Origin of the sequence: Agromyces zhanjiangensis (assembly GCF_040496055.1) — a bacterium.
Taxonomy (GTDB): Bacteria; Actinomycetota; Actinomycetes; order Actinomycetales; family Microbacteriaceae; genus Agromyces; species Agromyces zhanjiangensis.
This window is the reverse complement of the sequence record NZ_JBEPKB010000004.1, coordinates 280,703-336,256: the sequence shown is the minus strand read 5'-3', so window position 1 is coordinate 336,256 and position 55,554 is coordinate 280,703. Positions and strand designations below refer to the sequence as shown.

The 55,554-nt window shown below is 72.1% G+C and carries 55 protein-coding genes (1 of these 55 running past the window's edge); 24 read left to right on the top strand and 31 right to left on the bottom strand.

Translation table 11 applies throughout. The annotated features are described in order from the left end of the window. Positions 1 to 49: 49 nt before the first annotated feature. Positions 50 to 526, bottom strand: coding sequence for a DUF1707 SHOCT-like domain-containing protein (locus ABME02_RS10700; protein WP_353815291.1), 477 nt, complete (start codon positions 524 to 526; stop codon positions 50 to 52). Positions 527 to 677: 151 nt separating this feature from the next. Between ABME02_RS10700 and ABME02_RS10695 the strand changes: the two genes are divergently transcribed. From ABME02_RS10695 to ABME02_RS10675, 5 genes are all read left to right on the top strand, one after another. Continuing rightward, positions 678 to 2,000 carry an NYN domain-containing protein gene (locus ABME02_RS10695; protein WP_353815290.1) on the top strand — a complete coding sequence of 441 codons (1,323 nt, stop codon included), beginning with the start codon at positions 678 to 680 and terminating at the stop codon, positions 1,998 to 2,000. Positions 2,001 to 2,127: 127 nt separating this feature from the next. Beyond that, on the top strand, positions 2,128 to 2,916 hold the full coding sequence (locus ABME02_RS10690; protein WP_353815289.1) for a FadR/GntR family transcriptional regulator: 789 nt from the start codon (positions 2,128 to 2,130) through the stop codon (positions 2,914 to 2,916). A 14-nt stretch (positions 2,917 to 2,930) separates the two neighbouring features. Then, positions 2,931 to 4,217 (top strand): alpha-hydroxy acid oxidase, encoded by a 1,287-nt coding sequence (locus tag ABME02_RS10685; RefSeq protein WP_353815288.1) that lies wholly within the window; start codon positions 2,931 to 2,933, stop codon positions 4,215 to 4,217. Positions 4,218 to 4,220: 3 nt separating this feature from the next. Then, entirely contained in the window at positions 4,221 to 5,252 is a 1,032-nt protein-coding gene (locus tag ABME02_RS10680; RefSeq protein WP_353815287.1) for a lactonase family protein, read from the top strand. Positions 5,253 to 5,286: 34 nt separating this feature from the next. Next, the gene (locus ABME02_RS10675) at positions 5,287 to 6,072 is read left to right on the top strand and encodes an SDR family NAD(P)-dependent oxidoreductase (protein WP_353815286.1); all 786 of its coding nucleotides are present in this window, start codon (positions 5,287 to 5,289) and stop codon (positions 6,070 to 6,072) included. 76 nt (positions 6,073 to 6,148) lie between these two features. Here ABME02_RS10675 and ABME02_RS10670 read toward each other — a convergent pair whose 3' ends face one another. Beyond that, the gene (locus ABME02_RS10670; RefSeq protein ID WP_353815285.1) at positions 6,149 to 6,493 is read right to left on the bottom strand and encodes a fibronectin type III-like domain-contianing protein; all 345 of its coding nucleotides are present in this window, start codon (positions 6,491 to 6,493) and stop codon (positions 6,149 to 6,151) included. Between the two features lie 135 nt (positions 6,494 to 6,628). After that, entirely contained in the window at positions 6,629 to 8,020 is a 1,392-nt protein-coding gene (locus tag ABME02_RS10665; protein ID WP_353815283.1) for a hypothetical protein, read from the bottom strand. 128 nt (positions 8,021 to 8,148) lie between these two features. Here ABME02_RS10665 and ABME02_RS10660 point away from each other — a divergent pair, with 128 nt between their 5' ends. Beyond that, the gene (locus ABME02_RS10660; protein ID WP_353815282.1) at positions 8,149 to 9,339 is read left to right on the top strand and encodes a molybdopterin-dependent oxidoreductase; all 1,191 of its coding nucleotides are present in this window, start codon (positions 8,149 to 8,151) and stop codon (positions 9,337 to 9,339) included. Continuing rightward, positions 9,336 to 9,779, top strand: a complete 444-nt coding sequence (locus ABME02_RS10655; protein ID WP_353815281.1) for a hypothetical protein — start codon at positions 9,336 to 9,338, stop codon at positions 9,777 to 9,779. Before ABME02_RS10660 ends, ABME02_RS10655 begins: the two co-directional genes overlap by 4 nt. Here the strand turns inward: ABME02_RS10655 and ABME02_RS10650 are convergent. From ABME02_RS10650 to ABME02_RS10625, 6 genes are all read right to left on the bottom strand, one after another. Beyond that, a complete protein-coding gene (locus ABME02_RS10650) occupies positions 9,665 to 10,516 on the bottom strand; it encodes a class I SAM-dependent methyltransferase (protein ID WP_353815280.1) in 852 nt (283 codons plus the stop codon). The two genes, ABME02_RS10655 and ABME02_RS10650, sit on opposite strands and share 115 nt — an antisense overlap. Next, a complete protein-coding gene (locus ABME02_RS10645) occupies positions 10,513 to 11,142 on the bottom strand; it encodes a TIGR04282 family arsenosugar biosynthesis glycosyltransferase (protein ID WP_353815279.1) in 630 nt (209 codons plus the stop codon). The genes ABME02_RS10650 and ABME02_RS10645 overlap by 4 nt, the downstream gene beginning before the upstream one ends. Continuing rightward, entirely contained in the window at positions 11,139 to 11,822 is a 684-nt protein-coding gene (locus ABME02_RS10640) for a glycosyltransferase family 2 protein (protein ID WP_353815278.1), read from the bottom strand. The genes ABME02_RS10645 and ABME02_RS10640 overlap by 4 nt, the downstream gene beginning before the upstream one ends. Continuing rightward, positions 11,819 to 12,868: an NAD-dependent epimerase/dehydratase family protein gene (locus ABME02_RS10635; protein ID WP_353815277.1), complete on the bottom strand. Its 1,050-nt coding sequence runs from the start codon at positions 12,866 to 12,868 to the stop codon at positions 11,819 to 11,821. The genes ABME02_RS10640 and ABME02_RS10635 overlap by 4 nt, the downstream gene beginning before the upstream one ends. Continuing rightward, positions 12,865 to 13,656: an MTAP family purine nucleoside phosphorylase gene (locus ABME02_RS10630; protein ID WP_353815276.1), complete on the bottom strand. Its 792-nt coding sequence runs from the start codon at positions 13,654 to 13,656 to the stop codon at positions 12,865 to 12,867. The genes ABME02_RS10635 and ABME02_RS10630 overlap by 4 nt, the downstream gene beginning before the upstream one ends. A gap of 95 nt (positions 13,657 to 13,751) precedes the next feature. Next, a complete protein-coding gene (locus ABME02_RS10625; protein WP_353815275.1) occupies positions 13,752 to 14,228 on the bottom strand; it encodes a hypothetical protein in 477 nt (158 codons plus the stop codon). Between the two features lie 125 nt (positions 14,229 to 14,353). Here ABME02_RS10625 and ABME02_RS10620 point away from each other — a divergent pair, with 125 nt between their 5' ends. After that, a complete protein-coding gene (locus ABME02_RS10620; protein ID WP_353815274.1) occupies positions 14,354 to 14,953 on the top strand; it encodes a TetR/AcrR family transcriptional regulator in 600 nt (199 codons plus the stop codon). A gap of 14 nt (positions 14,954 to 14,967) precedes the next feature. Beyond that, positions 14,968 to 16,488 (top strand): carboxylesterase/lipase family protein, encoded by a 1,521-nt coding sequence (locus tag ABME02_RS10615; protein WP_353815273.1) that lies wholly within the window; start codon positions 14,968 to 14,970, stop codon positions 16,486 to 16,488. Between the two features lie 50 nt (positions 16,489 to 16,538). Here the strand turns inward: ABME02_RS10615 and ABME02_RS10610 are convergent, their stop codons facing one another. Further along, a complete protein-coding gene (locus tag ABME02_RS10610; RefSeq protein WP_353815272.1) occupies positions 16,539 to 17,102 on the bottom strand; it encodes a dihydrofolate reductase family protein in 564 nt (187 codons plus the stop codon). 134 nt (positions 17,103 to 17,236) lie between these two features. On the opposite strand from ABME02_RS10610, the gene ABME02_RS10605 reads away from it, so the two are divergent. Next, positions 17,237 to 18,499 carry an ROK family protein gene (locus tag ABME02_RS10605; protein ID WP_353815271.1) on the top strand — a complete coding sequence of 421 codons (1,263 nt, stop codon included), beginning with the start codon at positions 17,237 to 17,239 and terminating at the stop codon, positions 18,497 to 18,499. On the opposite strand, the gene ABME02_RS10600 is transcribed toward ABME02_RS10605, so the two are convergent. Continuing rightward, the gene (locus ABME02_RS10600; protein WP_353815270.1) at positions 18,451 to 19,236 is read right to left on the bottom strand and encodes a polyprenol monophosphomannose synthase; all 786 of its coding nucleotides are present in this window, start codon (positions 19,234 to 19,236) and stop codon (positions 18,451 to 18,453) included. The two genes, ABME02_RS10605 and ABME02_RS10600, sit on opposite strands and share 49 nt — an antisense overlap. 71 nt (positions 19,237 to 19,307) lie before the next feature. Then, the gene (locus ABME02_RS10595; RefSeq protein ID WP_353815268.1) at positions 19,308 to 20,831 is read right to left on the bottom strand and encodes a peptide MFS transporter; all 1,524 of its coding nucleotides are present in this window, start codon (positions 20,829 to 20,831) and stop codon (positions 19,308 to 19,310) included. Positions 20,832 to 20,979: 148 nt separating this feature from the next. On the opposite strand from ABME02_RS10595, the gene ABME02_RS10590 reads away from it, so the two are divergent. Continuing rightward, a complete protein-coding gene (locus ABME02_RS10590) occupies positions 20,980 to 21,810 on the top strand; it encodes an alpha/beta fold hydrolase (RefSeq protein ID WP_353815267.1) in 831 nt (276 codons plus the stop codon). Positions 21,811 to 21,835: 25 nt separating this feature from the next. Here ABME02_RS10590 and ABME02_RS10585 read toward each other — a convergent pair whose 3' ends face one another. Further along, positions 21,836 to 22,312: a Rho termination factor N-terminal domain-containing protein gene (locus ABME02_RS10585; protein WP_353815266.1), complete on the bottom strand. Its 477-nt coding sequence runs from the start codon at positions 22,310 to 22,312 to the stop codon at positions 21,836 to 21,838. Positions 22,313 to 22,369: 57 nt separating this feature from the next. Further along, complete coding sequence (gene ddaH, locus ABME02_RS10580) at positions 22,370 to 23,233, bottom strand: dimethylargininase (RefSeq protein ID WP_353815265.1); 864 nt, start codon at positions 23,231 to 23,233, stop codon at positions 22,370 to 22,372. A gap of 501 nt (positions 23,234 to 23,734) precedes the next feature. Between ddaH and ABME02_RS10575 the strand changes: the two genes are divergently transcribed. The 3 genes from ABME02_RS10575 (at position 23,735) to ABME02_RS10565 (ending at position 28,236) form a co-directional block, all read left to right on the top strand. Further along, positions 23,735 to 24,478 (top strand): hypothetical protein, encoded by a 744-nt coding sequence (locus ABME02_RS10575; protein WP_353815264.1) that lies wholly within the window; start codon positions 23,735 to 23,737, stop codon positions 24,476 to 24,478. 197 nt (positions 24,479 to 24,675) lie between these two features. After that, positions 24,676 to 25,137: a hypothetical protein gene (locus tag ABME02_RS10570; RefSeq protein ID WP_353815263.1), complete on the top strand. Its 462-nt coding sequence runs from the start codon at positions 24,676 to 24,678 to the stop codon at positions 25,135 to 25,137. Positions 25,138 to 25,488: 351 nt separating this feature from the next. Beyond that, positions 25,489 to 28,236, top strand: a complete 2,748-nt coding sequence (locus ABME02_RS10565) for a tetratricopeptide repeat protein (protein ID WP_353815262.1) — start codon at positions 25,489 to 25,491, stop codon at positions 28,234 to 28,236. Between the two features lie 112 nt (positions 28,237 to 28,348). Here ABME02_RS10565 and ABME02_RS10560 read toward each other — a convergent pair whose 3' ends face one another. Then, positions 28,349 to 29,176 carry an LLM class F420-dependent oxidoreductase gene (locus ABME02_RS10560; protein ID WP_353815261.1) on the bottom strand — a complete coding sequence of 276 codons (828 nt, stop codon included), beginning with the start codon at positions 29,174 to 29,176 and terminating at the stop codon, positions 28,349 to 28,351. A 168-nt stretch (positions 29,177 to 29,344) separates the two neighbouring features. On the opposite strand from ABME02_RS10560, the gene ABME02_RS10555 reads away from it, so the two are divergent. Then, positions 29,345 to 29,782 (top strand): Lrp/AsnC family transcriptional regulator, encoded by a 438-nt coding sequence (locus ABME02_RS10555; RefSeq protein ID WP_155050935.1) that lies wholly within the window; start codon positions 29,345 to 29,347, stop codon positions 29,780 to 29,782. Between the two features lie 36 nt (positions 29,783 to 29,818). Then, positions 29,819 to 30,181 (top strand): GntR family transcriptional regulator, encoded by a 363-nt coding sequence (locus ABME02_RS10550; RefSeq protein WP_353815260.1) that lies wholly within the window; start codon positions 29,819 to 29,821, stop codon positions 30,179 to 30,181. Between the two features lie 123 nt (positions 30,182 to 30,304). Here the strand turns inward: ABME02_RS10550 and rimK are convergent, their stop codons facing one another. After that, the gene (gene rimK, locus ABME02_RS10545) at positions 30,305 to 31,513 is read right to left on the bottom strand and encodes a 30S ribosomal protein S6--L-glutamate ligase (protein WP_353815259.1); all 1,209 of its coding nucleotides are present in this window, start codon (positions 31,511 to 31,513) and stop codon (positions 30,305 to 30,307) included. 26 nt (positions 31,514 to 31,539) lie between these two features. Between rimK and ABME02_RS10540 the strand changes: the two genes are divergently transcribed. Then, entirely contained in the window at positions 31,540 to 32,022 is a 483-nt protein-coding gene (locus tag ABME02_RS10540) for an ATP-dependent zinc protease family protein (RefSeq protein ID WP_353815258.1), read from the top strand. A gap of 22 nt (positions 32,023 to 32,044) precedes the next feature. Here the strand turns inward: ABME02_RS10540 and ABME02_RS10535 are convergent, their stop codons facing one another. The 5 genes from ABME02_RS10535 to ABME02_RS10515 form a co-directional block, all read right to left on the bottom strand. Continuing rightward, positions 32,045 to 32,989 carry a 1-phosphofructokinase family hexose kinase gene (locus ABME02_RS10535; RefSeq protein WP_353815257.1) on the bottom strand — a complete coding sequence of 315 codons (945 nt, stop codon included), beginning with the start codon at positions 32,987 to 32,989 and terminating at the stop codon, positions 32,045 to 32,047. Between the two features lie 68 nt (positions 32,990 to 33,057). Further along, on the bottom strand, positions 33,058 to 34,290 hold the full coding sequence (locus ABME02_RS10530; protein ID WP_353815256.1) for a metal-dependent hydrolase family protein: 1,233 nt from the start codon (positions 34,288 to 34,290) through the stop codon (positions 33,058 to 33,060). An 11-nt stretch (positions 34,291 to 34,301) separates the two neighbouring features. Next, entirely contained in the window at positions 34,302 to 35,540 is a 1,239-nt protein-coding gene (locus ABME02_RS10525) for an arginine deiminase (RefSeq protein ID WP_353815255.1), read from the bottom strand. 35 nt (positions 35,541 to 35,575) lie between these two features. Next, entirely contained in the window at positions 35,576 to 37,036 is a 1,461-nt protein-coding gene (locus ABME02_RS10520) for a basic amino acid/polyamine antiporter (protein WP_353815254.1), read from the bottom strand. A gap of 200 nt (positions 37,037 to 37,236) precedes the next feature. Continuing rightward, entirely contained in the window at positions 37,237 to 40,866 is a 3,630-nt protein-coding gene (locus tag ABME02_RS10515) for a proline dehydrogenase family protein (protein WP_353815253.1), read from the bottom strand. Positions 40,867 to 41,067: 201 nt separating this feature from the next. Here ABME02_RS10515 and ABME02_RS10510 point away from each other — a divergent pair, with 201 nt between their 5' ends. Further along, positions 41,068 to 42,063, top strand: coding sequence for a LysR family transcriptional regulator (locus ABME02_RS10510; RefSeq protein ID WP_353815252.1), 996 nt, complete (start codon positions 41,068 to 41,070; stop codon positions 42,061 to 42,063). 45 nt (positions 42,064 to 42,108) lie between these two features. Further along, positions 42,109 to 42,501, top strand: coding sequence for an META domain-containing protein (locus tag ABME02_RS10505; RefSeq protein ID WP_353815251.1), 393 nt, complete (start codon positions 42,109 to 42,111; stop codon positions 42,499 to 42,501). Between the two features lie 94 nt (positions 42,502 to 42,595). Here ABME02_RS10505 and ABME02_RS10500 read toward each other — a convergent pair whose 3' ends face one another. Further along, positions 42,596 to 43,051 (bottom strand): VOC family protein, encoded by a 456-nt coding sequence (locus ABME02_RS10500; RefSeq protein WP_353815250.1) that lies wholly within the window; start codon positions 43,049 to 43,051, stop codon positions 42,596 to 42,598. Positions 43,052 to 43,205: 154 nt separating this feature from the next. Beyond that, complete coding sequence (locus ABME02_RS10495; RefSeq protein ID WP_353815249.1) at positions 43,206 to 44,216, bottom strand: helix-turn-helix transcriptional regulator; 1,011 nt, start codon at positions 44,214 to 44,216, stop codon at positions 43,206 to 43,208. 272 nt (positions 44,217 to 44,488) lie between these two features. Between ABME02_RS10495 and ABME02_RS10490 the strand changes: the two genes are divergently transcribed. Next, positions 44,489 to 46,261: a phytoene desaturase family protein gene (locus ABME02_RS10490; protein WP_353815248.1), complete on the top strand. Its 1,773-nt coding sequence runs from the start codon at positions 44,489 to 44,491 to the stop codon at positions 46,259 to 46,261. A 21-nt stretch (positions 46,262 to 46,282) separates the two neighbouring features. Here ABME02_RS10490 and ABME02_RS10485 read toward each other — a convergent pair whose 3' ends face one another. Then, positions 46,283 to 46,654 (bottom strand): hypothetical protein, encoded by a 372-nt coding sequence (locus tag ABME02_RS10485; protein ID WP_353815247.1) that lies wholly within the window; start codon positions 46,652 to 46,654, stop codon positions 46,283 to 46,285. 70 nt (positions 46,655 to 46,724) lie between these two features. On the opposite strand from ABME02_RS10485, the gene ABME02_RS10480 reads away from it, so the two are divergent. Next, complete coding sequence (locus ABME02_RS10480; protein WP_353815246.1) at positions 46,725 to 47,255, top strand: SRPBCC domain-containing protein; 531 nt, start codon at positions 46,725 to 46,727, stop codon at positions 47,253 to 47,255. 58 nt (positions 47,256 to 47,313) lie between these two features. Continuing rightward, entirely contained in the window at positions 47,314 to 48,429 is a 1,116-nt protein-coding gene (locus tag ABME02_RS10475) for an AI-2E family transporter (protein WP_353815245.1), read from the top strand. A 19-nt stretch (positions 48,430 to 48,448) separates the two neighbouring features. On the opposite strand, the gene ABME02_RS10470 is transcribed toward ABME02_RS10475, so the two are convergent. The 4 genes from ABME02_RS10470 to ABME02_RS10455 form a co-directional block, all read right to left on the bottom strand. Continuing rightward, on the bottom strand, positions 48,449 to 49,024 hold the full coding sequence (locus tag ABME02_RS10470) for an acyl-CoA thioesterase (protein WP_353815244.1): 576 nt from the start codon (positions 49,022 to 49,024) through the stop codon (positions 48,449 to 48,451). Between the two features lie 71 nt (positions 49,025 to 49,095). Beyond that, a complete protein-coding gene (locus tag ABME02_RS10465; protein WP_353815243.1) occupies positions 49,096 to 49,662 on the bottom strand; it encodes an acyl-CoA thioesterase in 567 nt (188 codons plus the stop codon). A 130-nt stretch (positions 49,663 to 49,792) separates the two neighbouring features. Further along, positions 49,793 to 50,968 (bottom strand): bifunctional 2-methylcitrate synthase/citrate synthase, encoded by a 1,176-nt coding sequence (locus ABME02_RS10460; protein WP_353815242.1) that lies wholly within the window; start codon positions 50,966 to 50,968, stop codon positions 49,793 to 49,795. Positions 50,969 to 51,143: 175 nt separating this feature from the next. After that, complete coding sequence (locus ABME02_RS10455; protein WP_353815241.1) at positions 51,144 to 52,682, bottom strand: MmgE/PrpD family protein; 1,539 nt, start codon at positions 52,680 to 52,682, stop codon at positions 51,144 to 51,146. Between the two features lie 82 nt (positions 52,683 to 52,764). Between ABME02_RS10455 and ABME02_RS10450 the strand changes: the two genes are divergently transcribed. Both ABME02_RS10450 and sufU read left to right on the top strand, forming a co-directional pair. Next, positions 52,765 to 54,078, top strand: coding sequence for an aminotransferase class V-fold PLP-dependent enzyme (locus ABME02_RS10450; protein WP_353815240.1), 1,314 nt, complete (start codon positions 52,765 to 52,767; stop codon positions 54,076 to 54,078). Beyond that, a complete protein-coding gene (gene sufU, locus ABME02_RS10445; RefSeq protein WP_353815239.1) occupies positions 54,078 to 54,518 on the top strand; it encodes a Fe-S cluster assembly sulfur transfer protein SufU in 441 nt (146 codons plus the stop codon). The genes ABME02_RS10450 and sufU overlap by 1 nt, the downstream gene beginning before the upstream one ends. Before the next feature lie 48 nt (positions 54,519 to 54,566). Here the strand turns inward: sufU and ABME02_RS10440 are convergent, their stop codons facing one another. From ABME02_RS10440 to ABME02_RS10430, 3 genes are all read right to left on the bottom strand, one after another. Beyond that, positions 54,567 to 54,905, bottom strand: coding sequence for a YciI family protein (locus ABME02_RS10440; RefSeq protein WP_353815237.1), 339 nt, complete (start codon positions 54,903 to 54,905; stop codon positions 54,567 to 54,569). An 83-nt stretch (positions 54,906 to 54,988) separates the two neighbouring features. Continuing rightward, positions 54,989 to 55,426: an SRPBCC family protein gene (locus ABME02_RS10435; RefSeq protein ID WP_353815236.1), complete on the bottom strand. Its 438-nt coding sequence runs from the start codon at positions 55,424 to 55,426 to the stop codon at positions 54,989 to 54,991. Then, positions 55,419 to 55,554: the final stretch of an ArsR/SmtB family transcription factor gene (locus ABME02_RS10430; RefSeq protein ID WP_353815235.1), read on the bottom strand. Its footprint extends 263 nt past the window's final position; the window shows 136 of its 399 coding nt (coding positions 264–399); its start codon lies beyond the right edge, outside the window; its stop codon occupies positions 55,419 to 55,421. The genes ABME02_RS10435 and ABME02_RS10430 overlap by 8 nt, the downstream gene beginning before the upstream one ends.

Genomic DNA, 55,554 nt, shown 5'->3' with positions numbered 1-55,554 from the left:
GGAACCGCGCGCTCGCGCCAGTCCCTGGGTTCCGGTCAGCACGCCCCGATCAGCGGTCGCGTTCCTTCGCGGACCCGCCGCCGTAGACGATGATGCCCGTGATCGGGATGAGGAAGAAGAACAGCCACGACCAGGTGAACCCGCCGGGCACCCAGAAGCCGAAGCCGAAGAACAGCAGGAGCGCGATGAACGGCGAGAGCGCCATGATCGTGTCGCCGACCCGACCGCCGAGGGCTCGGGAGCGTCGTCCCATCGGCGCCGTCGGCTCGGGGACGGGCGCCCAGGTCAGGGGTGGCTCCGACACGGTCGGGGCGGCGGGTCCGGGGGCGTCCGCCGGCAGGTCGGCGAACAGCGGCGCGAGGTCGCCGCGCGTCACGGCCGCCCGCGCCGACGCGGTCCGCTCGGCCAGTTCGGCGGTCGTCATCCGCCCTTCGGCCTGTGCCGTCATGAGGTGGCCGACGGCCTCCTCTCGCTCGGCATCGCTCAGCCGTTCCTGAGGCCGTTCCGGATTCGCGTATGCGCTCATGCAGCCAGCGTTGCGCGGACGGCCCGGTGCGGCAAGGACCATCGGCCCGTGGATCGGACGCCCGAGGGTGATCCACCGACGTGCCGTCGAGAGCTTCCACTGCAACCGCCGCCTCTGGCGAACACGGCGTCGCGCTCGGCATCATCGACTCATGACGGGAACCGGGATCCGACGCGCCGCGCTGTTCGTCGACTTCGACAACATCTACCTCGGCCTGCGTCGCATCGACGTGGATGCGGCCGAGCGCTTCGCCACCGACCCCGCTGCCTGGGTCGACGCGATCACCGAGGGGGACGGGCGTGCTCGACGCTTCCTCGTCCGCAACTGCTACCTGAACCCGACCGGCTTCTCCCGGTATCGGGCGTCCTGGTCCCGGGCGGGATTCGGCGTCATCGACTGCCCGTCACTCACGCAGCAGGGCAAGAGCAGCGCCGACATCAATCTCGTGCTCGATGTGGTCGACGTGTTGCAGGGGTCCACGCACGTCGACGAGTTCTTCATCGCGTCGGCCGATGCCGACTTCACCTCGCTCGTGCGAAGGCTCCGCGCCGCGGATCGGTGGACGAGCGTCGTCGTGGCCGGTCCCGTCGCGAGTGCCTACCGAGCCGTCGCAGACCAGGTCGTGCAGGCGGACGACCTGCTCGAACTCATCGCCTCCCGTACGGCCAAGTCGGTGATGACCTCAAGGCCGGACTCGGTCGTGGACTCCGTCGGGCGACGCACGGTGCTCGAGTTCCTGAGGACCGCGGACGGCCCGGTGGATCTCGCGACCCTGGCCCACCGCGCGCGAATCTCCGATCCGACGCTCACGCGCGATTGGGGGGAGTACGGCTCGTTCCGCGCCTGGCTCGCCGCATCCGATGCCGACATCGGAATCGACTCCTCAGCGCCGGGCTGGGCCTGGGACGCGGCACGGTTCAGCCGAGCAGACCTCGGGGTCGTCGGCACCGCCGCTACCGAGCCCTCGACGGACGTCGCGGTTCACTCGTCGGCGACGGCCGCACCGGACTCTCCCGCACCCGGGTCGTCGGAGCTGCGGGCCGGCGGCGCGCCCGCCCGACTCGTCGCACACGTGGACTCCTTCACGGCATTGCAGCGCGAGGTGACCCAGGTCACCGACGTGCCGCGGCTGACCAGGTCGGCGTATCGCCGGGTACTCACGACGCTGCACCGCGATCTCGCGGTGCACCCGCTCGACATCAACGTGACATCCAAGCGCGTGCGGGACGAATGCGGTGTCGCCGGGGAGCCGGTGGGTCGGACTGCGATCAGCTTCGTCATACGGGGTCTGCAGTACTCGGACCTCGATCTGCGCAGCGCACTCTCGCTGTCCGATGTCGCAGCGGCGTGGACGCGGAATGTGGAGTCGCTCTGCGGCGGTGCCCGCATCGAGTTCGATGCAGCCGGCCTCCAGGAGCTTCGGTCATGGGTCAGCGGCGGGCTGCTCGACGACGAGTCGCCGACGAGCGAATGAGTCGGCTCCGCCCGCTGTCCGATCGATGACAGGCGGAAATGTGGTCTGACCACATCTGGTACGCTGTGGTCTGACCACACACGGACACGGCCGGAGCGCCGGAACCGGAACGCGCGAGGGAGACGGCATGGGCGACGAGGCATCCGCCCGCTCGATCGAGCCGCGCGCGTGGCAGGCCGTGCTCGAGCACGTCGAGCGGAAGCTCCTCCACGGCGAGCTCGCCCCCGGCGACCGCCTCCCGGGCGAGCGCCAACTCGCCGCCGACCTCGGGGTCGGCCGATCGAGCGTGCGCGAGGCGCTGCGCGTGCTCGAGGTGCTCGGGCTCATCCGCACGCACACCGGATCGGGGCCGACCGCGGGCGCGATCATCATCGCCACGCCCGGTGGCGGCATGAGCGCGCTCATGCGACTGCAGGTCGCCGCGAGCGGCTTCCCGGTCGGCGACATCGTCGCCACCCGCCTGCTCCTCGAGACCCACGTCGCGGGCGACCTCGCCGCGGCATCCGCCCCCGACCTCACGGCCGCCGAGCGACTGCTCGACGCCATGGACGACCCCGACCTCGACCCGGCCGAGTTCCTCGCGCTCGACGCCGCCTTCCACCTCGCCCTCGCCGAGGCATCCGGCAACCAGGTCGTGACCGCGACGATGGCGGGCCTGCGCAGCGGCATCGAGGGCTACGCGCTCGCGGGCCACGGGCGCATCGCCGACTGGGCGACGACGTCCGCACGGCTGCGCCTGGAGCACCGCGGCGTGCTCGAGGCGATCAGGGCAGCGGATGCCCCGGCCGCGCGCACGCGCATCCACGACCACATCTCGGGGTACTACGCCGAGATCTCCCCCGCGCCGCACGCCGACGCCCCCGCCGACGACCGAACCCCCGACGCCGGCGCACCCGACGCGCCCGCCCACCCGTAGGAAGAGAGCACAGCATGGTCCAGCGCCAGTTGCCGAACCCCCGCGAGCTCGCCGAGCTCATGAAGTTCAAGACGCCGACCCTGAACCCGACCGACCGGCGCCTCGAGAAGGCGCTCACGATCGCCGACCTGCGCGCGATCGCCAAGCGCCGCACGCCGAAGGCGCCGTTCGACTACACCGAGGGCTCGGCCGAGGCCGAGATCTCCCTCGCCCGCGCGCGCCAGGCGTTCCTCGACATCGAGTTCCACCCCTCGATCCTGCGGAACGTGCCCGACGTCGACACGAGCCGCGAGGTGCTCGGCGGCCCGAGCGCCCTGCCGTTCGGCATCGCGCCGACCGGCTTCACGCGCATGATGCAGACCGAGGGCGAGGAGGCCGGCGCCGGGGCCGCGGGAGCCGCGGGCATCCCGTTCACCCTGTCGACGCTCGGCACGACCTCGATCGAGGGCGTGAAGGCCGCGAACCCGAACGGCCGCAACTGGTTCCAGCTCTACGTCATGAAGCAGCGCGAGATCTCGTACGGCCTCGCCGAGCGCGCGGCGGCGGCCGGCTTCGACACCCTGTTCTTCACGGTCGACACGCCCGTCGCGGGCGCGCGACTGCGCGACAAGCGGAACGGCTTCTCGATCCCGCCGCAGCTGACGCTCGGCACCGTGGTCAACGCGATCCCGCGGCCCGCGTGGTGGATCAACTTCCTCACCACACCGAAGCTCGAGTTCGCCTCGCTCTCGTCGACGGGCGGTACGGTCGGCGAGCTCCTCGACTCCGCCATGGACCCGACCATCTCGTTCGACGACCTCGACGTGATCCGGCAGATCTGGCCGGGGAAGATCGTCGTGAAGGGCGTGCAGACCGTGGAGGACGCGAAGCTCCTCGCCGACCGCGGCGTCGACGGCGTCGTGCTCTCGAACCACGGCGGCCGCCAGCTCGACCGTGCGCCCGTGCCGTTCCTGCTGCTTCCCGACGTCGTCCGCGAGGTCGGCGGCGACATGGAGGTCCACGTCGACACCGGCATCATGTCGGGCGCCGACATCGTCGCGTCCATCGCGCTCGGCGCCCGCTTCACGCTGGTCGGCCGCGCCTACCTCTACGGCCTCATGGCCGGCGGGCGTCGCGGCGTCGACAAGACCATCGAGATCCTCCGCAGCGAGATCGTCCGCACCATGAAGTTGCTCGAGGTCGCGACGCTCGACGAGCTGACGCCGAAGCACGTCACGCAGCTCACCCGGCTCGTGCCGGTCGCGCGCCCGGTCGCGGCGGCCGCCGAGCAGGTGGCGGATCGGGTGCCGACTAGGGTCTGAACCATGTCAGCGCCCCTGGAGCCCCGCAGCCGCCGATTCCTCCTCGGGTCGTACACCCCCGACGGACCGGCGCCATCGGTGCACCTCGCGGAGCGCTCGGCCGACGGCGCGTGGCGGATCGTGACGTCGGCGGCGGCCTCGAACCCGTCGTTCGTCGCCCGCTCCGGCTACCTGGCGTTCGCGGTCCAGGAGGACTCGTCCGGTTCGGTGGCGAGCTTCCGCCTCGACGGCGACGCGATCGCGCCCATCGCGGTCGTCGAGCACGGCGACGCCGATCCGTGCCACCTGGTCGTCGCGGCCGAGCAGGGCGTGCTCCTCGTCGCGAACTACACGGGCGGCTCGGTCACGGCCGTGCCGTTCGAGCCCTCGGGCGAGCTCGGCCGGCCGGTCACGCTGGCGCTCCCCCACCGCACCGGGCCGATCGCCGACCGGCAGGAGGCCCCGCACGCGCACCAGCTCGCAGCGACGCCGTGGGGCACGCACCTCGTGAGCGACCTCGGCGGCGACGCGATCCACGAGATCCGGATCGAACGCGAGCCGGACGACGCGGGCCCCGCGCTCCGGATCGTGCGCACGCTCGAGCTGCCGCCCGGAACCGGCCCTCGGCACATGCTCGTCGGTGGCGGGCTGATGCACGTGGTCGGCGAGCTCGACGGTCGCCTGCACACGTTCGAGCTCGACGCGTCGAGCGTCGGGCCGACCGGCAGCGAGCCGACGGTCGCCGACCCGGGTGGAGACGCCGTCGTGCAGCCGTCGCACCTCGACCGCGCCCCGTCGGGTCGGCTGCTGACCGCGCTCGTGCGCGGCCAGGACGCGGTCTCGGTGTTCGAGGCGACGGATGCCGCGCGCCCGCGCCTGGCGGCGGAGCTGCCGATCGGTTCGGCGTGGCCTCGCCACCACGCGCACCTCGACGACCGCACGGTCGTCGTGGCGGCGCAGCTCGGCGATGCGCTGGTCGAGGTCGACCTCGTGACCGGCGCCGCCCGCGAGGCGCTCGCGCTCCGCGCGCCCGCGTGCGTGGTGCCGCTGCCCTGACCAGGACGGCGGCACGCCTGCCTAGGATGACGGCATGGACCTTCCCGCCGCATGGAACCTCGACGGACGAGTCGCGATCGTCAGCGGCGCCGGCAGCCGCGAGGGCATCGGATTCGCGACCGCCAAGGCGCTGGGAGAGCTCGGCGCCGGGGTCGTGCTGACGGCGACGAGCGAGCGCGTGCACGAGCGCGCCGAGGAACTGCGTCGCGCCGGCATCACCGCGACCGGCCTCATCGCGCGACTGGACCTCGAGGAGCACGTCGACGACCTCGCGGCCGAGCTCGCGGCAGGAGGCATCCGCCCCACCATCGTCGTGAACAACGCGGGCATGATCGCCACGGGCGACCCCGAGATGCTGCACGGCGACGGGACGATGTCGCTCGCCGACTGGAACGCGGGCCTCGCGATGAACCTCACGACGGCGTTCCTGCTGACCCGTGCGATGCTCCCCGGCATGCGCGAGACGGGGTGGGGGCGCGTGATCTGCGTGTCGAGCGTGTCCGGTCCACTCATGGCCTCGCGCGGCGACGTCGGCTACGCGACCGCGAAGGCGGGCATGCTCGGCTACGTCCGAGCGCTCGCAGTCGACGAGGCGCTGTCGGGGATCACCGCGAACGCCGTCGCGCCCGGCTGGATCGCGACCGCGAGCCAGCTGCCGAGCGAGGCCGAGGAGGGACTGCTCGTGCCGGTCGGGCGGAGCGGGCGCCCCGACGAGGTCGCCTCGGCGATCGCGTGGCTCGCGAGCCCGGGTGCGTCGTACGTCACCGGCCAGCTGCTCGCGGTCGACGGCGGCAACGCCGTCGCCGAGGAACGCCGCTGACGCACGAGGCCCGGCGCGCTCGTCGGACCCGGGAACATCGCGGCGCGGCCGATGGGCATTTCACCCATCATCTGCATCATGCCCTCGGCGTCGAGCCCAGCCCGCCGGCGGTCTCGGCCGGCCGGTCGGCGGCGTCCTCGCCCGTCGGCTCTCCTCCGCCGAGCAGGTCGGCCGCCATCGCCGCGAGGGCCTGACCGACGATCGGCCCGGCGACGGGGTGCGCCATGACCTCGCTGATCGTGGACTCGATCGTGAGCGGGATGCGCACGGGGTCGGCCTCGACGTCGCGCTGCTCGCCGGCCGCCGGCGCGACCTTGGCGAAGCCCGTGAGCTCGCGGGGCGCACGCGCGACCGTCGAGCCGGGCAGCGACGTGTACACCTGCACGACCTCGGCGCCGTCGCGGTCGCCCGTGTTCGTCACGGGGCACGAGCACGAGGAGGCCGTCGTCGTCGGAGGTGACGACGGCGTCGCCGTACTCGAAGGTCGTGTACGAGAGCCCGTGGCCGAAGGGGTGCGTCACCTCGATCTCGCGCGACCGGGCCCGTTCGCGCGACCTCACCAGCTCGTGACGAGCAGGTGCTGCACCACGAGCGCGAAGGCCAGCTGGCCGGCGAAGCCGGCACGACGCCAGCGTTCGGTGAGGAGTGCGGTGCCGACGAGGAGCCAGGGCACGAATGGCAGCCAGATGCGCTCGACCTCGGCCTTGCTCATCTGCGACAGGTCGACGGCGACGATCGTCGCGGCCGCGGCGAGCGCGAGCACGATCGCCACGCGTTCGGGGCGGGCCTCGGAACGCCAGCCGATCGCCCGCGCACCCGTCGCGGCGATCGCGGCGCCGACGAGCGGCCCGGCGCTGATGGCGAGCGCAGCGAGGTTGCCCCACACCCAGTAGGTGAACTGCCGGCGGCTCGCGACGCCGTCCCAGTAGCGCTCGACGAGCACGGGGAACGCCTCCCACCAGGCGAAGCCGAACGCCGCGAAGGCGAACACGACGGCGAGCGCCGCGACCGCGGCGATGGGCAGCGGCCACCAGTGACGGCCCAGCGCGAGCACGGCGAGCGCGAGGATGCCGAGGATCGGCAGCCCGTACGAGAGCATCACGCAGTAGCCGAGCAGCAGGCCCGCGAGCACGCTCCACGCGACCATCGCCCGGCGGCGACGGGCGGTCGCGGCGAAGCCGAGCGCGCAGAGCCCCCAGGCGGCGACCGCGGCGAACATGCCGTCGGCCGAGACCGCGAACCAGATCGCCGCGGGACCCATCGCCAGGAACGGCGCCGCCCGGCGCGCGGCCTCCTCGGCCCCGAACCGACGGAGCAGCGTGAGTACCGCGAGCGCCGCGGTCGCACCGATGAGGAGCACGACGAACCCGGCCGCGAGCCCCCCGCCGAGACCGAGCCTGACGAGCACCACGAAGAACAGCAGCGCGCCCGCCGGATGCCCGGCGATGTGCACCGGCCAGTTGTCCTCCGAGTCGAGCGGGATGTGCGCGACGTAGTCGCGGAGGGTCGCGCCGAAGTCGTCGACCTCGCGTGCCGTGCCGAGGTACTCGTACTTGTGCTCGAGGACCTGCCCGATCCCGTCCCAGCCGTCGACGGTCGCGAGCGCGACCATCCACGCGACGGCGGCGGCGTACACCACCCAGAGCAGGGCACCCCAGCCGAGTCGCCGCGCGAGCGGCACGCCCCAGACGGATGCGGCGACCGCGAGCAGCACGGCCGGCAGCGTGCCCGGGCCGAGCCGCGGCATCCACTCGGCGTGCAACGGCGGGAACGACCTGATGTGCACGCTCTGGCCGAGCAGCGGCGGCACGATCATCGCGAGCGCGATGAGCGCGAGCGCGACCACGAGGCCGATCCACGGTGCGACCGGGACGAGCCGTCCGGGACGCCGACGGCGGCCGTCGGCGTCCTCCGCGACCGTCGGCACCGGATCCAGTTCCTCGCGCACCATCCGAGCCTACGGACGAGGTTCCGCCCGGGGCAGGGCTGGACACCTTACGGAACACCGACATCCACATCCGCGAACCGTAAGGTCCGCCCCTCGCATCCGCCGCCTCGGGGTGGTCGACTGGGTCCATGGCCGGCTTCACCGAACGCGCCTCGGCCCGGATCGCCGAACGACTCGAGCCGCTCATGCGCGCCGCGCACGACGCGGCGGCCGACCCGCCGGTGAAGTCGCCGCGCACGACGGTCGTGGTGGGGCGGCTGCTCGGCGCCGCGTTCCTCATCTGCTTCGCCACGGGCGTCTACAGCCACCTGCTGCAGAGCCCGCTGCCGTGGCTGCCGATGCCGACGCGACCGGCCGAGCTCTACCGCGTGACGCAGGGCCTGCACGTGATCACGGGCACCGCAGCGGTGCCGCTGCTCCTCGCCAAGCTGTGGACGGTCTACCCGCGGCTGTTCACGTGGCCCCCGGTGACGTCCGTGGCGCACCTCCTCGAGCGCGCGTCGATCGCGGTGCTCGTCGGCGTCTCGCTCGTCGAGGTGACGATCGGCCTGATGAACCTCGTGCAGTGGTACGCGTTCCCGTTCCCGTTCCGGGCGACCCACTTCGCGCTCGCCTGGGTGCTCATCGGGGCGCTCGCGATCCACCTCGGCGTCAAGCTGCCGGTGATCGTGAAGGTGTGGCGCCGACCGGCCGACGACCGGGCGGATGCCACGGGACGGTTCGTGTCGCGTCGTGGATTCCTCGGCGCGGTCGGCGCGGCCGCGGCATCCGCCGTCGCCCTGACGGCCGGGCAGACGGTGCCCGCGCTCGCACCGCTCAACGTGCTCGCACCGCGACGGATGGGCGTCGGCCCGCAGGGCCTGCCGATCAACCGGACGGCCGCGCAGGCCGGCGTGACCGAGACCGCCGTCGCCCCCGACTGGGTGCTCACGGTCGCGACGCCGTCGGGTTCCATCGACTTCACGCTCGACGACCTCCGCGCCCTGCCGCAGGCCGAGGAGGTGCTGCCGATCGCGTGCGTCGAGGGGTGGAGCCAGTCGGCGACGTGGCGCGGCGTGCGCCTCGTCGACCTGCTGGCCGCGGCGGATGCCGGCGAGCCGACGGCACCGCTGCGGATCGAGAGCCTCCAGGAGCGCGGTGCGTTCGCGCGCACGGAGATGCCGCCGCAGTACGCGCGCGACCCGCTCACGCTCGTCGCGCTCGAGCTGAACGGCGGCACGCTCGACGTCGACCACGGCTACCCGGCCCGAATGATCGCGCCGGGTCGGCCGGGCGTCATGCAGACCAAGTGGCTGCGGCGGATCGAGGTGACCTCGTGAGGGCGGCGCGCATCGCCGTCATCGGCGTCGGCCTCGGGCTCGCCGCGTTCGGCGGGTTCCTCGTGCTGACCGAGATCTCGCCGTCGCGCTGGCTCGGCATCATGGTGTGGGTGGGCGCCGCGATCCTGCTCCACGACGGCGTCGTCGCCCCCGTGGTCGTCGCGGTCGGGCTCGGCGCCGCACGCGTGCGCGCGCGGGTCGGGGATCGCGGCGTCGCGGTCGCGCAGGGCGCGCTCGTCGTGGGCGCCGTCCTGACCGCCATCACGGTGCCCGCGCTCGTCGCCTCGACCCTCGGCACCCCGAACCCGACGATCCTCGTCGGCTCCTACGGCATCGCGCTCGCGGTCATCTGGGCGGTGCTGCTGGCGGTCGCCGCGATCGCGCTGCGCGTCTCGCGCACGAGGCTCCTCCGAGCAGAGCGAACCGCCCGCACGAAGTGACGCCCCGCGGCGTCCCAGTGCTCGACGACCACGAGCCCCGCGTCGGACGCGAGCGCGGCCACGACCGCCCAGCCGACGCGGGCCCAGGGGAACGGCGAGCTCTCGCGCCCGCCGTCGTCGACGAGCGTGCAGTGGCCGACGACTGCGAGGTCGGCGTCGGCATCGACCTCCACGAGCACCTGGCCGCCCTCGGCCACGAGCTCCGCGCACCGCCGCAGCAGCGCGGCCGGTTCGCCGCCGATGCCGATGTTGCCGTCCAGGAGCAGCACGCTCCGCCACCGCCCCTCGAGCGGGAGCCGGTCGAAGACCGAGCGCTGCAGCGCGAGTCCGCCCGCCGTCCGAGCGCGTTCGACCGCGTGCGGCATGACGTCGATGCCGAGGGCGGGGATCGATCGCGCGCCCGCAGCGTGCAGCATCCGCCCGGGACCGCAGCCGACGTCGAGCAGCGGGCCGGTCGCGCGATCGAGCACCGTCAGGTCGGCCTCCCCCGCGGGCCGGACCCAGCTGCCGGCGTCGAGCCGGTGGGACGTGCCGTCCGCACCGCGCAGCGACAGCGACGACGCGATGTCCTGCCCGGCCAGGAGGCGGACGTAGGGTTCGCCGCGACCCGCGCCGAAGTCGGCGAGTTCGGCCGGTCGGCCGCGGCGGCGTCGCGGCTCCCCGCCGTTCGCCCCGGTCCGGTCGGGCGCTGCTGGCCCGGTGGTCGCGGGCGCCGGCCGGAGCGGCGGGGCGCTCATCGCCGACCCCCGGTGAGTTCGCGGTGCAGCCGGGCGAACCGCGTGCCCGGCGCGGCGAGCGCGACGGATGCCGCCGATTCGGCCGTGTCGACGTCGGTGAGCTCGTCGAGCAGCCCCACGACGAATCCGGCGGCCTCGAGGCGCGCCAGCTGGAGTCGCCCGGTGTCGCCGCGCGACATCGGCACGCCCCTGATCACCGCGCCGTCGGGGTCGCGCATCGCGAGCGCCCAGAAGCCGCCGTCGGCGGCCGGGCCGAGCCACGCGTCGGTCGAGTCGTCGCCGCGCGCGGCGAGCGCCGCCGCGACGAGGCCGCTCGTGAGCTGCGGGGTGTCCATGCCGACGAGCAGCAACGGCTCGTCGACGGTGTCGAACAGGTGCGCGAGCCGCTCGTCGAGGTCGCCCGACGACTGCGCGAGCACGTCGAATCCGGCCGCCGCGGGCGGCACGGCCTCGCCGTCGAAGTAGAGCACGCGCCGATCGGCCGGGAGCGCGGCCACGACCTCCAGCGTGTCGTCGAGCGCGGCGGCGGCGAGCGCGGCGGCCTCCTCGGGCGTGAACGGGGGCGTGAGCCGGGTCTTCACACGACCCGGCCTGCACTCCTTCGCGATGACCGCCACGGCCGTCATGCGTGCACCTCGCGGAAGATGCGCGACATGTCGCCGATCGCCGTGAGCGTGCCGCGGACGGTCCCCGTGACCTTCGACCGCCCCTCGCGGGGCCGATACAGGACGTCGAGCTCGCGGATGCGCCATCCGTCGGCCGCGGCCCGCAGCACCATCTCGAGCGGGAAGCCGCTGCGTCGGTCGCGGATGCCGAGCGCCTGCAGGCGGGCGGTCTCGCCGACGCGCATCGGGCCGAGGTCGTGGAGCGGCGTGCCCGTGCGCCGCGTCATGCGCGCGGCGAGCACGCGGTTCGCGAGCCGCGCATGGACGGGCCACGCCGACCCGCTCGTCGGCCGCCGGCGCCCGAGCACGAGGTCGGCCTCCCCCTCCTCGACGAGCCGGACGAGCCTCGGCAGGTCGGCGGGATCGAGGGAGGCGTCGGCGTCGCAGAAGGCGACGAGCGGTGCGGTCGCGGCCTCGAGACCCGCGTTGGCCGCGGCACCGAATCCGCGCCGAGCTTCGGTGACGACGGTCGCGCCGTGCTCGCGCGCGACCTCGGCGGAGCGGTCGGTCGAGCCGTTGTCGACCACGATCGCACGCACGCCGTCGGGCAGTCGCCCGAGCACCCACGGCAGCGCCCGCTCCTCGTCGAGGCACGGGAGCACGAGGTCGACCCGCGGCCCGCCGCGGCGGACGCCGCTCATCGTGCCGCTCCCGCCGCCGCGAACTCGGCCAGGCCCGTCGCGAGGGCGACGCGCGGCATCCAGTCGAGTTCGGCGCGCGCGCGGGCGGACGACGCGGTGATGTGCCGCACGTCGCCGAGCCGGTACTCCCCCGTCACGACGGGGGCGGGACCGCCCATCGCCCGCGCGAGCCCCGCGGCGAGTTCGCCGACCGTCGTGATCACGCCGGACCCGACGTTGAACGCCCGCGTCGTGCCGGCGGGAAGGTCGCCGAGCGCGTCGGCCGCCGCGAGGTTCGCGGACGCGACGTCCGCCACGTGCACGAAGTCGCGGCGCTGCGCGCCGTCCTCGAAGACGCGGGGCGCCTCGCCGCGTGCGAGGGTCGACCTGAAGATCGCCGCAACACCGGCATAGGGAGTGTCGCGTGGCATCCGCGGTCCGTAGACGTTGTGGTACCGCAGCAGCGCCGCTCGCCCCCCGGTCGCCCGCGCCCACGACGCGGCGAGGTGCTCCTGCGCGAGCTTCGTCAGCGCGTACACGTTCCGCGGGTCGAGCGCGTCGTCCTCGTCCACGAGGGCGGGGGCGAGCGGATGCCCCGTCTCCGGGTCGCGCGGCTCGAAGCGCCCGGCATCGAGGTCGTCGACCGTGCGCGCGGCGGGCCGCCGGCGCCGACCCTCGGCGTCGCGGTACGCGCCCTCCCCGTAGACCACCATCGAGGAGGCGAGCACGAGCCGGCCGACGCCCGCGCGCTCCATCGCCGCGACGAGCTCGGCCGTGCCGTGCACGTTCGACGCCGCATAGTCGGGCGCATCCTGCAGGTCGACCCCGAGGCCCACCTTCGCCGCCTCGTGGAAGACCGCGCCGACCCCGACGAGGGCCCGGTCGAGCACGCCCGGGTCGCGGACGTCGCCGCGCACGAGCTCGACGCCGTCGGGCAGCGAGACGGATGCCGCGTGCACGTCGGGTCGCAGCGAGTCGAGCACCCGCACCGCGTCGCCCCGCTCGAGGGCGAGCCGCACGACCTCGCCGCCGATGAACCCGGCACCGCCGGTCACGAGGACCGTCATCGCACCACCGGGAGTCCGAGCACCTGGGCGATCGCGTCGCCGTCGATGAGCTCGCGCGGCGCGTAGTCCGCCGGGATCGCGGCGACGATCCGCTCGAGCGATGCGAGCACGCGCGGCCGGGCCTCGGCGAGGCGGCGGAAGACGAGCTCGGCGGTCACCGCGTCGGGGTCGTCCTCGACGTGCCCGGTGTCGGTGTCGGTCACGAGGCACAGCGTCACGGTGCCCATGCCGAGCTCGGCGGCGAGCGCCACCTCGGGGCAGAGGGTCATGTTCACGAGGTCCGCGCCGGCGTCCCGGAGGACGGATGCCTCGGCCCGCGTGGAGAACCTCGGACCCTGGATCACCGCGACGGTCGCCCGCGGCGCGGCATCCGGCACCGCCTCGACCGCTGCGCGACGGAGGTCGGGGCAGAACGGCTCGGCGAACGGCAGGTGCCGCACGAGCGAGCCGTCGAAGAAGGTGTCGGCGCGACCCCACGTGCGATCGAGGAGCTGGTCGGGGATCGCCCAGGACTGCGTCGGGAGCTCGGCGCGGAGCGACCCGACGGCCGCCGTCGAGACGACCGCGCGCGCGCCGAGGCGGGCGAGCGCCCAGGCGTTGGCCCGCGCGTTGATGCGGTGCGGCGGGATGGTGTGCCCATCGCCGTGACGGGCGAGGAAGGCGACCGGCCGGCCGGCGAGCTCACCGGAGGTGACCGTCGCCGGACCGAACGGCGTGGCGTGCTCCTGCGTCTCCCCGTCGATCAACGCGGCGAGCCCCGTGCCCCCGATGATCCCCACCGTGTCCATGGCTCAACCCTGCCCGTCCCCCGCTCCGCCGGATCGAGGAGGTTCCTTACGATCCGGTGACGCGGAGGCGTCGCGTCGGCCGCCCCGGCATCACGTCAGGCCCCCCGTCGCATCCGCCCCGCGCGCTCCTTCGCGGTCTTGCGCGCGCGCTCCTGGTCGGTGGGCGTCGTGATGGTCGTGAACAGCGTCCGGAAGCCGCTCACGATCGCCATCTTCGACGGCTGCTCGACCTGCTTGCGCTGCCGCTCGATCGACGTCGCTGAACGCCCCTTCCTCGAGGCATCGGCCGAGGAGGCGCGCCCGCCGGCGGTGCCGTACCGGACCGCGACCCGCTCCAGCCGCGCCGACGATCGCTTCGCCGCGCGGCGCGCGGCGTACGGGACGCGATCGGCCTCGCGCTTGACGATGACGATGCGGCGCTTCTCGGCGGAGGCCGCCGACTTCACGCGCGACTTCGCCGGCTCGGGCAGCGACGACGCGAGCTTGCGCGCCTGCTTCCCGGCCCGTTCGGCGTCCTTCACCGCGCGCTTCGCCGCACGGCGGGCGTCGCGGTCGGCAGCGGTCTTCGGCATGCGTCCCCCTCGCGTGTCGCACGGGCGGCCGCGGGATGGCCGCCCTGTCGGGAGCGTACGCCGCGAGGCATCCCACCCCAACCCCTTGACGGGCCGAACGGGCCGCGCAACCTAGGATCGATGGCATGGCACGGCGGGGGGCGTACGCGAAGGGCGTCGCGAAGCGCGAGGAGATCCTCACGGCCGCGCTCGAGGTCATCGCGCGCGAGGGGTACGGGCGCGCCTCGGTGCGCGAACTCGCCGAGGCGGTCGGACTCAGCCAGGCGGGGCTCCTGCACTACTTCGGCACCAAGGAGGAGCTCTTCGCCGCCGTGCTCCGCAAGCGCGACGAGACCGACCTGGCGCGCGTCGAGGATCGGATGGGCGAGGTCTCGACGTTCGAGGGGTTCCGGCAGACGATCGCGCGGAACGTCGACGTGCCCGGGCTGATCCAGCTCTACGTCCGCCTGTCGGCCGAGGCCACCGATCCGGCACACCCCGCACACGCGTACTTCGCCGAGCGCACGCGGACCTTCCGCGACCTCGTCGCCGACGACATCCGCCGCATGCAGGCCGCGGGCGCCGCCCGCACCGACATCGACGCCGGGCAGGCGGCGATGCTCATCCTGTCGTCGGCGGACGGCCTGCAGGTCCAGTGGCTCATGGACCCGACCATCGACATGGCCGAGCACGTCTCGGCGCTGCTGCGTCTGCTCGAGCCCGCCGCCCCACCGGCCGACGCCTGACCGAAGGAGACATCGTGCCCGAAGCCGCGCCCACCGTCGAGGTCGTGACGAGGGCCGGCGCGGTGCGCGGGAGGTGGCGGGGCGCGCCCGGGACGCACGGTGCCTCCGCGGCGTTCCTCGGCATCCCGTTCGCCGAGCCGCCCGTCGGCGGACTCCGGTTCGCCGCGCCGCAGCCCGCCCGCCCGTGGGAGGGCGTGCGGGATGCCCTCGAGCACGGACCGACGCCGCAGCGCGGCGACCCCGGGGTCACGATCATCCCCGAACCGTCGGTGCCCGGCGACGCGACGCTCAACGTCGACGTGTTCACGCCGTCGCCGGGGGGCGGCGGCGAGGGCCTGCCCGTGCTGGTCTGGTTCCACGGCGGCGGCTACGTCGCGGGCTCGCCCGCGAGCCCCTGGTACGACGGCCGCACCTTCAATCGCGATGGCGTCGTCACGGTGAACGTGTCGTACCGCCTGGGCTTCGACGGGTTCGGGTGGATCGAGGGCGCGCCCCCGAACCGCGGCGTGCTCGACTGGCTGCTGGCGCTCGAATGGGTGCGCGACCACATCGCGTCGTTCGGCGGCGACCCGGGACGGGTGACCATCGCCGGGCAGTCCGCGGGCGGCGGAGCGGTGCTGACCCTGCTCGGGATGCCGCGGGCGCAGGGCCTCTTCCACCGCGTATGGGCGGTCTCGCCCGCACTGGCCGACGTGTCGCGCACGCGTGCGCAGGCGTTCGCACGCAGGATCGGTGAGCTCGGCGGCGTCCGGCCCGACCTCGAGGGGCTGCGCTCGCTGTCGGAGGAGCGGGTGCGGCAGCTGCAGCGCGAGGCGCTGCGCCTGTCGCGCGGCACGCGCGGAGGTGCGGAGCTCGTCGCCGGGGGCCTCCCGATCGGGCCGGTCGTCGACGGCGACGTGGTCCCCGCGACCACGCCCTCGTCGCTCGCCTCGGGCGTCGGCGCATCCGTGCCGCTCGTGCTCGGCACCACCGACGACGAGTTCTCGGCGGCCTTCCGCGCGGCGGCCGGTCGGATGCGATGGGTGCCGCGGAAGCCCGCCCTGAAGCGCCTCGGCCTCGTCGAGCCGCGACGCTCGGAATGGCTCGAGGCGAACCGCCGCGAGGGCCTGCACGGCACGGCCGCCGTGCTCGGCCGATACGTGAGCGATCGCCTGTTCCGCGCCCCGCTCGTGCGCACGGTCGCGGCGCGCGAGCTCGGGGCGACCGTGGCGGCGACGGATGGCGCGGCCCCGGCGGCCACGTGGGCGTACCGGTTCTCGTGGCAGTCGCCCGTGTCCGGCGCGGCGGTGCACTGCCTCGACGTGCCGTTCCTGTTCGACGTCCTGTCGGAGGGCCACGTCCTCGCGGTCGCGGGCGTGCGGCCGCCGCAGGGTCTCGCCGACCGGCTCCACGCCGACGTCGTCGCGTTCGCCGGCGGCGCCGACCCGGCCTGGCCGACCGCCGCGGGCGAGGCGTTCCCGGCGCGGCTCTACGGCTCGACGATCGCCACGATGCCCGACGCGTACGCCTCGGCCCGGCCGCTCGCCGGGGTGTGACGCGCCCGACCGGTCGGCCGCGTCTCGTCGCCCGGGTCGTCGCCTGGCGCTCAGCGCCTGGTCTCGTACCTCGCGAGGAGCACGCCGCCCGGGAACGTCCGCGTCTCCAGCAGGGTAAGGTCCACCCGGTCGTCGAGGGGTGCGAAGAACGGCGTGCCGCCGCCCACCAGGACCGGATGGGTGACGATCGCGTACTCGTCGATCAGCCCTGCCGCCATGGCCGCCGCGGCGAGGGTGGCACCGGCGATGTCCATCGGGCCGCCGTCCTCGGCCTTGAGCCTCGTGATCTCGGCGACCGCGTCGCCCGAGACCAGGCGTGCGTTCCAGTCGACCTCGGTGATCGTCGAGGAGAACACGACCTTCGGCATGCGGCGCCAGCGGCGGGCGAACTCGATCGTCGCGGGCGTGGCATCGGGCCGCTGGTCGGCGGTCGGCCAGTGGGAGCTCATCCCCTCCCACAGCCTCCGCCCGTACAGCGCCAGTCCCGTCGAGGCCACCCGGTCGGACCACCACTGGAACAGCTCGTCGCTCGGCACGCTCCAGCCGAGGTCGTCGCCTGGCCCGGCGATGAAGCCGTCCAGGCTCACGTTCATGCCGAAGGCCAGTCGCCGCATGACGCCAGCGTCTCATGAGCCGGCGTCCGACGGTCGGAACGGCACGGTCGGGAGGAGCCGGGAGGCGTCCGGGCCCGGGCGACCCCCGAACGGGGCACTTCTCGCACGCTGCGCCGAGCCGTCATGCTGGCGCAATGACGCAGCCCGGCGCCACCGCAGCCCACCTTCCACCTGAGAGCATCGCGGCGAACCGGGCCGGACGCGCCGACCATGCCGCGCGGATCGTCGACCACCTGTTCACCAACGGCAGCGCCACGCGTGCCGAGCTCGCGGGCGCGACCGGCCTCGGCCGCACCGCCGTCTCCGGGTTGGTCGCTCGCATGGTCGACGCCGGCGTGCTCGTCGACCCGGAGACCGGAGGCGAGGAACGCGACGGGCGCCACGGGCGGCTCCGACTGGCCATCGCCGACCGGCTGCTGCTCACCGCGGGAGTCGCCGCGGACGACGCGGTCGCCACGCTCGCCGACCTCGACGGCACGGAGATCGCACGCTACGAGGAGCCCGTCGCGATCGCCGACGACGACCCTCGGCCATCCAGCGCCGCACCGCTCGACGCGCTCGCGGTCGTCGTCGACCGGGCGATCGCGCAGGCCGAACGCGACGGGCGGCGCATCGCGGACGCCACGTTCCTCGTGCAGGGCGCCGTCGTCGGCGAACCCGCGCTCGCGATCGGCGACGCCACGCTCGGCCTCGAACCGGTCGACCTCCTCGCGGCGCTCCGCGCCAGGTCAGAGGTTCTCGCCGGCATCGAGCACGACCTGGTCGCCCCGCCGGCGCTCCGGGCGGCCGCGTCCGCCCGCGCCGCGAGCGACGCCGCCGAACGGCCCGACGAGATCGTGCTGCACGTCTCCGGCGACGCCCAGGTCTCCGCCGCGATCGTCGTGCGCGGGGAGCGCTACCCCGGTGCGCACGGGCTCGCGGCCACGTTCGGCCACCTCCCGGTCGTGCCGAACGGCGTCAGGTGCGCATGCGGCCAGCGCGGATGCCTCGCCACCGTCGCCGCACCCGATGTCGTGCTCGCCAGGGCCGAGCTCGAGGAGTTCGAGCTCACCTACGGCCGCAGGGCGGCGATCGCCGAACTGGCCGAGCGGATCGCCGAGTCGGAGGACCGCGCCCGGTGGGCGTGGCTCGACGCCGCGCTCTGGATCGGTCGGGCCCTGCAGGTCACCGTCCCGACGGTCGATCCCGACGTGGTCGTCGTCGGCGGATGGTGGGCGCCCCTCGTCGCCGACATCGAGGCCGCGTTCCGCGACAACCGACCGCACCTCGGCGGCGGCGTGCTCGACTCCGTTCCGCGCCTGGTCGCCGGAGGATCCGGTGACGACCTCGGGCTCGCGGGCGCGCGAGGTCAGGCGCGCGACGGCCTGCGATCCTGGTTGGCCTCCAGCCTCGCCTGACGCATCGGACGGAATCGTCGCGCGATGCCCCACGCCGTCACGCGGCCCATCGCCTCGAACACGATCGCCGCGCTCATCTTCGAACGCCCCCGTTCCCGCTCGACGAAGGTGACCGGCACCTCGACGACCCGGAGCCCGGCCGTGACCGCGTGCCACGTCATGTCGACCTGGAAGCCGTACCCCCTCGTGTGCACGTCCTCGAGGTGGAGGGCGCGCAACGCGCCAGCGCGATACACCCGGTACCCGGCGGTCGCATCCTTCACGGGCAGCCCGAGCATCCACCGCGAGTAGGTGCTGCCGGTCTTCGAGAGCCACACCCGCCAGCGCGGCCAGTTCACGGCCGATCCGCCGGGCACCCAGCGCGAGCCGATGACGACATCCGGCGCGGGCCCCGCGCCATCCGTCGCGTCGAGGGCTTCGAGCAGGTTCGGCAACTGCTCGGGCAGGTGCGAGCCGTCGGCGTCGAGCTGCACGATCGGGTCGAACCCCCGCTCGAGCGCCCACTCGAACGCGGCGAGGTACGCGGCCCCCAGGCCCTTCTTGCCGCGCCGGTGCAGCACGTGCAGCGAGGCGTCTGCTGCCGCCATCTCGTCGGCGAGCTCGCCGGTGCCGTCGGGCGATCCGTCGTCGACGACGAGCACCGTCGCGGCCGGCACGGCGGCGCGCACGCGCGCGACGATCCCCGGCAGGTTCTCGCGCTCGTCGTACGTGGGGATCACGACGAGAGGTCCGTTCACCGGCTCCTCCTCCGCGCGCGACGACATGTCAGGGAATCGTACCGGGCCGCGGTTGCGGGCGGCGAACCGCGTCAGCGCACCCCCTGCATGAGCCGCAGCACCGGGCGGGTGGCCAGTGCGAGCGCGCCGCCGAGCACGATCGCGATCGCGCCGAGCACCCCGAAGTACGTCGCCTCGGGCACGGCCGAGTAGAACTCGGCCAACTGCCCGGCGATCGCCGTCCCGAGCGCGACCGAGAGGAAGAACAGCGCCACCATCTGCGTGTGGAACTTCTCCGGCGCGAGCTTCGTCGCCACCGACAGGCCCACCGGCGAGAGCAGGAGCTCGGCCACCGTGAACACGAACAGGATGCCGACGATCGCGAGCAGCGGCGTCGAGTGCGCCCCTCCGCCCGCGAACGGGAGGAACAGCAGGAACGCGACGCCCATGACGGTCGTGCCGAGCGCGAACTTCACCGGGGTCGACGGCTGCCGGTCGCCGAGCTTCGTCCAGATCGCCGCGAACACGCCCGACAGCAGGATGATGAACACCGGGTTGATCGACTGCACCCACGAGATGGGCATCTCCCAGCCGAACAGGTTCCGGTCGAGCTGCTCGTCGGAGTAGATCGTCAGCACGGTGAACTGCTGCTGGTAGAGCGACCAGAACGCCACGCTCGCGATGAACAGCGGGATGAAGCCGAACACCCGACTGCGCTCGACGGCGCTGACCGCCCGGCTCGTCAGGATCACGAAGAAGTACGCCACGGCCGCGACGACCGTGGCGCCGATCACCCACGTCACGAGGTTCTCCGCGGTCACGAGCCGCGTGAGCACGAGCGCCGCGACGAGGATCACCGCCGCGATCGCGATGCCGACGACGAGTCCCCGACGCTCCCGCGGCAGCGGGTTCGGCACGACGGATGCCTCGGGCGGCAGGCCCTTCCGACCGAAGGAGTACTGGATGAGCCCGATGGCCATGCCCACCGCCGCCGCGCCGAAGCCCCAGTGGAACCCGACCGTCGACTGGAGGAGCCCCGTGATGAGCGGACCGAGGAACGCGCCGAGGTTGATGCCGAGGTAGAACAGCGCGAACCCGGCATCACGTCGCGGATCGTCACGGGAGTAGAGCGTGCCGACCACGCTCGTGGCGTTCGCCTTCAGGCCGCCCGAGCCGAACGCCACGAGCACGAGGCCGACGCCGACGCCGAGGAACCCGGGCAGGAGCGCGAGCGCGATGTGGCCGCACATGATGACGATCGCCGAGAAGAAGAGCACGCGCTCGCTGCCGAGCATGCGGTCGGCGATCCACGCGCCGAGGATCGTCGAGAGGTACACGGCACCGCCGTACGCGCCGACGATCCCGGCCGCAGCGCTCTGCTCCATGCCGAGGCCGCCCTCGGACGCCGAGAAGTACAGGTACAGCAGCAGGATCGACTGCATGCCGTAGAAGCTGAACCGCTCCCACATCTCCACGCCGAAGATGTGCGCCAGCGCGCGCGGCTGCCCGAAGAAGCCCCGGTCCGCGCGCTCGTCGCGGTGGCCGACCTCGGTCGGCGGCGCCGTCACCCCTGCGCTCGCGTCCGCCCCGGCCGCCGATCCGTCGCTCTCCCCCATCGGACGATCGTCGTCTCGCATGGCCCCGCACCTTACACCCGTTCGCGGCGCGCGGGCAGTGGCCGGGGCATCCGCGGTGGGGGCCTTGTCCGACCGGTCGCCTGGTGCTGGACTTGCGGCGGCACCACGACCCAGGGGGAGAACGCACATGCCGTACATCACCGTCGGAACCGAGAACTCCGCGCCGATCGAGCTCTACTACGAGGACCACGGCGGGGGGCGACCCGTCGTCCTCATCCACGGCTACCCGCTCGACGGCGCGTCGTGGGAGAAGCAGGCGCGCGTCCTGCTCGGCGCCGGCTACCGGGTCGTCACGTACGACCGTCGCGGCTTCGGCCGCTCGTCGAAGCCCACGATCGGCTACGACTACGACACGTTCGCCGCCGACCTGAAGACGCTGCTCGATGCGCTCGAACTGACGGATGCCACGCTCGTCGGCTTCTCGATGGGCACGGGCGAGGTCGGCCGCTACCTCGGCGCGTACGGCAGCGAACGCGTCGCGAAGGCGGCGTTCCTCGGCTCGCTGGAGCCGTACCTGCGGCAGACGGACGACAACCCCGACGGTGCCGCGCCCGACTTCGACGGGCTGAAGGCGCAGGCCGAGGCCGACCGGTTCGCCTGGTTCGACGGCTTCTTCGGGAACTTCTACAACCTCGACGAGAACCTCGGCTCGCGCATCTCCGAGGCCGCCGTCCGCGCCGGCTGGGCGACCGCGGCCGGAGCGGGCTGGTACGCCGCGTCGGCCGCGGTCGACACGTGGCTGACGGACTTCCGGGCCGACATCGACCGCATCGACGTACCCGTGCTCATCGTGCACGGCACCGCCGACCGGATCCTGCCGATCGACGCCACCGCCCGGCGCTTCCGTCCGCTCGTGCCCTCGGCCGAGTACATCGAGATCGAGGGTGCGCCGCACGGCATGCTGTGGACGCACGCCGAGGAGGTCAACGCGGCGCTGCTGACGTTCGTCGCGTCCTAGGGAGGGCCGGCGGCGGCCGCGGACGTCAGCCCGCGAGTGCCTCGAGCAGTTGCGGCTTCGTCATGCGCGAGTAGCCCGTCACACCGCGCTCCTTCGCGAGCGCGCGCAGCTCGGGGACGGTGCGCGACGCGAGGTCGGACGCCGCCGGCTTGGCGCCCGGCTTCGCCGCGGGCTTCGCTCCGGGCTTGGTCGCGGGCTTCTTCGTCGTCGCCGGCTTCGCGGTGGCCGGCTTCACTGCGGCGGGCGCGGGCGCCGGCGCGGCTGCACCGGCGGGCTCGGGCGCAGCCGGCGCGGCGGCGACGGATGCCTCGGCCGGGTCGACCGTTCCTGCGGGCGACACGGGCGGCTCAGCGGCCGCGGGGGCCGCGGCATCCGTCGTCGTGTTCTTCCGGCGGAGCGTGCGCAGCCGTTCGCGCGTCGCCTGCCCGGCTCGGGCGGCGAGCTGCTTGGCGGCGCCGAGCGCCTTGGCGGCGGGGTTCTGGTCGGTGTTCGCAGGTGCCATCGTCGTTCCCTCGGGGGTGGGGGCGTGCGGGTGGGGTTCTGCGGAATCGTAGCCGGATCAGCGGCGCAGTTCGAGCGTGCAGCACTTCACGCCGCCGCCGCCGAGCAGCAGCTCGGAGAGGTCGACGCCGATCGGGTGGTAGCCGGCCTCGCGCAGCTGGCGCTCGAACCCGGTCGCGCGGGCCGCGATCACGACGTTGCGGCCGTCGCTGTACGAGTTGAGGCCCAGCACCGCGGCGTCCTCCTCGGAGACGAGGATCGCGTCGGGGTAGCGCTCCCGCAGGACCTCGAGCGAGGGCCCGTCGAAGGCGCTCGGCAGGTAGGCGATGTGCTCCTGCCCGGCTCGGGAGTCGAGGACCGCGATCGCGGTGTCGAGGTGGTAGAAGCTCGGGTTCACGAGGTTCAGCGTGACGACCTCCCGGCCGGTGATCCGCGCGAGCTCGTCGTGGCTCGCGCCGTCGCTCCGGAAGCCCGTGCCGGCGAGGATCACGTTGCCGACCAGGAGGAAGTCGCCCTCGCCCTCGTTCGTCTCGACCGGTTCGCGGACGTCGAAGCCCGCCCGGCGGAACCACTCCATGTACGCGGGCCCCTCGGCCGCGCGCTGCTCGTGCGTGAACTTCGCGCCGTACGCGATGCCGTCGATCACGGTGCCGCCGTTCGCGGCGTAGACCATGTCGGGCAGCCCCTCGACCGGGTCGATGAGCTGCACGTCGAAGCCGAGCCCGACGTAGGTGTCGTGGAGCTCCTGCCACTGCGCCACGGCGAGCGCGGTGTCGGTCGGCTTCGCCGGATCCATCCACGGGTTGATCTGGTAGACGACGGTGAAGTGCTCGGGGCGGCACATCAGCACGGTCTTCTTCGACGCGGTGCGCTCCGGCGCGGCGGGGGTCGGGGTCGTCTGGGTCTCGATCACGGTCGACATCTCACTCCTCGAGGTGGGTTCGTCGTCCGGGCACGGCGGTTCGCCGCCGGCTCGGCCGGTGGGGTGTCGGCGGACCAGGTCGCTCATTCGAGCCCCGGCGGCGGTGTTCGGATGGCACCGCCGTCGGGACGCCACCTCCAGTGTGGCGCTCGGGCCCTGCGAGTTCTCGGCTTCTCGCACACGATTCATGCGCGTTCGGGCGCCTCACGCAACGATCGAGGGGTGACGGATGTCTCGTGCGCGCGCTTCGCGCGTCGTGACGAGGCGAGCGGGCGCACGATTCCACCGCTCGCCGACGCGCTCCGACGCGGATCGCGGAGCTCCGGCCGCTTCGAGATGATGCCGAATGCACCGCACCCGCCCCTGAGCGGTGCATTCGGCATCTCCTCGTTCGGAGGCTTGCCCCCACCCCCGCGGTGCGACATCCTGAGCCGGAGTCCGGCCGCCCCTACGCCGGCCGACCGAGGAGGCCCGCGTGCCCGACGCCCACCGCATCGCCGGGTGTACGGCGCCGGCGCCGACGACGACGCGCGCGCCGCCGCCGCGGCCGAACTCGCGAAGTTCCGCGCCAGCGGCGATCCGCGCCCTCGAGGGGGCGACACCCCGTCGACGGCGGCCACCGCCTCGAGCGACGAGGCCTCGACAGCCACGCACGGCGACGTGTTCGACGATCTGTTCCTCGCCGACACCCGCACGGATACGCACGCCGACGCCGACGATCCACACCGCCAGGGAACCACTCCGAACTCGACGATCGTGCGCGTCGCAGCTGTGGCCGCCGCCGTCGCGCTCGCGATCGGCTTCGCGGCGGGCTGGGCCACCGCCCTCGGCATCGCCGGTGCCGCGACCGAGCCGGACGTGCCGGACTCGTCGCTCGTGTTCCCGCTGTCGGAGGTGCCGCCCGACGTCGCCCTCGAGGACGCGCGAGCGGCAGCGGTCTTCGATCGCGAGCAGGAACCCTCGGACCTGCCGTCGCTCGAGGTCGCCCCCGAGGCCATGGGCGTCGACGGCGCGTCGACGCGGCTGCTCACCACCCTCCCCGACGGCACGAACGTGTTCGCCGCCCGGGCGGCCGGGGATGCCGGGCTCTGCCTCCTCGCCCAGGGGCCGGACTCCTCCGCCGCGGCCGGATGCACCCCGGACGACGCCTTCCCGGGTGGCGAGCTCCGGCTGGGCTTCGACCGCGAGGGCGACTTCATCTCGGTGACGTGGGAGGCGACGGGCGCGGTGTCCGTCGCCACCTGAGCCCGTCGACGGTCAGGCCGCGCGCACCCCCGCATGCTCGTTGCGCCGGTCGCGCCACGCGAGCCAGTGCTTGACGGCCGTTACAGCGTGAGCCACGGCCCCGGGGAGATCATCGATCCTGACGTCCGAGCAGCCCAACATCCCACGTTCTTTGCGGTGGCGTTGCGCAGGCAATCTGCAGTATCGATAATGGCCACGTGCCCTCCCCTGTCGCCGCGTGGCTCGAGCAGAACGCGGACCGAGCAATGAACCGGCAGCGCGCACAGTCCGATGCGCTCAAACTTGTCGCGACGTTCACAGTGGGCATTGCGGCAACCCTCGTCGTCGTCCACCTTGAGCGGAACAACTCGGCGTCGATGAACGAGTTCATGGGGAGCCTGGCGATCTGGGCCTTCGTCGGGAGTACCCTCCTCGCGATTCTTGTCATTCTCCTCGACCGCCTGCGCGAACCCGACGCCGATTACATCGTGACTCAGGGCGCTGCGGCGGGCTGGACGGCGGAGCACCTGCTTGATGAATTGAGGTTGCACGTTCTGGCAGCTGCCCGTAACAACGAAGGCGTGATCAGGGACATGCGTATCGCGCTCACGCTGCAAGTCGCCTTTGCCATAGTCTCGGGTTGGGCCGCTATAGTAGCGATCTTGGAGGTGCAGTCGTGAGATCATTCACCGAGTTTCACGTGAGCGGCTGGGGCCCGATCCATCTCCCGTGGGAACGCCATCGGATCGACCGCGCCCTCGACGATGCGAGACGCGTCTTGAACGCATCCGAGCGCGCAGACTCTCAGACTGGGACGACACTCCCGCCAGTCTCCAAGCCTGGGACCTCAGTCTCGACCCACGTCAGCAACTGATCCGGCGACGATGAGGAGGGGCTTCCGCGTCGTCGGGTGGGGCTGGCTCCGTTTCGCGTGGGAGGACGGTCGACTCAAGAGGGCGATTGATTCCGCTCGCAGCCAGCTTGATGCTACCCAGTCACATGTGGCGACCGCGCAAGATCCGACTTCTACGATGGTCCGCAGCGCTCCCGAGGATCCTGGAATTGCCAATCGTCTGATCGACGACCCTTCGACCGATCAGATCTTCGCAGAAATCATCCGCGCCAACTTCGCCCGAGAGAGCGGCGCAATTGAATACGAAGCGATCCGACTCGAGACCTGGGAAGGGCGTTCTTGGGCGGCAACCGTTAGGCGTTCGAACCCTGCGCTCAAAGAGCATGCGGGCTCTCCGAGTGAGGGGGCGAGCGGCGATGTCGGATCACCGAACGGGCCGGTGTCCGAGGCAGAGCTAGATGAGGCCTTCCAGACGATTGCCGAAATCGATCCCAACGAGGCTTCCGAACTGGTATCAGCGCTCCTTCAGCGGAGCCTTACGGCCCGTCAGTTCATGAACCTGTTGGAACTCCTGCAACGACTGCCGGAAAAGGATCGTCTGGCAATGGCATTGAAGCATCGGGCTGTTGATGCGGGTAATGCTGGGGTCCTGCCGCGGTCGGCAGTTGCTATCGACCACCTCGGCTTTCCCAACGAAGCGGAGGCGTTGTTTCGCCGTGCCGTCGAGCTGGACCCAGATAACTACTTATACGCCTGGTCTTTGGGCGGATTCTTGGTTCGTCGCGACGGCGACACCTCGGAGGCTGAGACTTACTTGCGGCGCGCTTACCAACTCGCGCCAGACAATCTGGAGTTGGCTTGGTTCGTTGCGGCTTTCCTGGAGAGCGACCAAGGGGAGCTCGATGAGGCGGAGCGCATCTACCGTACGCTTCTCGAGCGTGATCCCGAGAATTCCGAGACACTGCGGAGGTATGCAGTGTTCCAAGAGCTCTACAGGGAGGATCGAGCGAAGGCAAGGGAACTGTTCTCAACGGCAATCGGTGTCTCCGACGTCGACCCCACGACGAAAGCCCGCGCGGCAATATTCTTTGCGGAGGAAGGCGAACTCGACGACGCCGAGCGTTTATTCGAGGAAGCGCTGGCGCAGGACTCAACCGACGCTCGCACGATTCGGCAGTACGCGGCCTTCCAGGACGAAAGCCGGAAGAACTCGGAACGAGCGGAGGAACTCTACACTGCGGCAACCCAGTTGCCCGAAGTGGACAGCTACACGCTTGTCCTTGCCGCACGATTCTTCGAACGGCAGAACCGCCGCGACGAAGTCGATGATCTCTTCGCGAGGGCGATGAGCCTTGATCCGGCGGAGTTGATGCCCGTCTGGAACTACGCGGTGGTGCTTGATCACCGCGGCGACAGCCCTGATCAGGCGGAGTTTTACTATCGTCGCGTGATAGAACTCGATCCAGACGAAGCTCAGCACTGGTGGATGCTCGGTGCGTTCTTGCAGATTAACGCTCCACAAGATTCCCCAGCCATCGAACTCTTTCGTGAAGCACATGCACGCGAGCCACATAACGCGCTCTTCGCATGGTCACTCGCAAACTCTATCGAGCGGCAATCCCCGGGCGACCCGGAAATCGAGACTCTCCTGCGTCAGGCGTTGGCCTCCGAACCGGAATCTGCAAGATATAGCTGGACACTGGCAGACTACTTGGAGGATTACGCTCCCACGGGTGACGAAGCGGAGGCGTTGTTTCGCCGTGCCGTCGAGCTGGACCCAGATAACTACTTATACGCCTGGTCTTTGGGCGGATTCTTGGTTCGTCGCGACGGCGACACCTCGGAGGCTGAGACTTACTTGCGGCGCGCTTACCAACTCGCGCCAGACAATCTGGAGTTGGCTTGGTTCGTTGCGGCTTTCCTGGAGAGCGACCAAGGGGAGCTCGATGAGGCGGAGCGCATCTACCGTACGCTTCTCGAGCGTGATCCCGAGAATTCCGAGACACTGCGGAGGTATGCAGTGTTCCAAGAGCTCTACAGGGAGGATCGAGCGAAGGCAAGGGAACTGTTCTCAACGGCAATCGGTGTCTCCGACGTCGACCCCACGACGAAAGCCCGCGCGGCAATATTCTTTGCGGAGGAAGGCGAACTCGACGACGCCGAGCGTTTATTCGAGGAAGCGCTGGCGCAGGACTCAACCGACGCTCGCACGATTCGGCAGTACGCGGCCTTCCAGGACGAAAGCCGGAAGAACTCGGAACGAGCGGAGGAACTCTACACTGCGGCAACCCAGTTGCCCGAAGTGGACAGCTACACGCTTGTCCTTGCCGCACGATTCTTCGAACGGCAGAACCGTTTGGGCCTCGCGATCTCTCTCCTGAGCCAGCATCCCAAGCTTGGCTCGGATGCCTTCGTAACTATGCAGCACGCTAGGCTCATGCGCCGATCGGGGAATCTTGAGACCGCGACTTCAATAGTCAGTACAGCCCTCGACAGCCACGGACTTGACGTCGTATGGCTCGAACTTGCCGGATATGTATTCCTCGAATCGCCAGCCGATATCTCTCTCGCAAGCTCACTGTGGGAGCGAGCCGCCGAGCTTTCTCCTAGCGACATCAACCTCGCCGTCAACCTCGCACAGTTGTTACTTGTGCAGGAGCGTGTGGCTGAAGCCGCTCCGCGGATTCTTCGCGCTCTTGAGGACGAGACTCTCCCCGCCCCACTCAGACTAGAGGCGTCGATCTACGCAGTCGCGCACGATCTAGAGTTCGCGTCAGAAGGCCTAGCTGTCGCAGAGTCCCTGCTCGCGAGGGGCGAACGAACGCCCGGCTGGAATTTCGAACCGACGCTGTCCTGGGTACAGCGCGAACGGCCAGCGGTGCTGCAACAGGTTCGGGAGCTGGTTCGCCGTGCGCAGAGCGAGTGATGAGCGCCGGACGGTCGGCTCGGTGAAAGGGAACACTTTCAGCGTCTCGACGATCTGATGGGCTCTGGTCCGGAGTCACCTCGGCTGTTCCGGCCGGTCGGGGTCCATCGGGTCAGGCCGCGCGCACCCCCGCGCGCCCGTTGCGCCGATCGCGCCAGGCGAGCCAGTGCCTCACGGCGGCGTCGTCGTAGTGCGGGCCAGAGATCCCGAGCGTGAAGAGTCGCACGCCCGCGTCGTACAGTGCATCGGCGTACGCGTCGTCGAGGCTGCGCCGCGGGAGCTCGTTCGAGACCGTGATGCCCGAGACGTCCCGCCCGACCTTCTCACCCCAGCCCTTCAGCACGTCGAGCTTGTGCCCGAGCTCGTCGGGCCGCACGAACGAGTGCCAGATGTCGGCGTGCTCGGCGACCAGGCGCAGGGTCTTCCGCTCCCCCTTGCCGCCGATCATGATCGGGATGTCGCGGGTGGGCACCGGGTTGAGCTTCGCCCAGCGCGCCTTGACGCGGGGCAGCGCCTCGGCGAGGTCGTCGAGGCGCGAGCCGACCGTGCCGAACTCGTAGCCGTACTCGTCGTAGTCGCGCTGGAACCAGCCCGAACCGGTGCCGAAGATGAACCGGCCCGTGTCGCCGCCCTTGGCGCTGATGTGGTCGAGCGTGCGGGCCATGTCCGCCTGCAGGTCGGCGTTGCGGTACGAGTTGCAATTCACGAGCGAGCCGAACTCGACGCGCTCGGTCTGCTCGGCCCACGCGCCGAGCATCGTCCACGACTCGAAGTGGAGGCCGTCGGGGTCGCCCGAGAGCGGGAAGAAGTGGTCCCAGTTCATCACGACGTCGACGCCGAGGTCCTCCATGCGGAGCACGGCGTCGCGGATCTGCGTGTAGGTCGCGTGCTGCGGCTGCAGCTGCACGCCGAGGCGCGCGGGAGCGGTGGTGGGGGTCATGGCCTCACGATACGTCGGTCGGCGAGCGGTTTCCGCGGGCTGCGCCACGAGCGAACGGATGCCGCGTCCGCGCGTCGCGCGCGGTGCACGATCACGAAACCGCAACACCACGCACGAAAGCGGCGTCCGGCCGTATCGCCACGCAACGGACCGCCGTACACTCGCCCCATGGACAACCTCGACCGGGCCATCCTCGACCTGCTCCGCCAGAACTCGCGGGCCGGGTACGGCGATATCGGGTCGTCCGTCGGGCTCTCCGCCTCCGCCGTCAAGCGCCGCGTCGACAAGCTCGTGGCCGACGGCGTCATCAAGGCGTTCACCATCCAGGTCGACCCCGCCGTCGACGGCATGAGCACGGAGGCGTACGTCGAGCTGTTCTGCCGGGGCACCGTCGCGCCCGACGAGCTCCAGCGCATCCTGCAGGGCGTGCCCGAGGTCGTGTACGCGGGCACCGTCACGGGCAGCGCCGACGCCATCGTGCACATGCGCGCCCGCGACATCACCTCGCTCGAGGAGGCGCTCGAGCGCGTGCGGATCGCCCCGAACGTCGACCACACGAGGAGCGCGATCGTGCTGTCGCGCCTCGTCAACCGCAACCGAGACTGACCGCCGGGCGCACGCGCCCCCGACTCCGGAGCCCCCATGCGATTCACCGTCGACGACGACGCGCACACTCCGCCGTACGAGCAGCTCCGCATGCAGGTCGTCGACGCCGTGCGCGACGGCCGCCTCGCGGCGGGCTCGAAGCTGCCGACCGTCCGCGCCCTCGCCGAGGAGCTCGGCCTCGCCGCGAACACGGTCGCGCGCGCCTACAAGGAGCTCGAGGCCGACGGCGTCGTCGAGGGGCGCGGCCGTGCCGGCACGTTCGTCAGCGCGGCGGGAGACCCGGTCGAGCGGGCGCTGCAGGCCGCGGCATCCGCCTTCGCCGACGCCGTCGAGCGCCTGGGCGTGACGACGGATGCCGCCGAGGCCGCCGTCGCACGCGCGCTCCGCGCCCGCCGCTGACCGCGCGCATCGACGGCCGATTCCTGCACTGGAGGTCCAGATCCATCCGGCCTCCACTGCACATCTCGACCGTCCGCGGAGGCGGCCGGTGACGTGACCTGAGCGCGCAGCCGGCGCCGCGCGTCAGCTCGCGGCGGCCTCCGACGGCGCCGGGATCGGCTCCTTCGGCAGGCGTCGGACCTTCTGCCGCCGCCGACGGCGCTCCGGGATCATCGAGCGCATCTCCTCGAGCTTGCCGAAGCAGAGCAGTCGGTCCTCGGCCTCGAGCACGACGCCCTTGCGCGGGTTCGGGATGACGGTCGCACCGCGGTGCAACGTGAGCACCGTGATGTCGCGCTCCCAGAGGCCGGACTCGCCGAGCGACTTGCCGACGAGGTCCGCCGCACCGTGCACGACGAGTTCGGCGACGCCGTACCCGGTCGATACCGTGAGCCGCTGCCGCACGTCGATCTCGGGGAAGGCGACCTGGTTTCCGATGTAGTCGATGATGGCGCCCGCGACATCCAGGTTCGTCGCCGTCTCGATGCCCTGCAGCCCGGGCGAGGAGTTGACCTCCATGACGAGCGGGCCCTCGTTGCCCTCGAGCATGTCGACGCCCGCGACCTTGAGCCCCATGATCTGCGCCGACCGCACCGCGGCCTGCTCGTACTCGGGCGTGAGTTCGACGCGTTCCACGCTGCCGCCGCGGTGCACGTTCGAGCGGAACTCGTCGCCGCTCGCGACGCGGCGCATGGCGGCGACCACGCGGTCGCCGACGACGAGGGCGCGGATGTCGCGCCCTCGGCTCTCGGCGATGAACTTCTGGATCAGCACGTTCTGCTTCGTCGAGTGCAGGGTCTCGATGATCGCCTCGGCGACCTTGACCGTCGGGGCCAGGATGACGCCGATGCCCTGCGTGCCCTCGAGCAGCTTGATGACGACGGGCGCGCCGCCGACCGACTCGATCGCGGGGCGCAGGTCGGCGCGGTTGCGCACGAACGTCGTCGCGGGCAGCGCGATGTTGTGGCGCGAGAGGATCTGGTTCGCGCGCAGCTTGTCGCGCGCGTTCGTGATGCCGTTCGCGGTGTTCGGCGTGTACACGTCCATCTGCTCGAACTGCCGCACCACTGCGGTTCCGAAGTAGGTGATCGAGTTGCCGATGCGCGGAAGGATCGCGTCGTAGTCCGACAGCGGTCGACCGCGGTACTGCAGGTCGGGTTCGGCGCCGGAGAGGTCGATGCCGAAGCGGAGGGTGTTGAGGACCTTGACCTCGTGGCCGCGCTGCTGCGCTGCAGCACGGAGACGCTGGGTCGAGTACGCCTGCGGCGCGCGCGACAGGATCGCGAGTTTCATTCGGGAGTCCCTGCGAAGATGATCGGGTGACGGATGTGCCGAACCATTCAAACACCATCGCCGGATGGCGCGAATGGGTGCGCCTCCCGCAGGCCGACGTGGGGTGGCTGAAGGCCAAGCTCGACACGGGCGCTCGTTCGTCGGCCCTGCACGCATTCGACGTCGAGGAGTTCGAGCGCGACGGCGTCGACTGGGTGCGCTTCGGCATCCACCCCTGGCAGGACACCGACGCGGATGCCGCGACGGTCGAGCTCCCCGTCCACGATCGCCGTGTCATCCGCAGTTCGACCGGTCACACGCAGCAGCGGCTCGTCGTGCTCATGGAGGTCGTGCTGCACGACCGTCCGGTCACCGCCGAGGTGACGCTCACGAACCGCGACGAGATGGGCTTCCGCATGCTGATCGGGCGCGAGGCGCTGCGGAACGGGTTCCTCGTCGACGCGGGACGCTCGTTCGTCGGCGGGCGAGCGCCCCGCGACATCCGTCGCCGCAACCGCGGCCGCGCCTGACGCGCCTCGACCCGGCCGCGGCTCACGCCACGGCGAGGTCGGCCTCGAGCCGCGCCACGTCCTCGGGGCGGCACAGCTCCGTCGCGGGCTGCATCGCCGTCGCACTGCCCGCAGCGACCGCCGTGCGGAACGCCTCGCCGATCGTGCGGCCCTGCGCGAGGCGCAGCACGAGCGCGCCGAGGAACGCGTCGCCCGCGCCGACCGCGCTCGCGACCCGGACTCGCGGCGTCGGCAGGCGCAGCACCTCGTCGCGGGTGACCAGCACCGCGCCGCGTCCGCCGAGCGTCAGCGCGACGACCTGGGCCCGACCCGACGCGACGAGCACGCGGGCCGCTTCGACCAGCTCGGGCTCGTCGAGTTCGCCGTCGGCGCCGACGAGTTCGGCGAGTTCGTCGCGGCTCGGCTTGATGAGGAAGACGCCGGCTTCGAGCGCGCGGCGCAGCGCCGGCCCCGAGGCATCCACCACCAGGCGCACGTCGTGATCGGCGGAGATCTCGGCGAGCATCGCGTAGTAGTCGTCCGGGACGCCCGGCGGCAGGCTGCCGCTCGCGACGAGGAAGCCGCCGACCGGCAGCTCGTCGGCGACCACCGAGAGGCACGCGCGCCACTCGGGCTCGCGCATGGTCGGCCCCTGCAGCACGAACCGGTACTGCTCGCCCGTCGACAGCTCGTCGACCGTGAAGCTCTCGCGGGTGTTGCCGGCGATCGTGATCACCCGGGCCACGAGGCCGGCCTCCTCGATGAACCCGCGGTACGCCTGGCCGGTCGGGCCGCCGAGCGGGTAGACCGCGATCGAGCTGCCGCCGAGGTTCCGGATGGCGCGGCTCACGTTGACCCCGCCGCCGCCCGGATCGAACCGGCTGGGCCCGCACCGCAGCTTGTGCTCGGGGACGACCCGGTCGGCCGTGCTCGACACGTCGAGCGCGGGATTCATGGTCAACGTCACGATGGGTGCGTGCACGGCCATGGTCCCGAGCCTAGGCCGCACGCCCCGGCGTGCCGGGACCAATGGCCGATCGAGGTCGCGCGGCCGCGTCACGCGGGCCGCTTCACCGCCCGCCCCGCCTTCCACACGTGCGTGACGTGCGCCGGACCCGCGAGGACCGAGACGTCGGCGAGCGGATCGGCGTCGAGCGCGATCACGTCGGCGTCGTAGCCGACCTCGAGGCGGCCCGATCTCGGCGCCTGCGGTCCGAGCGTCCGCGGCGCCGTCGCCGTCGCCGCCCGGATCGCCTCGAGCGGGGTGTACCCGACCGAGACGAGGTGCCCGAGCTCCTCGGCGTTGGTGCCGTGCGGCACGAGCGAGTCGGCGCCGACGGTCGCGAAGTCGGTGCCGGCGGCGACCGTCACGCCCGCCTCGCGGGCGACGTGCATCGACTCGAGGTGGCGATCGGCGATGACGCGCGTCTTGTCCGCCGCCCAGCGCGGGAGGGCGTCCAGCTGCCTGAGCAGCCGTGCCGCGATCGACCGCGTCGAGACGAGGATCGCCCCGGTCTCGACCATCGCCGCCGCAGCCTCCTCGTCGAGGTAGGTGCCGTGCTCGATCGAACCGACGCCGGCCTCGAGCGCGGCCATGATGCCGGGCTTGCCGTGGCAGTGCGCGGCGACGAGCCGGCCCGCCCGGCCCGCCTCCTCGACGATCGCCCGGAGCTCCTCGTGCGAGAACTGCTGGTGGATCGGGTCGTCGACCTCGCTGAGCACCCCGCCCGAGGCGTGCACCTTGATCACCTTCGCGTTCCGCCGGAGCTGCAGGCGCACGGCCTTCAGGCACTCGGCGACGCCGTCGCACAGCTGGAGGGGCAGGCCCTGGTGCGCGCCCTCGACGAGGACGTCGAGGGGCATCTCGTGCAGGTCGCCGTGCCCGCCGGTCGTGCTCAGCATCGCCCCGGCGCCGTACACGGTCGGCCCGGGGATCGTCCCCTCGGCGATGACGCGGGCGAGCGAGACGCCGTAGCCGCCGACCTCCCGGATGCTCGTGATGCCGGCGTCGAGCAGGTCGGCCGCCGAGCGCGTGGCGCGCGCGACGTGCACGGCCTGCGGCTCCCGCACGAGCATCGTGAGGTCGCCGCCCGTGACGCCGACCAGGTGCGCGTGGCAGTCCCACAGGCCGGGCATGATCGTCGACACGCGGATCGGCTCGGCATCCGGTTCGGGCGCGCCGGCGCGCGGCCCGGCGTAGGCGACCTTCTCGCCGTCGATCACCACGGCCGCGCCGCGGACGGGCTCGCCGTCGCCCGGGATCATCAGGTCCGCGTCGATGCGCACCATGACCGCGTCCCTCAGTAGTCCACGGCGTCGCGGGAGATCGGGCAGGTCATGCAATGCCCGCCACCACGGCCGCGGCCGAGTTCGGCACCGACGATCTCGATGACCTCGACGCCCGCGTCGCGCAGCAGGGCGTTCGTGTACGTGTTCCGGTCGTACGTGAACACCACGCCGGGTTCGACGGCGACGGCGTTGTTGCCGCTGTCCCACTGCTGCCGCTCGCCCGCGTACCACCCGCCGCCCGGTTCGACCGCGCGGAGCCGCGGCAGCCCGAGCGACTCGGCCACCACCTCGATGAACGAGCCCCGCTCCTCGGTGACCTCGATGCCGCCGCCGTCGGCCGGCCGCAGAGAGAACGTGTGGATGCCGTCGACGATGTCGGGGTAGTACGTCACGAGGTCGCGGTCGGCGAACGTGAAGACCGTATCGAGGTGCATGGCGGCCCGGAGCTTCGGCATCCCGGCGACGACGACCCGGTCGGCGGCACCCTGCTCGAAGAGTCGCCCGGCGACGGCCGTGATCGCCTGGCGCGACGTGCGCTCGCTCATGCCGATCAGCACGACGCCGTTGCCGACCGGCATCACGTCGCCGCCCTCGAGCGTCGCCTGCCGCTGGTCCTGCTCGGGGTCGCCCCACCAGACGGTGCTGCCCGTGTAGTCGGGGTGGAAGTCGTAGATCGCCTTCATCAGCATGGTCTCCGCGTGGCGCGCCGGCCAGAACAGCGGGTTGAGCGTCAGCCCGCCGTAGATCCAGCACGTCGTGTCGCGCGTGTAGATCGTGTTGGGCAGCGGCGGCATCAGGTACTCGGTCATCCCCGCCGATTCGCGCACCAGCGCGACCTCCGGGGCACGGAACTCGGCCGGCAGGTCCCGGGTCGAGAGGCCGCCGATGAGGTACTCGGTGAGCGTCGCGTGGTCGAGCGAGTCGAGGAAGGCGCGCGTATCGGCGACCAGGCCCGACCCGACCTCGTTCGCGACGATCTTGCGGTCGAGCAGCCAGTCCCGCGCACCCGGCACGGCCAGCGTCTCGGCGAGCAGGTCGTGGAGTTCGACCACGTCGACGCCGCGGTCCCGCAGGTGCTGCACGAAGTCGGCGTGGTCGCGCTGGGCGTTCTGCACCCACAGCACGTCGTCGAACAGCAGCGCGTCGCTGTTGCTCGGCGTCAGCCGTTCATGGCTGAGCCCCGGCCGGCAGACGAGGACCGTGTTGAGACGGCCGACCTCGGAATGGACCCCGTACGACTGGTCCGACATTGCGTGCTCCCTTCTGCGCCGCGGCGCGAGGACGATCAGAGCTGGACGACACCTGTGGTGAGCAGGACGACGCCGATCACGGCGAAGGCGAGGATGACGACGAAGACGACGAGCCCAGCGGGCGTGAACACCCTCGCCTGCTGCTGTCGCCGGGCGACGACGTAGAGCGCGGACGCCGGGGCGAGCAGGATGCAGGCCAGGAACAGGAAGGCGTAGCCCGCCGCCCAGATCAGGAACAGCGTGTACGCCGTCGAGATCGACGCGATCACGAGCTCGCGCGTGCGGCGCGCCGAGGCGGCGTCCGCGTAGCCGTCCCGCTGCACGGCGATCTTCACGGCGTAGGCGCTCGCCAGGGCGTACGGTGCGAGCGAGAGCGCGGCCGTGAGGTCGAGCGTGAAGTCGAGGGCGTCGTTCACGAACTGGACGAGGAAGAGGATGACGGTGACGAGGATCGACGTCCACAGCACGGCGTGCTCGGGCACCTCGCGCGCGTTCAGGCGCGCGAAGTACCGCGGCAGGTCCTGGTCCTTGGCCGCCGCGAACACCACGTCGGCCGCGAGCAGCTGCCAGGCGAGGTAGGCGCCGAGCACCGAGATGATGAGCCCGACGCGGATCAACGCGCCGCCCCAGGGGCCGACCGCGGCCTCGAGGACGCCGCCCGCCGACGGTTGCTGCAGTTCCGCGATCTCGGCCTGCGGCAGGATCCCGTACGACAGGATCGACACCGACGCGAACAGCGCGAGCACCGAGAGGAAGCCGAGCACGGTCGCCCGCCCGACGTCCGAGCGCTTCTTCGCGTAGCGCGAGTACACGCTCGCGCCCTCGATGCCGAGGAACACGAACACCGTGATGAGCATCGTGCCCTGCACCTGCGCGAACAGCGCCTCGTCTCCCGCCGGCCCGGCGTCGCCGGAGAGGTTGCCGACGAAGACGTCCCAGTCGAAGAAGAAGACCACGAGCAGGAGGAACAGAGCGAGCGGCACGAGCTTCGCGACCGTGACGATGAAGTTGATCGCGGCGGCCTCGCGCACGCCCTGCCGGATCAGCAGGTAGACGCCCCAGACGGCGGCGACCGAGATGAAGAACGACGGCCAGGTGTCGCCCTCGCCGAGCACCGGGCGCAGCTCCGGGAAGAGCTGCGAGAGCGTCGTCATGATGAGCACCCAGTAGAACGCGTTGCCCGCGCACGCCGACGCCCAGTATCCGACCGCGGAGAGGAAGCCGGGGTACACCCCGAACCCCGCCCTCGCGTAGACGTAGACCCCGTTGTCGAGCTTCGGCTTGCGCACCGCGAGCGTCTGGAAGACCAGCGCCAGCGTCAGCATGCCGAGCCCGGCGATCGCCCAGGCGATGAGTGCGCCGTAGACGCCGGTCTGGCTCGCGAACCTCGCCGGCAGCTGGAACACGCCCGCGCCGACCATGGATCCGACGACCATCGCGGTGAGGGCCGGGAGGCTCAGCTTCGACCCCGCGCGGGTCTCGGCCGTCGATGCCATCAGGGCCCCCTCCCCGGTTCCACGCGCCCCCGTGCGGGCGGTTCAGGACACGGCGTCGCAACCTGCTCCGTGTCTAGCGCAGCCTCAGGGCGCGCACAAGGTCGAGGGCAGCGGATGCCGCCTGCTCGCCGGGCACGCCCGGGGACGACGACGGGGGCGGCCGCACGCGCGCGACCGCCCCCGTGGCATCCGTCGACGCCCTAGATGACGCCGTCGGAGATCGTCGTCGGGTTGCCGAACCGGTGGTTGGTGATCGAGATCGCCTGCTCGTGGAGGAACGGCAGCAGTTCGACGCGGCCCGACGGGGTCACCGGGTGCGACCAGACCGCGAGGTCGGGCGTGCCACCGGTCGCCTCGGCGAGCGCCGCGGCCGAGCCGCCGACGAGCCGCACGCGGCCCGTGACCTCGCCCGTGCCGGCACGCGTGATCCAGCCGGCGTCGCCCTCGCGGACCACGCGGACGTCGCGCGACGCGAGGAGCGCGCGGACGCCCTTCGGCAGCTCGTGCGCGGTCGAGATCGACAGCGGCGACTTCGCGAGCAGGCCCGCGGCGATGACGCGGAGGCCGTCGGCGAGCGTCGCGTCCTCGCTCACGCGGATCGTGACCGGCAGCGGTAGGTAGCGGAACAGGTTCCGCTCGACGCCGAGGCCCGAGACATCCTTGACCGTGGCGTACTCGTCGGCCCAGGCGACGGCGTCGGAGAGTGCGGAGCGGCGCAGCACCTCGTACGCCTCGTAGTCGAGCGACGACTGCGACGCCTCGATGAGGTCGGTCACGCGCTGCTCGAGGCCGCGCAGGTGGAGCGAGCGGCTCGGCTCGGAGTGGTCGGGCGCCCAGTCGCCGAGGCCGAACAGGTAGTTCGGACCGCCGGCCTTCGCGCCCGCGCCGACCGAGGAGCGCTTCCAGCCGCCGAACGGCTGGCGCTGCACGATCGCGCCGGTGATGCCGCGGTTGACGTAGAGGTTGCCGGCCTCGACGTTCGCGAGCCAGGTCGCGAGCTCGTCGGAGTCGAGCGAGTGCAGCCCCGCGGTCAGCCCGAAGTCGACGGCGTTCTGGAAGCGGATGGCCTCGTCGAGGTCCTTCGCGTGCATGATGCCGAGCACGGGGCCGAAGAACTCGGTGAGGTGGAAGTACGAGCCGGGCTTCACGTTCGCGCGGATGCCGGGCGACCAGAGCCGTCCGGTACCGTCGAGCTGCCGCGGCTCGACGAGCCACTCCTCGTCGGCGCCGAGCGTCGTGAGCGCGTGCAGCAGCTTGCCGTTCGCGGGCTCGACGATGGGGCCCATCTGGCTCTGCGGATGCTCGGGCCAGCCGACGCGGAGGCTCGTCGCGGCATCCACCAGCTGGCGGCGGAACCGCTCGGACTTCGCGACCGAACCGACGAGGATCACGAGGGACGCGGCCGAGCACTTCTGGCCGGCGTGGCCGAACGCGCTCTTGACGACGTCGGAGGCCGCGAGGTCGAGGTCGGCCGACGGCGTGACGATGATCGCGTTCTTGCCGCTGGTCTCGGCGAGGAGGGGCAGGTCCTTCCGGAACGAGCGGAACAGCTCCGCCGTCTCGTAGGCACCGGTGAGGATGACGCGGTCGACCTTCTCGTCGGAGACGAGCTTGGTCCCGAGCTCGCGCGAGCCGAGGTCGACGAGCGCCAGCAGGTCCTTCGGGATTCCGGCCTCCCACAGCGCCTCGACCATGATCGCGCCCGAGCGCTGGGAGAGCTTGGCGGGCTTGATGATGACGCCCGAGCCCGCGGCGAGCGCCGCGAGCACGCCGCCCGCGGGGATCGCGACGGGGAAGTTCCACGGCGGGGTGACGACCGTCAGCTTCGAGGGCACGAAGCGGGCGCCCTGCACGTGGTCGAGTTCGCGGGCGCGCTCGGCGTAGTAGTGCGCGAAGTCGATCGCCTCGGAGATCTCGGGGTCGGCCTCGGCGATGGTCTTGCCGGTCTCGGCGGCCATGACCTCGATGAGGCGGTCGCGGTTCGCGGCGAGCGCGAGGCCCGCGCGGTGGAGGAGCGCGGCGCGCTCGTCGCCGGGAAGCGCGGCCCAGGCGGCGGCGCGCTCGGTGACCGCGGTCATGAGCCGCTCGAGCTCGTCGGCGGTCTCGATGCGGTTCGCCTTCAGCGAATCGATGCCGAGCGTCGACGTGGGCACGCGCTCGAGGATGCGGCGGCCCCAGTCGCGGTTCGCGGCGAGCGCGGGGTCCGTGTCGGGCTCGTTGCGGAAGCCGGGCGTGACGCCGGGCCCCGTGAGCTCGGCCGCGGCGGCCGCGGCTTCCGCCAGGTCGCCGTCGAGGAGTGAACCGCGCGTGATGCCGAGCACGACGCTCGTGAGCGAGCCCTCGTGCTCCTCGCCGGGCGCGGGCGCGCCGACGACGGTGCCGGCGAGCTCGGCGACATCCTTCTCGTCCCACTCGGTGCGGCGGTTCTGGGTGCGGTTCGGCGACGGCGCCGGGCCCTCCGGGTCCTCGCTCCCGAGCGCGGCGAGCGAACGCAGGTAGCGGTCGCGCTCGCGGTCGAACAGCGCGCGGTCCTCGTTGAGTTCGAACACGGCCGACATGAAGTTGTCCTGGCTCGCGTTCTCCTCGAGGCGGCGGATGAGGTACGCGATCGCGACGTCGAACTCCGACGGGTTCACGACCGGCGTGTAGAGCAGCAGGCGGCCGACGTCGCCGCGCACCGCCGCGGCCTGGCCGGTGGCCATGCCGAGCAGCATCTCGAACTCGACCCCCTGCTCGATGCCGCGCTCCTTCGCGGTGAGGTACGCGTGCGCGACGTCGAAGAGGTTGTGGCCCGCGATGCCGAGCTTCACGGCGTCGATGCGCTCGGGCGTCATCGACCAGTGCAGCACGCGCTTGTAGTTGGTGTCGGAGTCCTGCTTGGTCGAGTAGGTCGCGAGCGGCCAGTCGTGGACGTGCGCGTCGACGTGCTCCATCGCGAGGTTCGCACCCTTGACGACGCGCACCTTGATCGGGGCGCCGCCCGCGGCGCGTCGGGCCTGCGCCCACTCGGTGAGCTCCTGCATCGCGCCGAGCGCGTCGGGCAGGTAGGTCTGCAGCACGATGCCGGCCTCGAGGCCCCGCAGCTGCGGCTGGTCGAGGAGCCGCTTGAAGACCGCGATCGTGAGGTCGAGGTCGCGGTACTCCTCCATGTCGAGGTTGATGAACTTCGCCGTGCCCTGCGCGGCGCCCTTCGCGGCGAGCTCGTACAGCGGCGTGAGCTTGGCGACGACCTTCTCGATCGCCTCGTCGAACGACCACATCGACAGCTGGCTGACGACGCTCGAGACCTTGATCGAGACGTAGTCGACGTCGTCGCGGGCGAGGAAGTCGTAGGTGCCCTTCAGGCGCCGGTCGGCCTCGTGCTCGCCGAGCACGGCCTCGCCGAGGAGGTTGAGGTTCAGGCGGTTGCCCGACTGGCGGAGCTTCGCGATCGCGGGGCCGAGCTTCGCGGGCGTCGCGTCGAGGACGAGGTGGCCGACCATGGCACGGAGTACGCGCCGCGCGATCGGGATGACGAGCCAGGGGAACGTGGGTGCCATCGCACCGCCGAGGCGGATCGCGGCCTTGAGGTACGCGGGCAGGAACTTCGGCGTGAGCTTCGCGACCTCCGCGAGGTTGCGGCCGGCGACGCCCAGGTCTTCGGGGCGCATGACACCGTCGACGAAGCCGACGGTGAAGGCGAGGCCGTTCTCGTCCTTCAGCACGCCCGCGAGGCGCTGCGCGGCGGGGTCGACGGGGTGGTTCGCGCTCTCGGCGAGCCAGCGCTCGACGAGGGCGACGACGTGATCGGTGTCGGGGACGACGTCCGTGAGGAGCTTCGAAGTGGTCACGACTGCGGTGTCCTTAGGTCTCGGAGGGCGCACGGGGATGGTGCACGCCCGGCACCTCCAGTGTGCGCCTGGGATTCCGTTCGGTACAGCGAATGAATCCGATGCATACTGTTCATGTTTCCCGAATGTTTGCGTCGGGCCGCCCCGCCGCGCCGCCTCGCACGAGAGCACCGGCGGATGCCGCGGAGAGGAGGTGCCCGCATGCTCGACGTCCGTCGCCTGCGCCTCCTCGTCGAACTCAGCCAGCGGGGCACCCTCACGGCCGTCGCCGAGGCGCTCTCGTACAGTCCGTCGTCGGTCTCCCAGCAGCTCAGCCAGCTCGAGAAGGAGGCCGGCGTACCGCTGCTCGTGCAGGTCGGCCGGCGCGTGCAGCTCACGCCCCAGGCCGAGCTGCTCGTCGGGCACGCGCAGGCCGTGCTCGAACGGCTCGAGGAGGCCGAGGCGGATGTCGCGCGCTCGCTCACGACCGTCAGCGGCACGGTGCGCATCGCCGTGTTCCAGTCCGCCGCGCACGCCGTCGTCCCGCAGGCGCTCACGCTGCTCGCCGCCGAGCACCCGTCGCTGCGCGTCGAGGTCACCGAGCGCGAGCCGGAACTCGCCCTGTTCGACGTCGCAGCACGCGACTTCGACCTCGTCGTCGCCGAGCAGTACCCCGGCTACACGCGGCCGCTGCACCCCGAGCTCGACCGGGTGCCGCTCGCGCGCGACGCCATCCGGCTCGCGCTGCCGCCGCACCCGGCCGCACGCCGACGCGGCCTGCGCCGACCCGACCCGGTGGCGGCGGCCCTGCCCAAGGAGGCCCCGACCGAGCTGCTCCGCTCGGTCGCCGACGACGGCCTCGCCGCGGCATCCGAGATGCCCTGGGTCATGGAACCGCGCGGGACCGCCTCGCGCGAGTGGGCCGAGCAGCTCTGCCGCCGCGCGGGCTTCGAACCCGACGTGCGCTTCGAGACCGCCGACCTGATGGCGCACATCCGCCTCATCCGCTCGGGCAACGCCGTGGGGCTCCTGCCCGACCTCGTGTGGGCCGGCGAGGCGCCGAGCGTGCAGCTCGCCTCGCTGCCCGACGACCCGTTCCGCGAGGTGTTCTCGTCCACGCGCAGCGCCGCCTCCCGTCGCCCCGCCGTCGTGGCGGCCCGCGACGCGCTCGCGCGTGCCGCTGCCCGGAGCGAACCGCCCCCGACGCATGATCGCTGACGGCGGTCACGTGACGTCGCGGGCGGTCCCCGCTACGCTGCGAGCATGACCAGCAGGCACAGGCTCGTCATCGGCATGGGGGTACTGGCGGCCGCGCTCGCGTTCACGGGGTGCAGCGGAGCCGAGGGCGAGGACACCGGGGGAACGGTGGATCCCGTCGGCACGTGGGGCGACTCGAGCGCCGAGGGCTCGCCGTACCTCTCGCTCGAGGACGGCGGCGACTTCTCGGGGAGCGACGGCTGCAACCAGGTGAACGGCACCTGGTCGGTGAACGAAGCCGACCAGGTCGAGTTCGAGAACGTCGCGACCACGCTGATGGCGTGCGAGGGCGTCGACGACTGGCTGTCGGGCATGAGCGTGGCCGACGTCGCGAACGACACGATGACGGTGCTCGGCTCCGACGGCTCGCCGATCGGCACCCTCGAGCGCTCCGGCTGACGCAGCCCGGGAACGCGGTGCGGTCCGATGGCGGACCGCACCCCTGTGGTGCGCCCGCCTGGCTGCCGCCCCGGCGCCCGGGCCGCCCGGCACGTCAGTCGACGTCCTCACCGGCGTCGGTGCCGTCACCCGTGCCGTCGCCGTGCATCCACGGCGTGTAGCTGACGCCGACGAGCAGCCCCTCGGGGCTCATCAGTCGCGAGGTCGTCTGGCCCCACGGTTCCTCGTGCGCGTCGACGAGGATCTCCAGGCCCCTCGCGCGCAGCTCCTCGACCGCGGGCGCGACCGCCTCGGGCGAGGTGACGTCGAACTCGATCCACGCCTGCGGCACCGGGCGGCCGGCGGGCCACTCGGTCGTGCCGAAGGTCGCCTCGGCGGCCTGGTCGAGCGGCCAGATCGCGAACGCCTTCGCGCCCTCGACCTCCTCCGTGTGGAAGTAGCGCGGCGCGTTCTCGTGGAACGGGATGCCGAGGGCACCGGCCCAGAAGTCGTGCGAGGCGGCGTCGACGGTGCCGATCGGGCCGAACCCGGCGATGAAGGCGATGTCCATGCCCTCATTCGACCGCGCCCCGCCGACACGCGCCCGCCCTGAGCTCGACGATCTCCGGGAAATGGCGGATTCGCCCGCCCTTTCCCGGGAGTCGGCGCTGCAGGAGCCCCGGCCGGCCGGCTCGAGGGCGCGCCGCCCGCGAGCGTGGGTCAGGTCACCTGCCGGCCGCCGCCGCGAACCGCGCGGCCTGCGCCGCGAGGTACGCGAGCAGTTCCGGGGTCCCGTCGACGCGGCATCCGACGCCCTCGGGCACCCAGAGCAGCGCCGCCGCGACGCCCGCGAGCGACTCCCCCTCGACCGGCCACACGGTTCCGCCGTCGGGCGCGCCGACCGCATCGCGCGCCCACCAGCCGAGCCGCTCTCGGAACTCCTCGACCGGCATGGCCAGGTGCACGTCGGCCCGCACGGCGCGATCGCGCCAGCGGACCGCGCGCTGTACCCGCTCGAGCGCCTGGTCGTCGGTGAGCGGATGCGGCGCGAAGCGCACCCGGGTCTGGAACACGTCGTCGATCCGGTCGAGCCGGAACGTCCGCCAGTCGTCGCGGTCGCGATCCCAGGCGAGCAGGTACCAGCGGCGCCCGAGCGGCACGAGCCGGTGCGGCTCGATCGACCGAGTGCTCGGCGCACCCGTGGCATCCGTGTACGTCATCCGGATCCGCTCGGCGTCGCGGCAGCAGAGCGCGAGCAGGCCGAGCAGGTCGCTGTCGACGGATGGCGCGGCGCCCGGGTCCGATCCCGCCCCAGCCCCCGAACGGCCTTCGGGACCGGTCGCACCCGCCGGCGCCGCCACGGCCTGGAGCGCCCCGATCCGCCGCCGCAACGCGGGCGGCAGCACCTGCTCGAGCTTCGCGAGGGCACTGAGCGTGGTGTGCTCGGCGCCCCGCAGTCCGGCCGCCGCCTGCGATCGCAGGCCGACCGCGATCGCCACGCCCTCGTCGTCGGTGAGGAGCAGCGGGGGCAGCCCAGTGCCGGCGGCGAGCCGGTAGCCGCCGGCGACGCCGCGCGTCGACTCGATCGCGTACCCGAGGTCGCGCAGCCGGTCGACGTCGCGGCGGAGCGTGCGCTCGCTCACGCCGAGGCGGTCGACGAGTTCGCGCGCGGTCCAGTGCCGGTGGCTCTGCAGGAGCGAGAGGAGGTCGAGCGTGCGGGACGTCGTCACGGCCATGTTCCCGATCCTCCACCCATTCCGGCCGGAATGCGTCCGCAATCCCGCACCGTGCGAGACGCCCCGCGAGCGAACCGTCCCGCCGAGCGAACGGTCCCGCTGAGCGAACCGTCCCGAATTCAGGAGGCGTGCGGCGTGCCGGCCGGCGACACGCCGACCCGCGCGACGTGTCGCAGGCGCTCGTCCTGAATTCCGCGTCGGGTCGGTCGGCGGGCGGCGGGAGGGGCCGGGCGGCATGCGGGACGCCGCATCCGCTCGTCTACGCTCGTGTGATGCCCACCGATGCGCACCCTGCCGACGCGCCCTCGCCCGCCGGCGCACCCGACCACGACGTCGTCATCGTCGGCGGCGGCCACAACGGCCTCACCGCCGCCGCCTACCTCGCGCGCGCCGGCAAGCGCGTGCTGCTGCTCGAGCGCGACGACCACCTCGGCGGTGCCGCGGTCTCCGCCGAGGCGTTCGAAGGCGTCGACGCGCGCCTCAGCCGCTACTCGTACCTGGTGAGCCTCCTCCCCCAGCGGATCATCGACGACCTCGGGCTCGACGTGCGACTCGTGCGCCGCCGCTTCTCGTCGTACACGCCCGACCCCCGCGACCCGTCGCGCGGCCTGCTCGTCGACGTCGAGGCGGATGCCGCGACCGCGCGCGACGCGTTCGCCCGGGTCGGCGCCGAGGGCGACGCCGAGGCGTGGCAGGCGTTCTACGCCGACACCGCCCGGGTCGCGGAGGCGCTCTTCCCCACGCTCACCGAACCCCTGCCGACCCGTGCCGAGGCGCGCGCCCTCGTCGGCGACGACCGCGTCTGGGACGGGTTCGTCGAGCGCCCGCTCGGGGAGGTCGTCGACGAGCGCTTCGCGGACGACCTCGTGCGCGGCGTCGTCGCGACCGACGGGCTCATCGGCACGTTCACCGACCTCGACGACCCCTCGCTCGAGGCGAACCGCTGCTTCCTCTACCACGTGATCGGCGGCGGCACCGGCGACTGGGACGTGCCCGTCGGCGGCATGGGCGCCGTGTCGGGCGAACTCGCGCGGGCCGCCCGCGAGGCGGGCGCCGTGCTCCGCACCGACGCCGAGGTGGTCGCGATCGACGCCGAGTCCGGCGAGGTGCGCTGGCGGGAAGGCGGCATCGACGGCGCGGCCGAGCGCGCGACGCGCGCCCACGTCATCCTCGCGAACGTCGCGCCGATCGTGCTCGAGCGGCTCGCCGCGGCATCCGCTCGACCGGCCGACCCGGCGTCCCGCGCCGCCTCGGCCGACGCCGACGCCGACGCCGGCCCCGCGGCATCCGTCGCCCCCCGCGACGAGCGCGCCGCCGCGCATTCCGACGAGGTGCCGCTCGACGACGAGACCCGGCGCCGCCTCGCGCGGGCCGTCATGCCCGAGGGCGCCCAGGTGAAGGTCAACCTGCTGCTGAATCGGCTGCCCCGGCTCGCCGACGGCGACGTCGCTCCCGAGCAGGCGTTCGCGGGCACGTTCCACATCAACGAGCTCGAGTCGCAGCTCGCCGACGCCTTCAGCCGCGCCGACGCCGGCGACCTGCCCGACCCGCTCCCCTGCGAGATCTACTGCCACACGTTGAGCGACCGGACGATCCTCGGGCCGGAACTCGCGGCATCCGACGCCCAGACCCTGACCGTGTTCGGCCTGCACGTCCCCGACCGGCTCGTCGACGCGCACGGCAACGACGAGCTCCGCGAGCGCCTGCGCGACGCGGTGCTGGCCTCGCTCGACTCTGTCCTCGCCGAGCCCATCGCCGACGTCATCGCGACGGATGCCGCCGGCCGCCCCTGCATCGAGGTGAAGACCACGCGCGACCTCGAGCAGGCGCTGAACATGCCCGGCGGCAACATCTTCCACGGCCCCCTGTCGTGGCCGTGGACCGAGCCCGATGCCGAGCCCGCCACGCCCGCCGAACGGTGGGGCGTGGCGACCGCCCACCCGCGCGTGCTCATGTGCGGGTCGGGTGCGGTCCGCGGCGGCGCGGTCAGCGGCATCGGCGGGCACAATGCCGCCATGGCCGTGCTCGAGGAGGAACTGCCCTGAGTGCGGCGGACGGGACGAGCGTCAGAAGACGAACAGCTGCCCGAGGATCATGATCGCGATCACGAAGAGCGCGACGACCGCGCCGACGATGATGAGCGCGCGGCCCGACATCTTCGCGACGCCGTAGCCGACGAGGATCGGGAGGGCCACGAGCAACAGGGTGACCACCCACCAGAAGGCCTGGTAGCCGCCCTGCGTCGCCTCCGAGAGGCGGCCGCCGAACAGCTGCTGGGTGCGCGGGTTGGTCGCGAACGCGAACGCGGCGCTGAGCGGCACGGCGATCAGCGCGAGCACGATGATGCCGCTGAACCACCCCCACATGCCGCTGTGCCGTCCGGCGATGTGGAGCGACTGCTCGTCGTGCGTCTGCTGCGAGGTTCCCCGAGTGCTCATGCGCGCCACTCTAGCCCTCCCGGGGCGGCCGGATTAGCCTGAGGTCAGGACGACACGCATGGGGGCGACGATGACCATCACTCGAGCGACCGGCCACTACGTTCACAAGGCCGACGGCCTCTACCTCCAGTTCGATCGGCTGTTCCATGCGCCGATCGAGGACGTCTGGTACTCGCTGACGAATCCGACGGCGATGCTGGCGTGGATCGGCACCTACACGGGCAACCCGTCGACGGGCGCCGTCCGGTTCCGGATGTCGAGCGAGGACGCGGAGTGGCAGAACACGTCGATCCTCGAGTGCGACGCGCCCCACGGCTTCCACGCCGACATCGGCGAGGGCGAGGACGCCGTGCGCGTGTTCTGCCACCTCCGGGAAGCCGGCGGGATGACGACGCTGACGCTCGGCCAGCGGCTGCGGACGCCCGCCGACGCGACCTCCATCGGCCCCGGTTGGGACTACTTCCTTGATCGGCTCGCCGCCGCGCGGTCCGGTTCGGAGATGCCCGAGTGGAGCGCATACGACCCCGGCCTGGTCGACACGTACCGGGCCCTGCACGTGCCGACCGGCGCCCAGGCGCCCGACGCCGCGCGCGGTCACTGACGCGCCTGCGGCTCGGCGCACCCCACGGCGGCGGCACGCGCCCCCTAGACTGACGCGCGTGAAGCCCATCGGACGGCGTGCGCGAGACCTCGAGACGGCCCGGACCCGGGAGGCGCCGCCCGCGCCCGGCGGAATGCTGATCGACCGGCCCTTCGTCTGGGGACTCCTCGCCACGGCGGGCGTGCTCGTCACCCTCGCCCTCGCGGCCGCGATCGTGAGCCTGTCGACTGTGGTGTTCTCCGTGTTCGCGGCGATCTTCGTCACACTCGGACTCGACCCGCTCGTGCGCTTCTTCCAGCGACGGGGCATGACCCGCGGCTGGGCCATCCTCACCGTCATCATCCTCTTCGTGCTCGTGATCGGCGGCATGCTCGGGCTGGTCCTCCCGCTCGTCGTCACGCAGGCGGCGCAGTTCATCGCCTCGATCCCCGAACTGTGGGCGAACCTGCAGAAGCAGGACTGGTTCATGCAGCTCTCGTCCGACTCGAACGGACTGCTCGCGAACCTGTACTCGACGGTCGTCGACATCGCGACCGATCCGGCGACCTGGGCCACGGTCGGGGGCGGCGCGCTGAACGTCGGCTTCGCGATCATCGGCGGCATCTCGACGGCGTTCTTCATCTTCATCCTGACGATCTACTTCACCGCGACGCTCGACTCGTCGAAGGCGGCGATCTACACCCTGATCTCCGCCTCGCATCGGCAGCGCATCGTCGACATCTCCGAGCAGATCATGCAGAACGTCGGCCGGTACCTCAGCGGCATGGTCGTGCTCGCCTTCTTCAACGCGGTCTACAGCCTGATCCTGCTGACGATCGCGGGCGTCCCGTTCGCCCTCGTCATCTCGGTCGCCGCGTTCTTCATCACGCTGATCCCGATGATCGGCACCGTGCTGACGACGGCCTTCATGACCGTGATCGCCCTCTTCACCTCGCCGACGGCCGCGATCATCGTGCTCATCGGCATGCTCATCTACATGCAGGTCGAGGCCTACATCCTCACGCCCCGCGTCATGAACCGCGCCGTGCAGGTGCCCGGGTCGGTCGTCCTCATCGCCGCGCTCGCGGGCGGCACGCTCGCCGGCCTGCCCGGCGCGCTCGTCGCGATCCCGGTCGCCGCCGGCATCATCCTCATCATCAAGGAGGTCGTCGTGCCGTGGAAGGCACGCAGCTGACCTCGGCTCGCGCGGGCGTTCAATCCCAGGTCGAGGGCGCCGCGTCGCGCGACCGCGGCAGGCCCGCCACCTCGCCCCAGCGCGCCACCCATTCCGGCGGCGTCCGCTGCGCCGCCTCGGCGGGGTCGGCGCCGAGCGCATCGACGAGTTCGGCGAAGCGCACCGCGCCGCCCGACCGCCGCACGAGCAGCTTCCGGACGAATGCTCGCGCGTAGATCTCCGGCGGCCCATCGGGCCCGGGCCGCACGAAGCGCTGCTCGAACACCATCACCTTGTCGTCGTGTGCGATGAGCCGGGTCTCGATCGTGAATCGCTGCCACAGGCTCAGCGGCTTGCGGAAGGCGATCGTCTCGCTCGCGACGACCGGGAACCAGCCGCGGGACCGCATCAGGTCGAAGATCCCGGTCCGCACAAACTGGTCCATGCGCGCGAGATCCATGATCGAGAGGAACACGCCGTTGTTCATGTGCCGGTTGACGTCGAGATCGGTCGGCAGCGTGACGAAGCGGGCTCGATCCACGTCGTGCAGTCCGAGCCGGCGACCCCGGCGTGCGAAGAGCAGCACGCGGAGCATGCTGCGGAACACCAGGTGCATGTTCCACGACGCTACGACGCTGCGAACGCGTCCGGCACGGCACTAGGTCCCTCGGCCCGGACGCCCGGACTTCAACCCCAGACCGACGGCGCGGCCGTGCGCGTGGACGGGAGCGCGACGTCCTCGCCCCACCGCACGATCCAGTCGGGCAACTCGTCGTCGGCAGGCGGCGCGCCGAACGCCTCGATGAGCTCCGACACGGGCACCGTGCCGCCCTCCTTGCGCAGGAATCGCGCCCGGATGAACGCCTGGGCGTAGATCTCCGCCTCACCGTCCGGCCCCGGCCGCACGAGCCGGTGCTCGACGTAGACCGCGCGCTCGTCGTAGCCGAGCAGGCGCGACTCGATCGTGAACCGCTGCCACAGCTCGAGCGACTTGCGGAAGGTGATCGTCTCGCTCGCGACGACCGGGTACCAGCCGCGCTCGCGCATCACGCCGAAGACGCCGCTGCGCACGAGCATGTCGAACCGCGCGACATCCATGATCGAGAAGTACACGCCGTTGTTCATGTGCCGGTTGATGTCGAGGTCGGTCGGCAGCGTGATGAACCGGGTGCGCGCGACATCCCAGTGCCCGAGGTCGGGCTTGCGCCGCGACAGGAAGAGGAGGTGCAGCAGCGTTCGGAGCAACATGTGCATAGTCCACGAGGATATGGGCGATCCCTCGTGGAGATCTCCACCTTGGTGGGCGTGCACAGTGCGATGGCGGATGCCGCGGCGCGGCGTTGTGGTTCGGCGCGAAGCCGCGCCGACGCCTGGACGGTCCGGGTCAGCCCGCTCCGCCGGCCGCGTTGCCCTTCGGCGGCACGTGCCGCTCGTCCGGCCCCTCGTACACCGAGAGCGGCCGGATGAGCGCGTTCGAGGCGAGCTGCTCCATGACGTGGGCGGTCCAGCCGGTCACCCGGCTCGCGACGAACAGCGGCGTGAAGATCTCGGTGTCGAAGCCCATGAGGTGGTACGTCGGCCCGGCCGGGTAGTCGAGGTTCGGCTTGATGCCCTTCCGCTCCTCCATTCCCTGCTCGAGGGCCGTGTAGAGCTCGAGCAGGTCGGGGCGGTCGTAGTGCTCGACCATCCGTTCCAGCGCGTCGCGCATCGTCGGGACGCGCGAGTCGCCGTGCTTGTACACGCGGTGGCCGAAGCCCATGATCTTTCGCTTGTCGGCGAGCGCGGCGTCGAGCCACTCGGCGGCGCGCTCCGCGCCGCCCTCGCCGGGCCCGATCTCGTCGAAGGCGTGCATGACGGCCTCGTTGGCGCCGCCGTGCAGCGGGCCCTTCAGGGCGCCGATGGCGCCCGTGATCGCGGAGTAGAGGTCGGAGAGGGTCGAGGCGATGACCCGTGCGGTGAACGTCGAGGCGTTGAACGAGTGCTCGGCGTACAGGATCATCGACGTGTCGAACGCGTTCACGACCTCGAGCTCGGGCGTCTCGCCGAACGCCTGCCAGAGGAAGTTGGCGGAGTACCCGAGGTCGTTGTTCGGCTCGACGAACTCGAGCTCGTGGCGGCGGCGCTGGTCGTACGTGACGATCGACGGCAGCTTCGCGAACAGCCGGATCGACTTCTCGAGGTTCGCCTCGTGCGAGTCGTCGGGCGTCTTCGGGTCGCTCGCGCCGATGACGCTCACCGCCGTGCGCACCACGTCCATGGGGTGCGCCGTGAGCGGCAGCTCGTCGACGATGCGCTTGGTCTCGTGGTCGAGGCCGCGGTGGCTGCGCTCGAGGTCCTCGAAGGCCGCGAGTTCCTGGTCGTTCGGGAGCTCGCCGTACCAGAGCAGGTAGGCGACCTCCTCGAAGGTGACGGATGCCGCGAGCTCCTGCACCGGGTAGCCCCGGTAGAGCAGCGAGTTCGTCTCGGGGTTCACCTTCGAGATGGCGGTGACGTCGACGGGAACGCCGGCGAGGCCCTTGTAGATCTTCGGCGTCTCTGGCTGCGGGGTCTGCTCGCTCATCGTGCTCCTCGTGGGGCTCCTCGGACGGGCGGGTCGCCTCGTCGCGACCCGCCCCCAGCCTACGGCCCGGCGCCCGCGCGCGCTGATCTCAGGAGTCCCCCCGGATGTACAGGACCGTTCCGGACGTAGGCTCCGGTACATCGCGGGACCTCCTGTGAACGGCGCCCGGCCGGACTCAGAAGAGGCCGGTGGGGATCTCGACGTGGTTGAGGGCGCCGGGGGCCGCGGTGATGGTCAGCTGGCCGAGCTCGTCGGGGCCGAGCTCGGGGAGGCGCTGCGCGACGTCGAGGAACCGGTCGATCTCCGCGGGCTCCAGCACCCACTCCGCGAGCGTGCGGAACTTCTGCACGTACTGCTCACGGCCGAACGGCCGGGCGCCGAGCGGGTGCGCGTCGGCGACGGCGATCTCGTCGACGATCTCGTTGCCGTCGGCGAGGCGGATGACGACGCGACCGCCGAACGCCTTCTCGCCGATGTCGAGCGAGTGGTAGCGGCGCGTCCACTCCGGGTCCTCGACGGTCGAGACCTTGCGCCAGAGCGCGACGGTGTCTGCGCGGTGCGCCCGCTCGGGCGTGTACGAGTCCGCGTGATGCCACGTTCCGTCCTGCAGCGCGACGGTGAAGATGTACGGGATCGAATGGTCGAGCGTCTCGCGCGAGGCATCCGGGTCGTACTTCTGCGGGTCGTTCGCCCCCGTGCCGATGACGTTGTGCGTGTGGTGCGAGGTGTGGATGGTGATCGACTCGATGCGATCGGGGTCGTCGAGGATCAACGGGTACTCGTCGTGGAGCCTGCGGGCGAGGTCGATGAGCGCCTGCGCCTGGTACTCGGCCGAGTGCTCCTTCGTGTACGAGTCGAGGATGGCGCGCTTCGCCTCGCCGGTCTCCGGCAGCGGCACCTCGTAGGTCGCCTCGGGGCCGCCGAGGAGCCAGGCGATCACGCCGTCCTCGCCCTCGTAGATCGGCACCGGGCTCGTCTCGCCGCGCATCGCGCGGTCGACCGACTCGACGGCCATCTTCCCGGCGAACGCCGGCGCGTGCGCCTTCCAGGTCGAGATCTCGCCCTTGCGCGACTGACGGGTCGCCGTGGTGGTGTGCAGCGCCTGCCCGATGGCCTGGAAGATCGTCTCCTGGTCGAGGCCGAGGAGGGTGCCGATGCCGGCGGCGGCCGACGGGCCGAGGTGGGCCACGTGGTCGATCTTGTGGGCGTGCAGCGTGATGGCCTTCACGAGGTCGACCTGGAGCTCGTACCCGGTGGCGATGCCCCGCACGACGTCGCGGCCGGTGAGTCCGCGCGACGCGGCGAGGTGCTGCGCGACGGCGACGATCGGCGGGATGTTGTCGCCGGGGTGCGAGTAGTCGGCGGCGAGGAAGGTGTCGTGGAAGTCGAGCTCGCGCACGGCGACCCCGTTCGCCCAGGCGGCCCACTCGGGCGAGGTCCGCCGCGCGGCATCCGCACCGAAGACGGTGGCGCCGTCGCCGCCGATCGAGACGGGGTGGGCGAGCGCCTGGCTGCGGGCGGCCACGACCGGCTTGCGGGCGAGGGATGCCGCGGCCACGGCCGCGTTGTCGATGACGCGGTTCACGACCATGTCGACGACCTCGTCGTCGACCTCGACCGGGTCGACCGCGACGCCCGCGAGCTGCCAGGCGAGCTGGCCCTCTCGTGCGAGGTTCTCGTCGCTCCGGTGGGTACGCAGGTGGTGGATCTTCACGTCGCTCACGCTATCGAACCGGGCCGGGTCGCGCCCGGTCTTGACGGCGACCTCCCGGCCGGGGCATGGGACGATGGAGGGGATGATCCCCACCGACACCGAACGCGTGGGCGCACGGGCGATTCGCGACATCCGACGCGACTTCCCGGCGTTCGCGGCATCCGGCGACGCGCGGCCCACCGCGTACCTCGACTCGGCCGCCACCGCCCAACGTCCGACGGCCGTGCTCGACGCCGAACGCGACTACCTCGAGCACGACCTCGCCGCCGTGCACCGCGGCGCGAGCGCCGCGACCGGCCGCTCGACCACCCGCTTCGAGGAGGCCCGCGCCGACCTCGCGAGGTTCATGGGCGCCGCCGACGACCGCGAGGTGGTGTGGGCGCAGAACGCGACCGACGCGCTCAACATGGTCGCGCTCGGCATCGCCGACGCGAGCGCCGGCATCGGCGGGGCGGATGCCGCGCGCTTCGCGCTCGAGCCCGGCGACGAGATCGTGCTGACGGAGGCCGAGCACCACGCGAACCTGCTGCCGTGGCAGCGCGTCGCCCAGCGGACCGGTGCCCGACTCGTCCCCGTGAAGGTCGACGAGCACGGCTGCTGGTCGGTCGACGACCTCGCCGCGGTCCTCACCCCGCGCACGCGCGTGGTCGCGTTCGCCGAGATCTCGAACGTGACGGGGCACATCGTGCCCGTCGCCGACGTCGTCGCGGCCGTGCGAGCCCGAGCCCCGCAGGCGCTCGTCGTGCTCGACGCCTGCCAGTCGGTGCCGCACCGTCCCGTCGACTTCGCCGGCTACGGCGTCGACTTCGCCGCGTTCTCGGGCCACAAGATGCTCGGGCCGAACGGCATCGGCGTGCTCTACGGGCGCGCCGAGCTCCTCGACGCGCTACCACCCGCCCGCACGGGCGGCTCGACGATCACGCGAGTGACGTTCGAGACGGCCGAGTTCCTGCCCGCACCGCAGCGCTTCGAGGCCGGCACGCAGCCGGTTTCGCAGGCGATCGGGCTGGCCGCGGCCGTCCGGTACCTCGACGGACTCGGCATGGACGCCGTCGCCGCCCACGAGGACGCGTTCGCCGAGCGCGTCGCGAACGGCGTCGCAGGCATCCGCGGCGTCCGCATCGTCGGGCCCCAGCCCGGGCAGGCCCGCGCGGGGCTCGTGAGCGTGGCCGTCGACGGCGTGCACGCGCACGACGTCGGCCAGTTCCTCGACGACGCCGGACTCGTCGTGCGCGTCGGCCACCACTGCGCGCAGCCGCTGCACCGTGCGCTCGGCATCACGGCGACGACGCGCGCGAGCGCCCACGTCTACACGACCGCGGAGGAGGCCGACCGGTTCGTCGCCGCGCTCGGCGAGGTCCGCACCTTCTTCGGACTCGGAACGGGAGCCGCGTGATGGCCAACCTCGAAGGCCTCTACCAGGAGATCATCCTCGACCACGCGAAGGCGCGGCACGGCGACGGGCCGCTCGACGGCGCCGACGCCGAGCACCACGAGTTCAACCCCACCTGCGGCGACGAGATCACGCTCCGCGTGAAGCTCGACGACGCGCACGAGCGCATCGACGCGGTGGCCTGGCAGGGCGACGGATGCAGCATCTCGATGGCATCGGCGTCGGTGCTCACCGACCTCGTGGCCGGTCGACCGGTCGACGAGGCGCTCGGCCTCGCCGAGGAGTTCCGCGCGATGCTGCGCTCGAAGGGCGAGGGCGAGCCCGACGAGGACGTGCTCGGCGACGCGATCGCGTTCCACGGCGTCTCGAAGTACGTCATGCGCATCAAGTGCGCGATGCTGTCGTGGGTCGCGCTCGAGGCGGCGGTAGCGAAGGCGCGCTGAGCCTCGCCGCGCTGCGCCGATGGGTTCCGCCGACCTCGGCGCGCCGGGCTACATGCCGGGAACCGGCTGCGCGGCGTGCACCTCGATCTCGCAGCCACCGGGCATCTTCAGGTGCGGGTGCTCCTTGGCGAGCGCGAGGGCGGCGTCCATGTCGGCCGCCTCGATGATGGTGTAGCCGCTGACCTCGCGCGTGCTCGGCGCGGTCGAGCCGTCGGAACCGACGCGGACGCCCTCGGCGAGCGGCGTGCCGAAGTCGACCATGTCGTCGCCGACCTTCGCAGCCCAGGCCATCCACTCGCCCATGACGGCGGCGGTCTGCTCGTCGGTGGGCGGTGTGGCGTCGGCAGGGAGCATCGGCGCGTGGTAGATGAAGACGAAGCGGGACATGGTGCGGGGTCCTCTCGGGATCGGTGGCGGGCGTCCCGGCCGGGAGCCCGGGTGCCGGCGTCGGTGCCGGTACGGAGCGCGGGTCAGCCGGTCGACGGCTCGAAGACGGCGGCGATCGAGTCGAGGCATCCGCGCCAGCCATCGCCGTGGCGATCGGCGGATTCGGCGGAGGTGAACCGGGTGTGCGTGATCCGGACCCGGGTGCCGTCCTCGGCGTCGGCGAAGCGCACCTCGACGAGGGTCTCCTCGTCCGAATCGTCCCACCGCCAGGTGAAGCTGAGCAGGTCCATCGGGTCGACGTCGACGTACCTCCCCGAGGTCGCGTAGATCGCATCGGGCCCGTGCATCTCGAAGCGGTACGCGCCACCGGGCCGAGGGTCGATCGTGGCGACCGTCTCGCCGTAGTCGGTGACCGAGGGACGCATCCAGCGGGCGGCGTGCGCGGCATCCGTCCAGAGCGACCACATGGTCGACCGGTCGATGGCGAACGTGCGCTCGATGTCGAAGACGGCGTCAGGCATCGGGGTCGTCCTCCAGAATCGTGATGTACGAGTCGAGGGCATCGAGGCGCGCCGTCCAGTACTCGCGGGCGCGGCCGATCCACTGCTGCGCTTCGATGAGCGCGACGGTGTCGAGGACGAGCCGGCGC

Bases quoted from the DNA above. Each gene is read 5' to 3' on its own strand.
- ABME02_RS10610 (WP_353815272.1), bottom strand. From the start codon at position 17,102: ATGCGGCGACTGGCCTTCGGCATGAACGTGAGCCTGGACGGCTTCATC.
- ABME02_RS10630 (WP_353815276.1), bottom strand. From the start codon at position 13,656: ATGGACACGGTGGGGATCATCGGGGGCACGGGGCTCGCCGCGTTGATC.
- ABME02_RS10590 (WP_353815267.1), top strand. From the start codon at position 20,980: ATGCCGTACATCACCGTCGGAACCGAGAACTCCGCGCCGATCGAGCTC.
- ABME02_RS10700 (WP_353815291.1), bottom strand. From the start codon at position 526: ATGAGCGCATACGCGAATCCGGAACGGCCTCAGGAACGGCTGAGCGAT.
- ABME02_RS10450 (WP_353815240.1), top strand. From the start codon at position 52,765: ATGATCCCCACCGACACCGAACGCGTGGGCGCACGGGCGATTCGCGAC.
- ABME02_RS10535 (WP_353815257.1), bottom strand. From the start codon at position 32,989: ATGGCCGTGCACGCACCCATCGTGACGTTGACCATGAATCCCGCGCTC.
- ABME02_RS10555 (WP_155050935.1), top strand. From the start codon at position 29,345: ATGGACAACCTCGACCGGGCCATCCTCGACCTGCTCCGCCAGAACTCG.
- ABME02_RS10585 (WP_353815266.1), bottom strand. From the start codon at position 22,312: ATGGCACCTGCGAACACCGACCAGAACCCCGCCGCCAAGGCGCTCGGC.
- ABME02_RS10530 (WP_353815256.1), bottom strand. From the start codon at position 34,290: ATGGTGCGCATCGACGCGGACCTGATGATCCCGGGCGACGGCGAGCCC.
- ABME02_RS10565 (WP_353815262.1), top strand. From the start codon at position 25,489: ATGGTCCGCAGCGCTCCCGAGGATCCTGGAATTGCCAATCGTCTGATC.
- ABME02_RS10645 (WP_353815279.1), bottom strand. From the start codon at position 11,142: ATGACGGCCGTGGCGGTCATCGCGAAGGAGTGCAGGCCGGGTCGTGTG.
- ABME02_RS10525 (WP_353815255.1), bottom strand. From the start codon at position 35,540: ATGTCGGACCAGTCGTACGGGGTCCATTCCGAGGTCGGCCGTCTCAAC.
- ABME02_RS10595 (WP_353815268.1), bottom strand. From the start codon at position 20,831: ATGGGGGAGAGCGACGGATCGGCGGCCGGGGCGGACGCGAGCGCAGGG.
- ABME02_RS10680 (WP_353815287.1), top strand. From the start codon at position 4,221: ATGTCAGCGCCCCTGGAGCCCCGCAGCCGCCGATTCCTCCTCGGGTCG.
- ABME02_RS10560 (WP_353815261.1), bottom strand. From the start codon at position 29,176: ATGACCCCCACCACCGCTCCCGCGCGCCTCGGCGTGCAGCTGCAGCCG.
- ABME02_RS10675 (WP_353815286.1), top strand. From the start codon at position 5,287: ATGGACCTTCCCGCCGCATGGAACCTCGACGGACGAGTCGCGATCGTC.
- ABME02_RS10500 (WP_353815250.1), bottom strand. From the start codon at position 43,051: ATGGACATCGCCTTCATCGCCGGGTTCGGCCCGATCGGCACCGTCGAC.
- ABME02_RS10605 (WP_353815271.1), top strand. From the start codon at position 17,237: ATGACGCAGCCCGGCGCCACCGCAGCCCACCTTCCACCTGAGAGCATC.
- ABME02_RS10625 (WP_353815275.1), bottom strand. From the start codon at position 14,228: ATGCCGAAGACCGCTGCCGACCGCGACGCCCGCCGTGCGGCGAAGCGC.
- ABME02_RS10550 (WP_353815260.1), top strand. From the start codon at position 29,819: ATGCGATTCACCGTCGACGACGACGCGCACACTCCGCCGTACGAGCAG.
- ABME02_RS10510 (WP_353815252.1), top strand. From the start codon at position 41,068: ATGCTCGACGTCCGTCGCCTGCGCCTCCTCGTCGAACTCAGCCAGCGG.
- ABME02_RS10695 (WP_353815290.1), top strand. From the start codon at position 678: ATGACGGGAACCGGGATCCGACGCGCCGCGCTGTTCGTCGACTTCGAC.
- ABME02_RS10465 (WP_353815243.1), bottom strand. From the start codon at position 49,662: ATGCACATGTTGCTCCGAACGCTGCTGCACCTCCTCTTCCTGTCGCGG.
- ABME02_RS10620 (WP_353815274.1), top strand. From the start codon at position 14,354: ATGGCACGGCGGGGGGCGTACGCGAAGGGCGTCGCGAAGCGCGAGGAG.
- ABME02_RS10505 (WP_353815251.1), top strand. From the start codon at position 42,109: ATGACCAGCAGGCACAGGCTCGTCATCGGCATGGGGGTACTGGCGGCC.
- ABME02_RS10520 (WP_353815254.1), bottom strand. From the start codon at position 37,036: ATGGCATCGACGGCCGAGACCCGCGCGGGGTCGAAGCTGAGCCTCCCG.
- ABME02_RS10485 (WP_353815247.1), bottom strand. From the start codon at position 46,654: ATGAGCACTCGGGGAACCTCGCAGCAGACGCACGACGAGCAGTCGCTC.
- ABME02_RS10495 (WP_353815249.1), bottom strand. From the start codon at position 44,216: ATGGCCGTGACGACGTCCCGCACGCTCGACCTCCTCTCGCTCCTGCAG.
- ABME02_RS10690 (WP_353815289.1), top strand. From the start codon at position 2,128: ATGGGCGACGAGGCATCCGCCCGCTCGATCGAGCCGCGCGCGTGGCAG.
- ABME02_RS10640 (WP_353815278.1), bottom strand. From the start codon at position 11,822: ATGAGCGGCGTCCGCCGCGGCGGGCCGCGGGTCGACCTCGTGCTCCCG.
- ABME02_RS10650 (WP_353815280.1), bottom strand. From the start codon at position 10,516: ATGAGCGCCCCGCCGCTCCGGCCGGCGCCCGCGACCACCGGGCCAGCA.
- ABME02_RS10435 (WP_353815236.1), bottom strand. From the start codon at position 55,426: ATGCCTGACGCCGTCTTCGACATCGAGCGCACGTTCGCCATCGACCGG.
- ABME02_RS10470 (WP_353815244.1), bottom strand. From the start codon at position 49,024: ATGCACCTGGTGTTCCGCAGCATGCTCCGCGTGCTGCTCTTCGCACGC.
- ABME02_RS10480 (WP_353815246.1), top strand. From the start codon at position 46,725: ATGACCATCACTCGAGCGACCGGCCACTACGTTCACAAGGCCGACGGC.
- ddaH (WP_353815265.1), bottom strand. From the start codon at position 23,233: ATGTCGACCGTGATCGAGACCCAGACGACCCCGACCCCCGCCGCGCCG.
- ABME02_RS10635 (WP_353815277.1), bottom strand. From the start codon at position 12,868: ATGACGGTCCTCGTGACCGGCGGTGCCGGGTTCATCGGCGGCGAGGTC.
- ABME02_RS10460 (WP_353815242.1), bottom strand. From the start codon at position 50,968: ATGAGCGAGCAGACCCCGCAGCCAGAGACGCCGAAGATCTACAAGGGC.
- ABME02_RS10490 (WP_353815248.1), top strand. From the start codon at position 44,489: ATGCCCACCGATGCGCACCCTGCCGACGCGCCCTCGCCCGCCGGCGCA.
- ABME02_RS10685 (WP_353815288.1), top strand. From the start codon at position 2,931: ATGGTCCAGCGCCAGTTGCCGAACCCCCGCGAGCTCGCCGAGCTCATG.
- rimK (WP_353815259.1), bottom strand. From the start codon at position 31,513: ATGAAACTCGCGATCCTGTCGCGCGCGCCGCAGGCGTACTCGACCCAG.
- ABME02_RS10660 (WP_353815282.1), top strand. From the start codon at position 8,149: ATGGCCGGCTTCACCGAACGCGCCTCGGCCCGGATCGCCGAACGACTC.
- sufU (WP_353815239.1), top strand. From the start codon at position 54,078: ATGGCCAACCTCGAAGGCCTCTACCAGGAGATCATCCTCGACCACGCG.
- ABME02_RS10440 (WP_353815237.1), bottom strand. From the start codon at position 54,905: ATGTCCCGCTTCGTCTTCATCTACCACGCGCCGATGCTCCCTGCCGAC.